The organism is Pseudoalteromonas sp. H105 (genome assembly GCF_001469215.1).
Taxonomy (GTDB): Bacteria; Pseudomonadota; Gammaproteobacteria; order Enterobacterales; family Alteromonadaceae; genus Pseudoalteromonas.
This window is the reverse complement of the sequence record NZ_LOFH01000001.1, coordinates 780,799-838,469: the sequence shown is the minus strand read 5'-3', so window position 1 is coordinate 838,469 and position 57,671 is coordinate 780,799. Positions and strand designations below refer to the sequence as shown.

The 57,671-nt window shown below is 41.0% G+C and carries 43 protein-coding genes and 1 pseudogene (2 of these 44 only partly in view); 36 read left to right on the top strand and 8 right to left on the bottom strand.

The features are described 5' to 3' along the window. The 3 genes in view from pheS to ihfA are tightly spaced (at most 15 nt apart) and all read left to right on the top strand, a layout consistent with a single transcriptional unit that may run on beyond the window. On the top strand, window positions 1-967 hold the 3' portion of the coding sequence (gene pheS, locus ATS75_RS03645; RefSeq protein ID WP_058559046.1) for a phenylalanine--tRNA ligase subunit alpha. Its footprint begins 14 nt before the window's first position; 967 of the gene's 981 nt are visible here — the last part of the coding sequence; the start codon falls outside the window, past its left edge; its stop codon occupies window positions 965-967. Between the two features lie 15 nt (window positions 968-982). Then, window positions 983-3,370, top strand: coding sequence for a phenylalanine--tRNA ligase subunit beta (gene pheT / locus ATS75_RS03640; protein ID WP_058559045.1), 2,388 nt, complete (start codon window positions 983-985; stop codon window positions 3,368-3,370). Between the two features lie 2 nt (window positions 3,371-3,372). Beyond that, the gene (gene ihfA, locus ATS75_RS03635; protein WP_002960690.1) at window positions 3,373-3,672 is read left to right on the top strand and encodes an integration host factor subunit alpha; all 300 of its coding nucleotides are present in this window, start codon (window positions 3,373-3,375) and stop codon (window positions 3,670-3,672) included. 57 nt (window positions 3,673-3,729) lie between these two features. Here the strand turns inward: ihfA and ATS75_RS03630 are convergent, their stop codons facing one another. Beyond that, window positions 3,730-4,530 (bottom strand): DUF2989 domain-containing protein, encoded by an 801-nt coding sequence (locus tag ATS75_RS03630; protein WP_058559044.1) that lies wholly within the window; start codon window positions 4,528-4,530, stop codon window positions 3,730-3,732. A gap of 177 nt (window positions 4,531-4,707) precedes the next feature. Between ATS75_RS03630 and ATS75_RS03625 the strand changes: the two genes are divergently transcribed. The 7 genes from ATS75_RS03625 to ATS75_RS03595 all read left to right on the top strand — a co-directional run bounded on the left by ATS75_RS03625 (window position 4,708) and on the right by ATS75_RS03595 (window position 13,294). Continuing rightward, window positions 4,708-6,150 carry a glyceraldehyde-3-phosphate dehydrogenase gene (locus ATS75_RS03625; protein WP_058559043.1) on the top strand — a complete coding sequence of 481 codons (1,443 nt, stop codon included), beginning with the start codon at window positions 4,708-4,710 and terminating at the stop codon, window positions 6,148-6,150. A gap of 202 nt (window positions 6,151-6,352) precedes the next feature. Continuing rightward, the gene (locus tag ATS75_RS03620; protein ID WP_058559042.1) at window positions 6,353-7,480 is read left to right on the top strand and encodes a M14-type cytosolic carboxypeptidase; all 1,128 of its coding nucleotides are present in this window, start codon (window positions 6,353-6,355) and stop codon (window positions 7,478-7,480) included. Window positions 7,481-7,725: 245 nt separating this feature from the next. Further along, the gene (locus tag ATS75_RS03615) at window positions 7,726-9,240 is read left to right on the top strand and encodes an alanine/glycine:cation symporter family protein (RefSeq protein ID WP_058559041.1); all 1,515 of its coding nucleotides are present in this window, start codon (window positions 7,726-7,728) and stop codon (window positions 9,238-9,240) included. 150 nt (window positions 9,241-9,390) lie between these two features. Then, window positions 9,391-9,717: a hypothetical protein gene (locus tag ATS75_RS03610; RefSeq protein WP_058559040.1), complete on the top strand. Its 327-nt coding sequence runs from the start codon at window positions 9,391-9,393 to the stop codon at window positions 9,715-9,717. Window position 9,718: 1 nt separating this feature from the next. After that, complete coding sequence (locus tag ATS75_RS03605) at window positions 9,719-10,000, top strand: YeaC family protein (RefSeq protein ID WP_058559039.1); 282 nt, start codon at window positions 9,719-9,721, stop codon at window positions 9,998-10,000. Continuing rightward, window positions 9,990-12,671 (top strand): DUF349 domain-containing protein, encoded by a 2,682-nt coding sequence (locus ATS75_RS03600; protein ID WP_058559038.1) that lies wholly within the window; start codon window positions 9,990-9,992, stop codon window positions 12,669-12,671. The genes ATS75_RS03605 and ATS75_RS03600 overlap by 11 nt, the downstream gene beginning before the upstream one ends. Before the next feature lie 68 nt (window positions 12,672-12,739). After that, on the top strand, window positions 12,740-13,294 hold the full coding sequence (locus ATS75_RS03595) for a DUF1439 domain-containing protein (RefSeq protein ID WP_058559037.1): 555 nt from the start codon (window positions 12,740-12,742) through the stop codon (window positions 13,292-13,294). 88 nt (window positions 13,295-13,382) lie between these two features. Here the strand turns inward: ATS75_RS03595 and ATS75_RS03590 are convergent, their stop codons facing one another. Continuing rightward, window positions 13,383-15,011, bottom strand: a complete 1,629-nt coding sequence (locus ATS75_RS03590; protein WP_058559036.1) for an alpha-glucosidase family protein — start codon at window positions 15,009-15,011, stop codon at window positions 13,383-13,385. 697 nt (window positions 15,012-15,708) lie between these two features. Here ATS75_RS03590 and ATS75_RS03585 point away from each other — a divergent pair. From ATS75_RS03585 to ATS75_RS03505, 16 genes and pseudogenes are all read left to right on the top strand, one after another. Beyond that, complete coding sequence (locus ATS75_RS03585) at window positions 15,709-18,495, top strand: TonB-dependent receptor (RefSeq protein WP_058559035.1); 2,787 nt, start codon at window positions 15,709-15,711, stop codon at window positions 18,493-18,495. Between the two features lie 92 nt (window positions 18,496-18,587). After that, window positions 18,588-20,087 (top strand): tryptophan halogenase family protein, encoded by a 1,500-nt coding sequence (locus ATS75_RS03580; protein WP_058559034.1) that lies wholly within the window; start codon window positions 18,588-18,590, stop codon window positions 20,085-20,087. A gap of 1 nt (window position 20,088) precedes the next feature. Continuing rightward, the gene (locus ATS75_RS03575; protein ID WP_058559033.1) at window positions 20,089-21,945 is read left to right on the top strand and encodes a glycoside hydrolase family 13 protein; all 1,857 of its coding nucleotides are present in this window, start codon (window positions 20,089-20,091) and stop codon (window positions 21,943-21,945) included. Window positions 21,946-22,060: 115 nt separating this feature from the next. Further along, on the top strand, window positions 22,061-23,953 hold the full coding sequence (locus ATS75_RS03570) for an alpha-amylase family protein (RefSeq protein WP_082665384.1): 1,893 nt from the start codon (window positions 22,061-22,063) through the stop codon (window positions 23,951-23,953). Further along, on the top strand, window positions 23,943-25,433 hold the full coding sequence (locus ATS75_RS03565; protein WP_058559032.1) for an MFS transporter: 1,491 nt from the start codon (window positions 23,943-23,945) through the stop codon (window positions 25,431-25,433). Before ATS75_RS03570 ends, ATS75_RS03565 begins: the two co-directional genes overlap by 11 nt. 49 nt (window positions 25,434-25,482) lie before the next feature. Beyond that, the gene (locus tag ATS75_RS03560) at window positions 25,483-27,885 is read left to right on the top strand and encodes a glycoside hydrolase family 15 protein (protein WP_058559031.1); all 2,403 of its coding nucleotides are present in this window, start codon (window positions 25,483-25,485) and stop codon (window positions 27,883-27,885) included. 602 nt (window positions 27,886-28,487) lie between these two features. After that, the gene (locus ATS75_RS03555; protein WP_058559030.1) at window positions 28,488-29,351 is read left to right on the top strand and encodes an alpha/beta hydrolase; all 864 of its coding nucleotides are present in this window, start codon (window positions 28,488-28,490) and stop codon (window positions 29,349-29,351) included. A gap of 204 nt (window positions 29,352-29,555) precedes the next feature. Beyond that, on the top strand, window positions 29,556-30,056 hold the full coding sequence (locus tag ATS75_RS03550) for a hypothetical protein (RefSeq protein ID WP_058559029.1): 501 nt from the start codon (window positions 29,556-29,558) through the stop codon (window positions 30,054-30,056). Between the two features lie 176 nt (window positions 30,057-30,232). Continuing rightward, a pseudogene (locus ATS75_RS20310) lies at window positions 30,233-31,348 on the top strand (transposase). A 417-nt stretch (window positions 31,349-31,765) separates the two neighbouring features. Then, a complete protein-coding gene (locus ATS75_RS03540) occupies window positions 31,766-32,383 on the top strand; it encodes a hypothetical protein (protein ID WP_058559028.1) in 618 nt (205 codons plus the stop codon). 331 nt (window positions 32,384-32,714) lie between these two features. Continuing rightward, window positions 32,715-33,134, top strand: a complete 420-nt coding sequence (locus ATS75_RS03535) for a hypothetical protein (protein WP_058559027.1) — start codon at window positions 32,715-32,717, stop codon at window positions 33,132-33,134. Window positions 33,135-33,396: 262 nt separating this feature from the next. Next, the gene (locus tag ATS75_RS03530; protein ID WP_058559026.1) at window positions 33,397-33,936 is read left to right on the top strand and encodes a hypothetical protein; all 540 of its coding nucleotides are present in this window, start codon (window positions 33,397-33,399) and stop codon (window positions 33,934-33,936) included. A 655-nt stretch (window positions 33,937-34,591) separates the two neighbouring features. Continuing rightward, window positions 34,592-35,671, top strand: coding sequence for a serine hydrolase domain-containing protein (locus tag ATS75_RS03525; RefSeq protein ID WP_058559025.1), 1,080 nt, complete (start codon window positions 34,592-34,594; stop codon window positions 35,669-35,671). 391 nt (window positions 35,672-36,062) lie between these two features. Next, on the top strand, window positions 36,063-36,479 hold the full coding sequence (locus ATS75_RS03515; RefSeq protein ID WP_058559023.1) for a hypothetical protein: 417 nt from the start codon (window positions 36,063-36,065) through the stop codon (window positions 36,477-36,479). Window positions 36,480-36,617: 138 nt separating this feature from the next. Next, entirely contained in the window at window positions 36,618-37,082 is a 465-nt protein-coding gene (locus ATS75_RS03510; protein WP_058559022.1) for a helix-turn-helix domain-containing protein, read from the top strand. Window positions 37,083-37,289: 207 nt separating this feature from the next. Continuing rightward, window positions 37,290-38,615, top strand: coding sequence for a serine hydrolase domain-containing protein (locus ATS75_RS03505; RefSeq protein ID WP_058559021.1), 1,326 nt, complete (start codon window positions 37,290-37,292; stop codon window positions 38,613-38,615). A gap of 82 nt (window positions 38,616-38,697) precedes the next feature. On the opposite strand, the gene nhaR is transcribed toward ATS75_RS03505, so the two are convergent. Further along, window positions 38,698-39,597 carry a transcriptional activator NhaR gene (gene nhaR, locus ATS75_RS03500; protein ID WP_058559020.1) on the bottom strand — a complete coding sequence of 300 codons (900 nt, stop codon included), beginning with the start codon at window positions 39,595-39,597 and terminating at the stop codon, window positions 38,698-38,700. Window positions 39,598-39,707: 110 nt separating this feature from the next. Between nhaR and ATS75_RS03495 the strand changes: the two genes are divergently transcribed. Together ATS75_RS03495 and ATS75_RS03490 are read left to right on the top strand one after the other, a co-directional pair. Further along, entirely contained in the window at window positions 39,708-40,010 is a 303-nt protein-coding gene (locus tag ATS75_RS03495) for a hypothetical protein (protein WP_058559019.1), read from the top strand. Window positions 40,011-40,341: 331 nt separating this feature from the next. Further along, the gene (locus tag ATS75_RS03490; protein ID WP_058559018.1) at window positions 40,342-40,749 is read left to right on the top strand and encodes a VanZ family protein; all 408 of its coding nucleotides are present in this window, start codon (window positions 40,342-40,344) and stop codon (window positions 40,747-40,749) included. A 44-nt stretch (window positions 40,750-40,793) separates the two neighbouring features. Here ATS75_RS03490 and ATS75_RS03485 read toward each other — a convergent pair whose 3' ends face one another. After that, window positions 40,794-41,813, bottom strand: coding sequence for a LacI family DNA-binding transcriptional regulator (locus tag ATS75_RS03485; RefSeq protein ID WP_058559017.1), 1,020 nt, complete (start codon window positions 41,811-41,813; stop codon window positions 40,794-40,796). A gap of 332 nt (window positions 41,814-42,145) precedes the next feature. On the opposite strand from ATS75_RS03485, the gene glk reads away from it, so the two are divergent. The 6 genes from glk to ATS75_RS03455 all read left to right on the top strand — a co-directional run bounded on the left by glk (window position 42,146) and on the right by ATS75_RS03455 (window position 50,153). Further along, window positions 42,146-43,144, top strand: a complete 999-nt coding sequence (glk, locus tag ATS75_RS03480; RefSeq protein ID WP_058559016.1) for a glucokinase — start codon at window positions 42,146-42,148, stop codon at window positions 43,142-43,144. 34 nt (window positions 43,145-43,178) lie between these two features. Further along, on the top strand, window positions 43,179-44,192 hold the full coding sequence (locus ATS75_RS03475) for a LacI family DNA-binding transcriptional regulator (protein ID WP_058559015.1): 1,014 nt from the start codon (window positions 43,179-43,181) through the stop codon (window positions 44,190-44,192). 379 nt (window positions 44,193-44,571) lie between these two features. Further along, complete coding sequence (gene edd / locus ATS75_RS03470; RefSeq protein WP_058559085.1) at window positions 44,572-46,425, top strand: phosphogluconate dehydratase; 1,854 nt, start codon at window positions 44,572-44,574, stop codon at window positions 46,423-46,425. Window positions 46,426-46,456: 31 nt separating this feature from the next. Further along, window positions 46,457-47,077, top strand: a complete 621-nt coding sequence (gene eda, locus ATS75_RS03465) for a bifunctional 4-hydroxy-2-oxoglutarate aldolase/2-dehydro-3-deoxy-phosphogluconate aldolase (RefSeq protein ID WP_058559014.1) — start codon at window positions 46,457-46,459, stop codon at window positions 47,075-47,077. A gap of 18 nt (window positions 47,078-47,095) precedes the next feature. Beyond that, window positions 47,096-48,100, top strand: coding sequence for a type I glyceraldehyde-3-phosphate dehydrogenase (gene gap / locus ATS75_RS03460; RefSeq protein ID WP_058559013.1), 1,005 nt, complete (start codon window positions 47,096-47,098; stop codon window positions 48,098-48,100). Window positions 48,101-48,398: 298 nt separating this feature from the next. Beyond that, complete coding sequence (locus ATS75_RS03455; RefSeq protein WP_058559012.1) at window positions 48,399-50,153, top strand: hypothetical protein; 1,755 nt, start codon at window positions 48,399-48,401, stop codon at window positions 50,151-50,153. A gap of 186 nt (window positions 50,154-50,339) precedes the next feature. On the opposite strand, the gene ATS75_RS03450 is transcribed toward ATS75_RS03455, so the two are convergent. From ATS75_RS03450 to ATS75_RS03435, 4 genes are all read right to left on the bottom strand, one after another. Continuing rightward, entirely contained in the window at window positions 50,340-51,611 is a 1,272-nt protein-coding gene (locus ATS75_RS03450; protein WP_058559011.1) for a leucine-rich repeat domain-containing protein, read from the bottom strand. A 79-nt stretch (window positions 51,612-51,690) separates the two neighbouring features. Beyond that, complete coding sequence (locus tag ATS75_RS03445) at window positions 51,691-52,404, bottom strand: YebC/PmpR family DNA-binding transcriptional regulator (protein ID WP_058559010.1); 714 nt, start codon at window positions 52,402-52,404, stop codon at window positions 51,691-51,693. A gap of 175 nt (window positions 52,405-52,579) precedes the next feature. Further along, the gene (locus tag ATS75_RS03440) at window positions 52,580-54,652 is read right to left on the bottom strand and encodes a M13 family metallopeptidase (protein ID WP_058559009.1); all 2,073 of its coding nucleotides are present in this window, start codon (window positions 54,650-54,652) and stop codon (window positions 52,580-52,582) included. Window positions 54,653-54,781: 129 nt separating this feature from the next. Continuing rightward, a complete protein-coding gene (locus ATS75_RS03435; RefSeq protein WP_058559084.1) occupies window positions 54,782-56,527 on the bottom strand; it encodes an ABCB family ABC transporter ATP-binding protein/permease in 1,746 nt (581 codons plus the stop codon). 270 nt (window positions 56,528-56,797) lie between these two features. On the opposite strand from ATS75_RS03435, the gene ATS75_RS03430 reads away from it, so the two are divergent. Beyond that, entirely contained in the window at window positions 56,798-57,286 is a 489-nt protein-coding gene (locus tag ATS75_RS03430) for a hypothetical protein (RefSeq protein ID WP_058559008.1), read from the top strand. A 92-nt stretch (window positions 57,287-57,378) separates the two neighbouring features. After that, on the top strand, window positions 57,379-57,671 hold the 5' portion of the coding sequence (secD, locus tag ATS75_RS03425) for a protein translocase subunit SecD (protein WP_058559007.1). The gene runs 1,543 nt beyond the window's last position; 293 of the gene's 1,836 nt are visible here — the first part of the coding sequence; its start codon is at window positions 57,379-57,381; the stop codon falls past the right edge of the window.

The window sequence follows — 57,671 nt, the reverse complement described above, 5'->3', positions numbered from 1 at the left end:
TATATTAGCGCAAGCACTTGAGGCTGTCAGCAGTGCCAGTGAAATCGCGCAGCTTGAAGATATCAGGGTAAATTACCTTGGTAAAAAAGGCGAAATTACCAGTTTATTAAAAACGTTAGGCAAAATCGCCCCTGAAGAGCGTAAAGAAGCTGGGCAGGTAATTAACCAAGCGAAACAAGACGTGCAAGCGGCAATCAATGAAAAGCGCGATTTACTTGCAAGTAAAGCACTTGAAGAAAAGCTAGCCGCAGAGACTATTGACGTAACGCTACCTGGGCGTGCGATGCCAACAGGTGGGTTACACCCTGTGACACGTACAATTGAACGTATTGAGAGCTTCTTTGGTGAACTTGGTTTTGAAGTTAAATCAGGGCCTGAAGTTGAAGATGATTTTCATAACTTTGACGCGCTCAATATTCCCGAGCATCATCCAGCGCGTGCTGATCACGATACCTTTTACTTTAATCCAAAACTTGTTTTGCGTACTCAAACAAGTGGTGTACAGATACGCACAATGGAAACGGAGCAACCACCGCTGCGTATTATTTCACCGGGACGCGTTTACCGTAATGATTATGACCAAACTCACACACCGATGTTTCATCAGGTTGAAGGTTTGATGGTTGATACTGATGTTAGCTTCACAGAGCTTAAAGGTATTTTGCACGACTTCTTACGTAACTTTTTTGAAGAAGACATGGAAATTCGTTTCCGCCCATCTTACTTCCCATTCACTGAGCCATCTGCTGAAGTTGATGTAATGGGTAAAAATGGTAAATGGTTGGAAGTGCTAGGCTGTGGCATGGTTCACCCTAATGTTCTTAAATCAGTAGGTATTGACCCTGAGAAATACACCGGTTTTGCCTTTGGTATGGGTGTAGAGCGTTTAACCATGCTGCGTTATGGCGTTAACGATTTACGTGCGTTTTTCGAAAACGATTTAAAATTCCTAAACCAGTTCCGTTAAGAGTGAAAATATAAAATGAAATTTAGTGAAAAGTGGTTAAGAGAGTGGGTTAACCCTGCAATTGACACGCAGGCTCTTTCGGAACAGTTATCGATGGCCGGTCTTGAAGTGGATGGTGTTGAGCCAGCTGCTGCACAGTTTAATGGCGTTGTGGTTGGTGAAGTGGTTGAATGCGCTCAACACCCGGATGCAGATAAGTTGCGAGTCACCAAAATCAATGTTGGTGGCGATGAGCTGCTCGATATTGTGTGTGGTGCGCCAAACTGTCGTCAAGGGATCAAAGTTGCGGTTGCAACCGTTGGTGCTGTATTACCCGGTGACTTTAAAATCAAAAAAGCAAAATTACGTGGTCAACCCTCTCACGGTATGCTGTGTGCGTTCGTCGAGCTTGGTATTAGCGAAGAAGGTGATGGCATCATGGAGTTACCGCTTGATGCACCTGTGGGCACTGACATTCGTGATTACTTAGGCTTAGATGACAACATCATTGATGTTGACCTTACCCCCAATCGTGGTGATTGCTTAGGTATTAAAGGCATTGCCCGTGAAGTAGGCGTACTTAATAGCATTGATGTAAAAGCATTAGAGATCGCACCAGTTACGCCAACAATTGACGATAAAGTAACAATCGAACTAGTCAATGAAGAGGCGTGTTCTCGTTATTTAGGTCGTGTTATCAAAGGTATTAATCTTGATGCAGAAACGCCCCTTTGGATGGTAGAAAAACTTCGTCGTAGTGGCATTCGTTCAATTGATCCTGTGGTCGATGTGACTAACTTTGTTCTTCTTGAACTTGGCCACCCAATGCATGCATTTGACTTAAATGCGATTGAGGGCGGCATTAAAGTGCGAAGTGCACAACCAGGTGAAGAGCTTGTATTGCTTGACGGTAACACAGCTAAGTTAAATGAATCTACATTAGTTATTGCCGATCATCAAAAAGCACTAGCAATTGCGGGCATCTTTGGTGGTGAGCAATCAGGTGTCACTGAAAAAACATCTGATATACTATTAGAAAGCGCATTTTTTAACCCTGTCGCAATTGCTGGACAAGCACGTAGCTACGGCCTTCACACAGACGCATCGCACCGCTATGAGCGTGGTGTTGACTTTGCTCTGCAGCATGATGCAATGGAACGTGCAACAGCCTTACTTCTTGAAATCGTAGGTGGCCAAGCCGGTCCAGTTATTGAAGCCGTTGCTAAAGATAAATTACCAAAGGTCACTGAAGTACGCCTTCGTCGTGCTCGTTTAGACCGTGTTATTGGCCATCACATTGAAGATGCCAAAGTAACCGATATTCTTACGCGTTTAGGTTTGGATGTGAAAATTGTAGAGGGTGTGTGGAGCGCTGATGTGCCAAGCTACCGTTTTGATATTCGCATTGAAGAAGATCTAATCGAAGAAGTGGCTCGTGTTTATGGCTACAACAGTATTCCAAATGTTGCGCCAACTGCGTCATTAAAGATGACCACTCACAATGAAGCAATCATTGCTGTTAACACATTCCGCAATACGTTGGTAACCCGTGGTTACCAAGAAGCAATTACTTACAGTTTTGTTGACCCTAAAGCGCAAACGATTTTACACCCTGATAGCGATGCACTTATTTTACCGCACCCAATCTCAAGTGATATGTCTGCTATGCGTGTTAGCTTGATGCCGGGTTTATTAGCGTCATTGGTTTATAACCAAAACCGTCAACAGCCTCGTATTCGTTTATTCGAACACGGCCTCAAGTTCTTACGCGATGAAAAAGCAGAGAATGGCGTTAATCAAGTTGCCGTAATTGGTGGCGTAATTACAGGCCTTTCACATGGTGAACACTGGGTTGAAGAAAAACGAACGGTTGATTTCTACGATCTAAAAGGTGACGTAGAAGCGTTATTGTCGTTAACTAATGATGTAAACCGTTTTGAAATAAAAGCAGAACAATCAGATGGATTACACCCTGGGCAATCAGCTACTATTTACGTTGATGGTAAAAAAGTGGGTTTCTTTGGTGCTGTTCATCCACAAGTACAAAAGTCATTAGATATTAATAATGCGACTTATGTATTTGAAATTGAAATGTCAGCATTAGAAAATAGAAATTTACCGCAAGCACAAGGTGTGTCTAAATTCCCTTCAAACCGTCGCGATATCGCTATTTTAGTGGAAGATCACGTTAAATCTGGCGATATTTTATCAGTGATAGAAAAAGTTGGCGGAAATCAATTGGTTGACCTAAACTTATTCGATGTGTATAAGGGCAAAGGTATTGAGCCAAATTATAAGAGTTTGGCGATTGCTCTAACACTGCAAGCGGTTGATAGAACACTCGAAGAGAAAGACATCAATCTAGTAGTTGATAACGTGGTGGCCGCACTGGCCGAACAGTTTAATGCATCGTTGAGGGACTAGATATGGCGCTTACTAAAGCCGACATAGCTGAACACCTATTTGAAAAATTGGGGATCAATAAAAAGGATGCCAAAGATTTAGTTGAAGCGTTTTTTGAAGAAATCCGCTCAGCGCTTGAAAAAGGCGAGCAGGTTAAGCTCTCTGGATTTGGTAACTTTGATCTTCGTGACAAAAAAGAAAGACCAGGGCGTAACCCGAAAACTGGGGAAGATATCCCTATTTCGGCGCGTCGTGTAGTTACCTTCAGACCGGGTCAAAAATTGAAGACGCGTGTCGAAGTTGGCACAAGTAAAGCAAAATAAAAAAAGGCAGCGCAAGCTGCCTTTTTCTTTTAAAGTACTTCATTATTACAAAGAAGACTAAAATCCTCTAGGTGATACAAACTGACCACTTTGGATTTTATCGTAGGTTTGTTGAGCAAGCGTTTCTAAACTGTCTAAACTGCGACCAGCGGCCGTAATTTGATGTTCAATAGGCAGGATTTCGATATTTGTGATACCAGATAGCTGTGCAACTCGAGCAAATGTATAGGCGTGCTTGTATTTTTCATGTTTATTAAACAAACTCACCAAAGTAACGTAAATCTCTGGGTTAGGTTCTTCACCTGCTTTATTTAGCTCTAGCGTTTTGTATAGTAAATCAATGGTTTTCTCTTCATCAGATTTTATATAATAAGTCGCTAAAAAGAACTGCATTTGCGCGTCATTTGTTACACTAGGGTCATCTTCTAAAGAGAGTAATTTAGTCAGAGCTGACTGGTCATTATTGCGCGACCAATGATAGTAAAGTAGTCCCGGGTGATTCGTGTTTTTAGTGTCTTGATAAAGGCGCGTCATTTCTTTAATACTCACTAAATGGCCTTCTACCCGTGAGGTGGTTTTTTCTTTAAGCTTGATATGTTCAATCTTTGCAGCAAGAGATACACATTGATTATAGTCCTCAAAGCCTTGTAAAAGGGTGTATTTGTTCTCTTCAGTAGGTTTTTTATATTCATGGTAGCGAGCAACGATAACTTCTGCGCGCTCTTTTTTACAATGACTGTCTTTATTTAAATCATTGCATAAACCTGGTGTTTCTTTACAAATTTTAGCCTGTGTTAGTGGCTCTTCGCACCCAGTAAGTACCAAAATACTCAATAATACAGTTGTTCTGAGTAACATCCCTAAACCCTATTTTTATAACGTATGTTTTATTCTAGCTCAAGGAATTGATCTGTAACAGTGGAGAATCGCGCGAGTTTAAATTAGAATACCCCTGCCCACAGTGACGAGTTGCTCTCACATGCTTAATTCGGACTGTGGATATCCGTTCAAAAATTGTTTAATTAGGTAAAAAACATGACCTCATCTCACGAGTTAGAATACACTAATAGCTGGCAAGAACGCCAAGATTATGCTGAAAGCATGCAACCGATCATCGGTAAATTATACCGTAATCGTGGTGTTGAAATTGCTGTTTATGGTCGTCCACTTGTTAACGCAAGCCCTATCGATATTATCAAATCACACAAAACTGTAGCGCAGTTTGAAGGCACAAAATTACGTTTACGCGAAAGCTTTCCATTTTTAGAAGCAATCAGCAAAATGGATTTAAATTCAGCGCGTATTGATATTGGTAAGCTTGCTTATGGTTACCTGTTTAACGATGCTGCGAAAGGTCGTTCAGTTGAAGAATATTTAAATGATGAACTGGCTGAAATCATTAACTCTAAGGCAAAAGAGCCGCGTGATGTTGTTTTATATGGTTTTGGTCGCATAGGTCGTTTACTTGCACGCTTATTAATTGAAAAGTCAGGTCCTTATGCTGATTTACGCTTACGTGCAATTGTTGTGCGTGGTGGTAAAGACGGTGATCTTGAAAAACGTGCAAGCTTGTTACGTCGTGATTCTATTCATGGTCCATTCAACGGCTCAATTACTATTGATAAAGAGCGTAATGCCATAAAAGCAAATGGTAGCTACATTCAAGTAATTTACGCTAATTCACCAAATGAAATAGATTACACTTCATACGGTATCGACAATGCGCTTATTGTTGACAATACGGGTATTTGGAAAGATGAAGCTGGCCTTGGTCTTCACCTTGAATCTAAAGGTGCTGCAAAAGTTCTTTTAACAGCGCCTGCGAAAGGTAATATCAAAAATATCGTATATGGTGTTAATAACCACGATATTCTGCCTGAAGATAAAATTGTATGTGCAGCAAGCTGTACAACAAATGCCATTACTCCAACGCTTAAAGCATTAAATGATAAGTTTGGTATTAATAATGGTCACGTAGAAACAGTTCATTCTTATACAAATGATCAAAACCTAATTGATAACTACCACAAAGCTGAGCGCCGTGGCCGTGCTGCAGCACTCAATATGGTTATCACAGAAACGGGAGCTGCTAAAGCGGTATCTAAAGCTTTACCTGAGCTTGAAGGTAAACTAACAGGTAACGCAATCCGTGTACCAACACCTAACGTTTCATTAGCAATCTTAAATCTAAATCTTGCGACAGATACGTCAGTTGAAGAGCTGAACGCTTTCTTACGTAATGCCGCATTGCATTCTGATTTACGTGATCAAATTGATTACACAGCGTCAACTGAAATTGTTTCGACTGATTTGGTCGGTAGCCGCTATGCAGGAGTTGTAGATTCACAAGCAACAATTGCAGATGGTAACCGTGTTGTACTTTATGTTTGGTATGATAATGAGTTTGGTTACAGCTGTCAGGTTGTTCGCTGTATGCGCGACATGGCTGAAGTTGCATTCCCAAGCTTGCCACGTTAAGCAATAAGTTATAGCTAAATAAAAAAGCCAGCAACAGCTGGCTTTTTTAGTCGTGAATGTTTTTTCAAAATTCAAGGGGTGTGGTAGGCTGTTTCCAGTTTGCTACATATTACTAACAAAGCACTCCATCAAAAGAGTGTTATTTAAATTCTGACTAATAGTGATTGGTTAGTGTTTATTTCCACCTATAGGTTTATTTTACATGAAGATCACCAGTAATTTTGACAGTGGTAATATCAATGTTATTGCAGCCACGGATCCATTAAATATTCAACTAGAGATCAATAAAGATCATCAATCTGATTTTTTTCAATGGTTTCATTTTCGTTTAGAGACAATGCCGTTCCAAAACCACAAATTACACATAAACAACCTTGAAAACTCTGCTTATCCTGATGGTTGGGTCGGTTATCATGCTGTTGCATCGTATGATCGTCAAACTTGGTTCCGCGTACCTTCAAATTACAGCGATGGCACGCTCAGTTTTGAAATAGAACCAGAATGCGGTACTGTGTACTTCGCTTATTTCGCACCATATAGCTACGAGCGTCACTTAGACCTAATTACATGGGCGCAAAGCCAAGAAGCATGTCAATTAGAAACGCTCGGTGAAACACTTGATGGCAGAGATATGAGTGTATTACGTGTCGGTGGTGAGAGTGATGAGAATAAAAAAATCATCTGGATCACAGCTCGTCAGCACCCAGGTGAAACAATGGCCGAGTGGTTTGTAGAAGGTGTTCTTCATAAATTATTAGATGACGAAGACCCGCATGCGGCAGCGCTTTTGTCTAAAGCCGTCTTCTACATTGTGCCAAATATGAACCCAGATGGCAGTGCCCGTGGTCACTTACGCACTAATGCCAAAGGTGTAAACTTAAATCGTGAATGGCAAACACCTAGCATGGAAAATAGCCCTGAAGTGTATTTAGTGCTTAATAAAATGCGTGAAACAGGCCTAGATATGCACCTAGATATTCATGGTGATGAGGCCATTCCATATAACTTTGTTGCTGGCAGTGAAGGCATTCCAAGTTACGATGCTCGCATGAAAGAGTTAGAAGATAGCTTTAAAGCCGCTTTACTTGTTGTGACTCCTGAGTTCCAAGATGAACACGGCTATCCGAAAGACGCGCCGGGGGAAGCAAACTTAACCGTGGGCTCATCCGCGGTAGCAGAAGAGTTTAAAGCGCTTGCTTACACGGTCGAAATGCCATTTAAGGATAATGATGACTTACCTGATCCAGATTATGGCTGGTCAGATCGTCGTTCTTATCAATTTGGTCAAGATACATTAGCGGCCATCGTTAATGTTGTAGATAAGCTTTAATAGTTCCTTTTCTATGGGTACCGCGAGGTGCCCATTATTCTCCCCAAAAAGCCCCAGTTGTTATTTCAAATTGATTTTTGGAAATTAAGTGTTAACAAACTTAAGTGGTTTAAGTTAACATAAGTGCGTTGCCCTTATTAAAGTGCTATTTAATCGATTTAATTAGCAAGGGTTGCCACGCATTATGAGTTACTAAAGCAAAGTATCGTAACTAAAAATAAAAAATATAATTGTAGAGGATATCCATGGAAGCTTTTGTAAGCGCTGTTAATGATGTTGTATGGAGTAGTGCACTCATTTACCTATGTCTAGGCGCAGGTCTATTTTATTCCGTTCTGACTCGTTTTGCTCAAGTTAGACACTTCAAAGAAATGTGTAAATTGTTACTCACTTCTAATCGCTCAACAACAGGTATTTCATCTTTTCAAGCGCTTGCCGTTTCTTTATCGGGGCGTGTAGGGGTTGGTAACATTGCAGGTGTTGCTGCTGCAATTGGTTTTGGTGGTCCAGGCGCTATTTTTTGGATGTGGATTGTTGCCTTTCTAGGTGCGAGCACGGCTTATGCAGAGTCCACCCTAGGTCAAATTTATAAAACAGAGGAAGACGGCCAATATCGTGGTGGCCCAGCGTATTATTTTGATCGCTGCTTAGAGCAAAAATGGCTAGGCATTTTATTTGCTGTTTCTGCAATCATTGCCTGTGGTGTATTTTTACCCGGCGTTCAAGCCAATGCCGTAGGTAACGCGTTTACCCAAGTGTTTGGCAATGGTGAAATGGTCACAACGAGTTTTGGTGATGTTGGTACATTTAAATTAGTGGCACTGGCGATTATTTTAATTGTATTAGCCTTTATCATTTTTGGCGGCATTAAGCGCATTGCAAACTTTACGCAAATAGTCGTGCCATTTATGGCGCTAGGTTACATTGTACTAGCACTCATTGTGGTATTTTTAAATGTAGATAAAGTACCCGGTATCTTCTCATTAATTATTTCGGATGCATTCACAGCGCAAGCTGGTTTTGGTGCCGCGATAGGTTGGGGTGTGAAACGGGGCATTTACTCTAATGAAGCGGGTCAAGGTACAGGCCCTCATGCAGCCGCAGCCGCAGAAGTTGATCACCCTGCACAGCAAGGTTTAGTACAAGCTTTCTCAGTGTATGTTGATACAATTTTTGTCTGTACGGCGACTGCATTAATGATATTAATTACTCAACAATATAACGTTGTCGGTGAACTGCCTGCAGGTCAGTTTATTGTACAAAATGTTGATGCTGCAACTGAAGTAGGCTCAGCTGCATTCACTCAAATGGCATTATTTAGTGTCTTTGGTGGTTTTGGTGAAGCGTTTGTTGGTGTGGCTTTATTCTTCTTCGCATTTACTACTATTCTTGCTTACTACTACATTGCAGAGACCAATGTAGCTTATTTAAACCGTTACTTTAAAGGCAGTATCCCACTATTAATCGTTAAATTAGTGATTATGTTTATGGTGGCATACGGCATGGTAAATAACTCTGGCTACATTTGGAGTATTGGTGATATCGGTGTGGGCCTAATGGCATGGATCAATATAGTCGGTATACTTGCTATTTTCTTTGTCGCAAAGCCCGCACTAAGTTGTTTACGTGACTACGAAGAACAAAAGAAAGCCGGTGGCGAAATTACGTTTGACCCGGTCAAGTTGGGCATTAAAAACGCTACTTTTTGGGAAAAACGTTTAGCTGATAAAGCGAAAGAAAAAGGCAATCAGCCAGAATAATGAATGATTGCGATGGTGATACTGATTTATTTATCACCTTTGTTAATGTCTTAGCAATTGAATGAAATTCAAAAAAGACATCGAGGTATAAAACAAGTACAATGAAAGGCGCCTACAGGCGCCTTTTTTATGTGGAGTATGGAGAGTTATATGGCGATTGTCAGTTGTCCTAGTTGTAATAAATCGATATCAGATAAACATAAACAATGCCCTCATTGTGAAAATAACGTGGCAGAGCTTAATGACGAGCAACGCCAACAGCTATTGCGTGAAAAGCGCATCAATAAACAGCAAATGTTTATGAACCACTCCTTTTTTGCACTATTCATTTTCTTAGGTGGCTTTTTTTGTTTGTATTTTTTACAGCCTGAACCAAAAAGCGCAAAATGGTACGCATGCTCTGCAGCTATAGGCATAGGGTGTATTTGGTATTTAGTTAATCGCGTAATCTTAGTCATTCTAAAAAAGAAAAATTGATATGAACATCGACAACCTTGTAAATAATATTACACCAGAATTATTTGAACGCTTGCAGTATGGTGCCTCAACAGGAAAATGGCCTGATGGCACCGTACTCAGTAGCGAGCAAAAAGAGCAGACAGTACAACTAGTTATGCTTTATCAGGCTAAAGTAGCCCAATCAAATGAACAATTTACCATTGGATCTAATGGCGAAATGGTACAAAAAACCAAAGCGCAGTTACAGAAAGAATTCAACTCAGATAATGAAATAGCAAGGTTCAGTGAACATGATCTTTAAACATCTTTTTACCCCGAAGTGGAAACACCCAAAACAACACGTTCGTTTAGAAGCGATTGAAAAATTAGATGTAGAACGAGATGCAACTATTTTGAATACGCTTGCACTTGATGACAATTCAGCTGAAATCAGAAAAAAAGCGCTTAACAAAGTAAATGACTTAGTTTTGTGGTGGAAAGCCTATAAACACGATCAAAGCTTAAAAGATTTAGCCGAGCAGCATATTTCAAACGCAGTATTAAATAACGAGCAAACGCTTAACAATGATATTAAAAATGAATATATTGAACGTTTTGCACCGGTTAAAACGCTTGAGAAGCTGGCTTTCGCTGAAAAAGAACTGCAAGTTCGAGTTAAGCTACTAAAACGGTTATCGAATCCTAAATTAACGGAAAAGGCCTTTAAAGAAGGCTCTGTTGAATTACAGCAGCAGTTAACTGAACTCGTTATTAGTCAACAATTAGCAAAAGTTTTACTTAAACATGCGCAAGGCGAAGCTAAAAATAGTTTGCAAACGCATTTAGATGACGAACAACGTGCTATTGAAATGCCTGTTCAAGTACAAAATGAAACGCGTGTTATTTTAGCAAAGCTTAATGCATTACGTGAAAAGCAGGATTATGAGCTCGTTAACCAACAAAGTCAGGCGCTGGTCGCACAATGGAAAACGCAAGCACTTACATGGTTAAGCACGGAGCAAATCGCAAACCTAGAAGAAAAATACAATTCAATCACAACGAAATTAAACACCCATACATCACAGCTAAAAGCCCAGTTTGACCAACAACAAGCTGCACTTGCGCAAAAGCAGCGTGAAGTATTGGCCATTGCTAACCTTGAAGCACTCAGTGAAGAGATTGAAAATGCATTGCAGCTAGGCTTAGAAACGCCAGAGCAAATTCAACAAGATTGGTTAGATGCAAAAGTAACGCAAGCGCAAGAGGCAATGAATACAAGTGAACTGTCAGACAGTGCGCAAAAAGCCCAAGTATTTACTAAGTTATCCCAGCTTGCAAAACAGGTTGCTCAGTTACCGCAATTAAGTGCTGCCATTACGCAGTTTAAACAGGCGTTTAATTTGCTTGTTGAAGTAAAAACTGAGGTTGATAAGAGTACATTTGATGAAGTTAGTAGTGAGTTCATTGCAGCCTATAAAGCAGCAAATGCACCATTAAAACAATTGCCTGTAGCGTTACAGGGTCCGTTTAAAGCGCAATTAAAAGCGCAAAAGCAAGCATGGTCAAGCGCTGTAGAGCCATTAACTCAGCAGCTGACAAAAAACCAGCAACAAGCGAGCCGTAAAGGTCGGGACGTAAAGCGCCTAATTGAGCAAGGTCGTTTTAATGTAGCGTTTGGTGTGTTTAAAGGGTTTTTAGAGCTTTATGACTCTTTGACGCCTGTTTTTGCACAGCAACTGGATAAACTTAAAGCTGAATTAGAAGCAGAACTTGAAAATGCACGTGATTGGCAAAAATATGCGTCTGCCCCTAAACGTGATGAGTTGCTAACCGAGATTTCTACGTTATTAGAACAACCTTGTACTGACCCTAAAGCAAGGGTCGCAGAAGTTAAAACGCTTCGTCGTCGTTGGAATGAGTTAGGGCGACTTGATACAGAGCAAGAACAACAGCAAGGTAAAGAGTTTGATGACAAAATTGAGCTATTATTTGCTCCTTGTCGTGAATACTTTGCGCACTTAGAGCAACAACGTGAACAAATCAAACAATCTAGAGAAGTAATTATTTCTCAAATGCAAGCGCTAGCGCAAACAGATACAACCGGTGATACATTTGATTGGAAAGAGTACGAAAGCCAATACAACCGTATAAATAAAACCTGGCGTAATGCAGGTAACGTAGAGCCTAAAATATACCGTGAATTACAAACGCAATATAAGCCTCATCAGCAAACAGTATCGCATACGCTTAATGCATTCCATAAAGCGAATAGCGTAGCTAAGAATGGCTTAGTTGAACTTGCTGAGCAGCTATCGCAATCAGATGACTTAACGAGTGCATGTCAGCAATTAAAAGAGCTGCAACAGCAATGGCAAAAAATTGGTTTTGCGGGCGTAAAAGCAGAAAACGCCTTATGGCAAAAATTTCGACAATTCAATGATTTAACATTTGCCAAGCGCAGCGAAGAGTTTGCTCAGCACAAAGAGCAGCAAGCCGCTGATAATGCTGTTGTTGCTCAGCAGCTGTCAGAGTTAGAAGAAGCGCTTCCTGCGGTTAATCAAAAAGCACAATTACTTGACTTACGCACAAAAGTGGCGGCAATAACACAGATAAAAGCGTTATCAAATCGCATAAATCTTTTGCAAGCGGCGATTGATGCAAAGTTAGCTGAGCTAACACAGCAAGCTGAAAAAGCTGATTTTACAGCGTTATTTACAGCGCTTGAAAATCACGATGCACTCCCTGTACAGTGGAGGTCGAATGCAACAAGTAACCTTACAGTTGCGCAGTTATTAATTCGCATGGAAATTCTTGCGAACGTAGATAGTCCCGCAGGTAGTGAGCGTATGGCTGAGCAAGTGGCTATGCTTTATGATAAACATCGTGGTGAGCAAGCTGATTTACAGTTTTACTTAAAACAGCTGCTTGCGCTCAGTGAGGGTTCAGTTGATGGTGACACACTAGCGCGATTAAAAACGGTTTTTAACGCCTAACAGCATTACGTTATACAAATTAAATAAAGCCGCAGTATTGCGGCTTTATTTTTGAGAGGAAAAAACACATGAAGTATATTTTATTGATTGGTTGTTTATTTTTATCAGCGTGTAAAAGCACGCAAGGGATGTCGGTTTATTCATTTACAGATACAGAGATTGAAACGGTATTACAGCAGCAATTACCCAAACTAAGTGACCAAATAAAACTCGTTGGTTTACCAGTGCAATTTGATGTCAATGATATTAGCGTTAACGTTGGCCCAAACAACCGTGATGTAATCGTTCTTGGCGCAGATTCAAGCGCTGTTATTAACGCATTTTCACTAAAATACCCAGTGCGCTTGAAGTTAAAAATTGAAGGAGCCCCTTATTATGACAGTCTGAAAAAAGCGGTATTCTTGCGAAATGTTAAACTCTTAAATTCGACAATCGATGCGGGCGGGTTCAAAGGTAATTTAGGCGTATTGGATGATGAGGCGATGAAAATCATTAATGGATTCTTAGCGGTCAATCCTGTTTATACCCTTAATATGAATGATCCAAAGTTGGCATTGCTAAGCAAACTGCCCTTAGATATGAAAGTAGCGCAAGGCGCGATCAAACTCGTGCCAAGTATGTAATATTTGCAACTTAACGAACAACGCATATTTACAAAAAAGCCCTGATTTTCAGGGCTTTTTGATTCAGGGGATTTAGCAAAGGGCTAAACTAATTTACATCAGCATAAAAACAACCAAAACCGGGCAGGGTCAATGTGTTGTTTGTATCCAGTGTGCCAGTTTGATGAGGGAGCGCATCATGTGCTGTTAAAACAGTTCCTTCCAATGCGAGGCTTGCGCTGTTAGCTGCTAAGTTAAATACGCAAAGCATCGATTTACCTTCGAAGTGACGATAAAATGCAAGTAAAGGCTCTGCGGTCTCAATAAACTCGATGTCACCCTCAATTAATGCGGGGTGTGTTTTACGCCATTGCATAAACTCGCGAAACGCATTTAAAATTGAATCATCTGCTTCATCTTGTACTTTTACAGATTGGTACTTGTGAGCAGAATCTACTGGTAACCATGGCTTTTCAGGTGAAAAGCCAGCATGTTCGCCACTTTCAGCATCCCATGGCATCGGCGTACGACAGCCGTCACGACCTTTAAAGTTTGGCCAAAAAGTTATGCCATATGGGTCTTGTAAATCTTCAAATGCAACCTGTGCCTCACCCAAACCTAACTCTTCACCTTGGTACATGCACACGCTACCGCGCAATGAAGCGAGCAGAGCGGTGAGCATTTTACATTGAGCTGGGTTAATGGTGTTATCACCACTCCAACGGCTTGCTACACGTTCAACATCATGATTGCTGAACGCCCAACATGGCCAGCCTTCGGTCATACGCTCTTCAAGTGTTTGAACTGTGGTGCGAATATACTCGCAGCTGTAGTCGTTAGTCAGTAGTTCAAAACTATAACCCATGTGCAGCTTATCGCCGCCGGCTGTATATTGAGCCATAGTAGCGAGTGAATCTTCCGATGATATTTCACCGAGGGATACGGTACCCGGGTATTGGTTTAGTAAGGCGCGAATATCTTGCATAAAGCTGATATTCTCAGGTTGCGTATTGTTGTAATGATGATATTGAAAGGCATACGGGTTATCTTCACTGAAACCGCGTCCTTGGCGCTTTTCAGGAGGCTTTGCAGGGTTATCACGAAGCAGCGCATCATGGTAGCAAAAGTTAATCGCATCTAAACGAAAGCCATCCACACCTTTTTTAAGCCAAAACTCCACATTATCCAGCACTGCTTTACGCACATCTGGGTTATGGAAGTTTAAGTCAGGTTGCTCTGTTAAAAAGTTATGTAAATAGTATTGCCCGCGACGTGGCTCCCATTGCCAAGCAGGACCACCAAAAATACTTAACCAATTGTTTGGTTGAGTACCGTCAGGTTTTGAGTCTGCCCATACGTACCAATCCGATTTGTCATTAGTTTTATCTTCACGGCTGTCTAAAAACCATTGATGTTGATCTGACGTGTGGCTTAATACTTGGTCAATAATGATTTTGATATCACGCTGGTGGGCTTGAGCAATTAACTCATCAAAGTCATTTAAATCACCAAAAAGAGGGTCAATATCGCGGTAGTCGCTGATGTCATAACCAAAATCTTTCATGGGGGATTTGAAAAATGGTGAGATCCAAATAGCATCAACACCCAGACTTTTAATATAGTCAATTCGAGAGATGATCCCTTTTAAATCACCAATTCCATCGCCATTGGTATCTTGAAAACTGCGGGGGTAAACTTGATAAATAACCGCACCTTTATACCATTGCTGCTGAGCCATGCATTTCTCCATCGTGACAGTGCTGCACCATCACTAAGCCGTGATGATTGCGTAATCTTATCAGTAGCTATTTATTAGCTACGTTATTTTTTAAAAAGCATACGTGAAGGTCACAAGACTGTAAAAAGTCTGCATACGTATGCATGGTAAATAGATTCAAAGTGAGTAAAGCAGAGCAATAAAATTACGCCATAATTGAATGCGTATTAATGGGTTGTAAAAACTTACCAATTTGTTAAATAAAAACATTAACAGTCGACGATTTCCAAGTTGGTGCGAATTTAAAGGTCTTTGCTAGTTGTTGGTGCATAGAATAATGGTCTTACCAATTAGCATTGGTTAATATGCTCGTGTGATTAATATAAAGGATACACAGAGTTAGTTAAAAATTAATAGCTTAAGTGGATTGCCTAGCTTAATGATCCTTTTAGCTCACAAAAATTAGTTTTTAGTAATATTGAACTAAATTATCTATACTTTATTCTCTTAAAAACAATGTGTTGGCGCTATTTTTGTGAAATTTTTGTTAAAATTGATAGTTTCATACTAACCTGAATACGTATGCATAAAGTTGTTAATAAAATAAGGCGGGCGTTAATATTCATCCTGACAACAAAATCAGCCAATGAGTCGCTCGCATCTATCACACGCAGTGTATTACGTTGGCAATACAAAATATGGGTAACGGGAAAACATCATGTCTATGTTCAAACCAAGTATATTAACAATTGCACTTGCAACCGCAGGTATTAGCAGTTTCGCTTCATACGCACAAGAAGAGCAGCCAACAACAAAAAGTGACGTAGAAGTCATCGAAATTAAAGGTTTCCGTGGCAGTGTTGTTGAGTCAATCAACACAAAGCGTTTTTCATCAGAGGTGGTTGAGTCAATCTCTGCAGAAGATATTGGTAAATTACCTGATTCATCGATAGCAGAATCAATTGCTCGTTTACCAGGTTTAACAGCACAACGTTTAGATGGCCGTGCTAGCCGTGTTAGTGTGCGTGGTTTCAGCGAAAACGAAAGTGCAACAACCTTTAATGGTCGTGAGCAAGTATCAATTGGTGATAACCGTGGTGTTGAATTTGACCTTTACCCATCAGAGATTATGAGCGGTGTAACTGTTTATAAAACACCGAGCGCGAGCATTGAGGCAGAAGGGATTGCAGGTGTTATCGACATGCAAACCGTAAAACCTTTGAGCAAAGGTGAGCGCGTCATCATGTTTAATGGCCAATTAGAGCAAACGGGCTTTGATAAGCTTAACCCAGACGGTGATGACCAAGGTTACCGTGGTACGGTTTCATACATCGACCAGTTTGCAGATGACACAATTGGTGTTGCTTTTGCTTACAATAAAATGAGCTCTCCTAACCAAGAGAAACGCTGGAACTCATGGGGTTACCCGGGTTTTACTGGCGATGATGGACAATCATACTCTATCTTAGGTGGTGCGAAGCCGTATGTGCGTTCTTCAACGCTTAAACGTGATTCAGCCATGCTAGTCGTTGAAGCAGCGCCAACAGATAAACTAAATATGACGTTTGATGCGTTATACATTGATTTTTCTGACGAGCAAATATTACGTGGTATTGAAGTGCCATTTGCATGGGGTCAGGGTTCAATTGACCCAGCCTCAACAACGGTTGATGCAGAAACGGGCTTTATTACAAGTGCATTAACGCAAGGCCAACGAGTTGTTGTTCGTAACGACCACCAAGAAAGAAAGGCTGACCTAACGCAATTTGGTTTTAATGTTAAGTATGACCTAAACGATGATTGGAGCACTGAATTTGATATTAGCCGCTCAGAAGTAGAGCGTCAGTTATGGAGCATCGAAAGTTATTCAGGCACAGGCCGTGGTGATGCAAATGGTGTTGCTGATAACATTGGCTATGCATTTGATGGTGGAAACACGGGCGCACAGTTCTCACACCAACTAGATTACAGCGATTATAATTTAATTCAATTAGGTGGTCCGCTATCGTGGGGCGGCAGTAAAGCACTTAATGACAAATATGGTTTAACAGACACGCCATATCAAAATACAGCACAAGATGGCTTTATTAACGCACCAAAAATTAATGATGAACTGACTACGCTAAAGCTTGCTGCCAGTAAAATGCTTGATAACGCATATGTAAGCACGATTAAATTTGGTATGTCATACCGTGACCGTGAAAAGTCAAAACTGTCTGAAGGTTACTTCTTAACGTTAAAAGATTTTTCATTATCAAACCCTGGCATGATGTCAGTGCCTGAGCAATACCGTTTAGGATCAGCCAGCCTTGATTTTATCGGCATGGGCGACATGATTGCTTATGATACAAGAGGGCTTGTGAATGACGGTTATTATGACTTGTTACAAGAGAGCCTGACAGACCAAAAACACAAAACGCAATCGTGGACAGTGCAAGAAAAAGTAACCGCATTCTTTGCGCAAGCTGATATTAATGCTGAAATTGGCTCAATCCCTGTAACGGGTAACATTGGTGTACGCTATGTTAAGACTGAACAGTCTTCACAAGGCTCAGCAGCAAACACGGTAGACGGTTTAGTTGTGGTATCACCAACAGATGTTAGCCATGATTACAGCCACATTTTACCGAGCCTTAACTTATCGTTCGCGATTGATGAAGAGCAAACGGTGCGCTTTGGTGCAGCAAAAACCATCTCTCGTGCTTTGCTTAACGATATGAACTCGTCGATTAATGCATCTTATTCGCAACAGCCAGATGACAATGGTAACTTTTGGAATATTTCAGGTGGTAACCCTAAGCTTGAGCCAAAAGAAGCCACAGGCTTTGACGTAAGTTATGAAAACTACTTTAATGCCGAAGGTTACTTCTCTGCGGCAGTTTTCTATAAAGACATCACACAGTGGATCTTTGACGGTAATTACGAAGTAGACATGTCAGGTGTTGCAAATCCTGCAACCGGTGAAATACCAGCAAACTCTACGGGTTCAGGTTCTGGTAAAGTTAATGGCGGCGGAGGTGACCTGTGGGGTTACGAGCTTTCACTTGCATTACCATTTAATATGTTCCATTCGTCACTTGATGGCTTTGGTTTAATTGCGAGTCACACAGGGATTGAACAAGATGTTGAAAACCAAAACGGTCAACCATACGAGCTTGTTGGTTTATCTGACCAGATAGACAGCTTAACAGTGTACTTTGAGCGTAACGGATTCCAAGCACGTACTAGCATGCGTAAGCGTAGCGACTTTAAAGGTAACGTAAATGGTTTAGGGCTTGCTGCGACTCAGGTTGATATCAAGGGCGAAACAATTTGGGATGCACAAGTTGGTTATGACTTTGGTGAAGCGGGAATCGAAAGTTTAGAAGGCTTAAATGTGACGTTCCAAGTACAAAACATCACAGAAGAACCGTTCACCACACTGCAAGGTGACAATGCACTTCAAGTACGTGATTACCAAGACTACGGTCGCACGTTCTTATTAGGCTTTAGTTACAAGCTATAACAATATTTAGCGTTGAAAAGCCCTTGTGAATTGTTTTACAAGGGCTTTTTTATATCGACTACACTTAAGCAAAAGCAAGTGGAGCAGGGGCTATGCAGAATAAACAAATTAAACAGGTCGTTATTGCGGGTGGCGGCACGGCTGGGTGGATAACCGCGGCATTACTTAATAAAGTACTGGGCAAGGTTGTTAATATTACGCTTGTTGAATCAGAGCAAATTGGCACTGTGGGTGTAGGTGAAGCCAGCATACCGCCCATTCTTCATTTAAACGCCGCGTTAGGTATTCGAGAAAGCGAGTTTATTAAAGCAACTCAAGCAACCATTAAATTGGGGATCGAATTTGAAAACTGGCGAGCACAAGACCACACATACATGCACGCCTTTGGTGATATTGGTAAAGACTTTCCATTTTGTGAGTTTTATCATTTTTGGTTAAGGGCCAAGCAACAAGGAACTACTGCTGACTTTTGGGATTTTTCGCTTAACTACCAAGCCGCAAAACAGCATAAGTTTACCCACCTTCAACACATACCTAACACACAGCTTACCGGCTTAAATTACGCCTATCACTTTGATGCCACACTGTATGGTGAGTATTTAAAATCGCTCGCAATATCACGGGGCGTTAACCGAATTGAAGGTAAAATAGCCAACGTAGAACAATGTGAAAACACAGGGTTTATTACAGCGCTAGCACTTGAGGATGGCCAAACAATATCAGGTGATTTATTTATTGATTGTACTGGGCTGCGCGCTTTGTTGATTGAACAAACCCTCAATACAGGCTTTGAAGATTGGTCGCATTGGTTACCTTGTGATAGCGCTATTGCAGTGCAGACTCAAAGTGCGAATGATCCCGTGCCTTATACTCGCTCTATTGCGCATGATGCAGGTTGGCAGTGGCAAATACCACTTCAGCACCGAGTTGGTAATGGCTTAGTGTTCTCGAGCCGTCACATTACAGATGAACAGGCTAAACAACAGTTATTAGCTAATCTACCCGGCGAGCCTATCACTGAGCCGAGAGTTATTCGTTTTAAAACAGGACGCCGTCGTAAACAGTGGCATAAAAATGTAGTGTCTGTGGGTTTATCAAGCGGCTTTTTAGAGCCGTTAGAATCAACCAGTATTCATTTAATCCAAACCGCGGCTATTCGCTTAATTAAACTTTTTCCGCATAACGGAATTGATGACAGCTTAGTCGAGACATTTAATCAACAAAGCCAAACTGAAATTGAATGTATCCGTGATTTCATCATTTTGCACTATAAGTTAACGGACCGAACAGACAGTGCGTTTTGGCGTCAATGCAAGCAAATGAGTATTCCTGACTCATTACAAAAGAAAATCGATTTATTTAAAGCCACAGGCAAAATTATACGCCAAGACGATGAACTGTTTGCCGAGATTGCTTGGCAACAGGTGATGATAGGGCAAGGACTTGAAGCAAACGATTACTCTGTTCTTGCTGGCGCATTAACTGATGACCAGCTCAACGATTTATTCAGCAGTTTAAAAACGTTAATTAACGGCACGGTTGAGCAGCTTCCTAGCCACAGTGAATTTTTAGCACGGATGAAAAATAATTAAGATGAAAAAAAGTCTCCGCAATTTTATCGCAAGCGCCTGTATGGCAACCTGTTTAAGCACAACGTTAAGCGTCTATGCGTTATCCATTTCGCCAGAAAACTGGTGGGTTGGCATGCAAAACAGCACATTGCAAATTATGCTGCATGAAAACGATGTAGCAAAACAACACTGGCAACTTATGCCCTACACAGGAGTTACATTAAAAAGCACCACCCAAACAGGCAACCCTAATTACGCTTTTTTGAACCTTGAAATTCACCCAAACGCTCAGTCAGGTAACTTGGTGTTTACTAGTCAATCAGGTGCGCAATTTGAATACCCGTTATTGGCACGCAATCACAAGAGTGCACAGCGAAAGGGTTTTGATAGTGGCGATATAATTTACTTAATTAACCCAGATCGTTTTGTTAATGGCGACACGAGTAACGACACTGTTAAAGGTATGAAAGAAGCTGCCAACCCCACAGACCGTGGCGGGCGCCACGGGGGGGACATTCAAGGTATTATTAACGCGCTACCCTACTTAGATGAGTTGGGTGTGACGCAATTATGGCTGACTCCCCCCCTTGAAAACGATATGCCCAGTTACTCTTACCATGGTTACGCTATCACTGATTTTTATAACATAGATCCGCGTATGGGTTCGAATGAACTTTACCGTGAATTATCATCAATTGCGAAGCAACATGGCATCGGTTTAGTGATGGACTTAGTGCTTAACCACTTTGGTTCAGAGCATGTGTGGATGAGGGATAAACCCACCGCTGATTGGATAAACTTTAATGGCGAATTTGCCGATGGTAAGCATGCGACAAGTCACGCACGTCAAACGATTCAAGACCCACACGCCAGTAAGTTTGATAAGCGGCAGTTTAATGATGGCTGGTTTGTGTCAACCATGCCAGATCTCAATCAACGACAGCCTTTGCTTGCTACATACCTTATTCAAAATGCGATTTGGTGGATTGAATACGCCGATTTAAGCGGTATCCGCGTTGATACATACTCCTATTCAGACAAAGGATTCTTAGCCGATTGGACCAAAGCGATCATGGCAGAATACCCTGCCTTTAATATTGTAGGCGAGGAGTGGACATCCAACCCAGCTATTGCGTCTTATTGGCAAGCAGGCAAAGTGAATAACGATGGGTATACATCGAGTCTACCGAGTGTGATGGACTTTGCATTGCAAGAGTCACTTATTCAAGCGCTTAATGAACAAGAAAGCTGGAATACGGGCTGGGTTAAGGTTTACCAGTCACTGGCGAATGACTTTTTATACCCAAACCCTGATAATTTACTCGTATTTGCGGATAACCATGATATGAGTCGGGTATACACGGAGCTTGGGCAAGATCTTGCAAAAACAAAAATGGCGATGACCTTGTTGCTAACGACTCGGGGGATTGCGCAAATGTACTACGGTACAGAAATACTGCTCGATAACACCGGCAGTAACGACCATGGTGATATACGCATAGATTTCCCAGGAGGATTTGAAGGACAAAAAACGAACGCGTTCACAGGCCATGGTTTAAATAGCGATCAAATTGATATGCAGCAAACCATAACTACATTGCTTAACTTTAGAAAAAACAGCCCCGCGTTAAGTCAAGGTAAACTCACGCATTTTAGCCCCAAAGACGGCGTATATAGTTATGCCAGAATAAGCGACCAGCAAACAGTCCTCGTATTTTTAAACAAAAATACGCAAGCGAAAACTTGGTCACTGGATTACATGAATGAAGTACTAGCAGGCAATAAACACGCGCAACCGCTTTTTACTAAACAAGTCATCCCGTTAAATAAACCCATTTCATTACCTGCAATGAGCGCCGTGGTATTGGTTATTGAATAATGTGAATACGTATGCAAGTGCTGTCAGTCAGCGGCTGTTCACATTAGTATCATAGGTAAAATAAAACGACGGCTAAATAAACATGTGTTTAGCCGTCTGACTAAATAAGACGATTATGACAACAAACACACCCACAATTCGCACAATTAAACATAGCGCGTGGCTACTTGCCAGTAGTTTGCTGTTAACAGGTTGCTCTGAACAGCCCGACACAAAGACAGGTGAACCAACGCCAAAGCCATATGTTAATGAACATACCAAGCCCGTTGTATACCAAGTATTTACACGTTTATTTGGTAATACACAGACTGCGAATGTGCCATGGGGTACAAAAGAGCAAAATGGGGTAGGCACATTCAGCGACTTTAACGATGCCGCCCTAAAGGGCATTAAAGAACTTGGTACGACTCACATTTGGTATACCGGCGTGTTGCATCATGCGTTAGTGGGTGATTACAGTCAGTATGGTATTAGCCAAGATGACCCTGATGTAGTGAAAGGTCGAGCAGGTTCGCCGTATGCCATTAAAGATTATTACGACGTCAACCCTGATTTAGCAATCAACCCTGAGCGCCGTTTAGAAGAGTTCTCAGCCCTGATAGCGCGCACCCATCAACATGGTATGAAAGTGGTCATTGATATTGTGCCCAACCATGTGGCGCGAGACTACCACTCAACAGCAAAGCCTGCGGGGGTAAAAGATTTTGGTGAACACGATGACACGCGTGTTGAGTATGCACGTGATAATAACTTTTACTATGTAACTGGGCAGTCGTTTCAAGTGCCTACCAGTGAAGGTTATCAAGTATTAGGCGGTAACGCACACCCACTTGCTGATAACTTATTTGATGAAACCCCAGCAAAATGGACCGGCAATGGCGCACGCGCTGCCAAGCCAGACATTAACGACTGGTACGAAACAGTAAAAGTGAACTACGGCGTAAAACCGGATGGCAGCTACGACTTTCCAACACTGCCTGCTGATTATGCAAACAAAGATTTACGCGCTCACTTCGAGTTTTGGCAAGACAAAGAATTGCCAAACAGTTGGTATAAGTTCCGCGATATTACCTTGTATTGGCTTGATAAAGGGGTCGATGGCTTTCGCTATGATATGGCCGAAATGGTGCCAGTAGAGTTTTGGAGCTTTTTAAACTCATCTATCAAAATGCACAACCCTGACGCATTTTTATTGGCTGAAGTATACAACCCAACATTGTATCGCCCGTATATTCAACAAGGAAAAATGGATTACCTTTACGATAAAGTCGGCTTTTACGACACCTTAAAAGGCGTTATGCAAGGTAAGCAGCCTGCAAGCAGCATTTTTGCACCGCAACAAGCCGTGGCTGATATTGAAAAACACATGCTGCACTTTTTAGAAAATCATGACGAACAACGTATTGCCAGCCCAGACTTTGCAGGCAGTGCAGCCAAAGGTAAACCAGCGCTGGTGGTATCGCACTTAATTAGCCGCGCCCCGACACTATTGTATTTTGGCCAAGATGTGGGTGAGGACGGATCTGAAGATGCCGGCTTTGGCAAACCAACACGCACCAGTATTTTTGATTACATTGGCGTGCCCGCGCACCAAGCATGGATGAATAATGGCAAATTTGATGGCGGCGGCTTAACAGATGAGCAGCAAAAACTGCGTGATTACTACACATCAGTAATGGCGTTAAGCAAACACCCTGCTGTTGTTGCTGGTGATATGCAACCGTTAAGCGTCGAGGGCAGCGAGCAAGTTGCAGCATTTAGCCGTAGCATTGGTCAGCAGCAAATTTGGGTTGTGAGTAACTTTGCAGGTACTCAAACAGCCATCACGATTGAGGTACCCACAAGTACGCTGATCGACGATAAGCAAGGCGCGTTTATGCTACTTGATTTACTTGAAGCAAACCAAACTGCAATGATGACGATCACCCCTGAAAAAGCACACATCAGCCTAACGTTAAATGCGCTTAGCAGTGCCGTTCTTACCACTGGAGCACATAATGAAAGATAACAAACCAGACTTAAGCTTTTGGCAAATATGGAATATGTGCTTTGGCTTTTTAGGCATTCAATTTGGCTTTGCACTGCAAAATGGTAATGTCAGCCGGATATTTCAAACCCTTGGCGCCAACGTTGATGACATTCCGATCTTGTGGGTCGCAGCACCGCTTACAGGGTTGATTGTACAACCAATTATTGGTTACTGGAGTGACAAAACGTGGGGCAAATTAGGCCGCCGTCGCCCGTTCTTTTTATATGGCGCCATACTGACCACGCTGTCTCTGTTTATCATGCCAAACTCACCAACGCTTTGGATTGCTGCTGGTATGTTATGGATTATGGATGCTTCTATCAATGTCACGATGGAACCATTTCGTGCTTTAGTGGGCGATAATCTACCGAAAAAACAGCGCGCAACTGGCTATGCCATGCAAAGCTTTTTTATTGGGGTCGGTGCCGTAGTGGCATCAGCACTGCCGTGGATGATGACCAATTGGTTTGATATAGCCAATACTGCACCGGCAGGGCACATACCTGACTCTGTAAAGTATTCATTTTATTTTGGTGGTGTAATTTTACTTATTGCTGTTGGCTGGACCATCCTCACAACGAAAGAGTATTCACCTGAGCAATTAGCAAAGTTTAATGAGCAAGACAACAGTAATGACCCAGCCACAGTGACCCATAATACCGTTAACTTTAATAAAGGCGGGATTATTTTTACCGTTCTTGGTTTAGCGGTACTGGGCCTAGTGACGGGGCTTAATTTAGAAAAAGAGCTTTATCTTCTCGCTGGTGGGTTAGTGAGCTTTGGTATTATTCAGTTTATTGCAGGCCTGCTTAAAGCCAAGCACGCCACTTCAGGCGGTTTTTACCAAGTAGTCAATGACGTATTCACCATGCCAGAGGCTATGAAGCAACTCGCATGGGTGCAATTTTTTAGTTGGTTTGCACTGTTTGCAATGTGGATTTATACCACATCAGCGGTAACAAGCTTTCATTATGGCACGACAGATACAAGCTCGGCGGCTTTCAACAACGGGGCTGATTGGGTCGGTATTTTATTTGCTGCTTACAATGGTTTTGCCGCATTAGCCGCTTTGTGTATCCCGGTCATCGTAAAACGCGTTGGTTTAAAAATGGCGCACGCCATGAACCTAATACTGGGCGCATTAGGGCTCGCGAGCTTTATTTTAATTAACGATCCCACCTTATTAATTTGGCCAATGATAGGCATTGGGTTTGCGTGGGCGTCTATTTTATCGTTGCCTTACGCCATGCTGAGTACGTCAGTGCCGAGCCACAAAATGGGCGTCTATATGGGCATATTTAACTTTTTTATTGTAATCCCACAATTACTGGCAGCCAGTGTACTGGGTCTAATTTTACGGCATTTCTTTGCAAATCAACCTATTTACGCATTGGTACTCGGCGCAGTGTCGTTTGTATTAGCGGCCGTTGCTGTTATGCGAGTTAAACATACGCAGTAGACCAGTTAGCGAACAATTTTTAGAAATAAAGAAAATTTAAGGGTTAAAAATGAAAAAATACAACATCATTACCACAACTTTACTCATGCTCGGGTTAACAGCCTGCAGTTCAGAGCAAGCAAGTACGTCAGCGGTAACTCAGCAACCTGCTGCCCCAGGTGCACCAGGTGCAGAACCATTTTGGGCATACTCTGGCAAAACAGGGATTGGTACCTCATTTGAGCAATATCAAAACGGTGCTTACAGCGACACTGCGGCAACTGGCACAGTTTCAAAGGTATGGTTCTCAATAGCAAAAGGCATGATCACAGAAACCATGTTTGGGCTGATTCACCAAGCCCAAATTAAAGACATGCAATTTGTTGTGGTGGGTAAAGACTTTACCGTAACAGAAACCGACGACCTTGATGTAACCATTGACTATTTATACAAAGATGCACAAGGTCGCCCACTGTCACTGGCTTATAAAGTAACCAGCACAGATAAACAAGGTCGTTTTAGCTTAGAAAAACACATATTCACCGACCCAGATGGGCAAACATTGTTTGTACGCAGCATTTTTAATACTGACCTTGAAGGCGTAAAGGCATATGTAAGTGTTAACCCATATATTGATAACAATGGCCTTGATGACTTTGCCAAAACCACTGAGCAAGGTGTAGTTGCATGGCAGGGCGATAATTATTTATCACTGCAAGGTGCAAAACCGTTTAAACAAACCAGTGTTGGTTTTACGGGCAAGAGCGATGGTCTGAATGAACTTAAAACCACACAGCAACTAAGTAATGTATATACCAACACCGGTGAGCAATCGGGTAACGTAAGCTTTCTCGCCGAACTAGGTGAGATTGGCAAAAACAGCCAATTTGATTTAACCCTAAGTTTTGGTAACAACGAACAAGCAAGTGTCAAAGAGGGTAAAGCGAGTTTAGCTCGCGGATATCAGCAAGTGCTTGATAACTACAATGGTAAAGGCGAGGCATTAGGCTGGCAAGATTACTTACAAAGCCTTGCACCGCTTAATACCATGACTGCACAAACAGCCGATAACGGAAAGTTACTTTACACCAGTGCCTTAGTTTTAAAAGCGCAAGAAGATAAAACCCATGCAGGCGCGCTTATTGCTTCGTTATCAAACCCATGGGGTGAAACGGTTTCAGCTAAAACAGGGTCAACCGGTTACAAAGCAGTATGGGTACGTGACTTCTACCAAGTGGCCATGGCCTTTATGGCAATGGGCGACACCGCTACGGCTAAAACTGCATTCGAATACCTTGAAAAAGTACAAGTAAACGCTAAAACACCGGGTAACAATGGTGACACAGGCTGGTTTTTACAAAAAACCCATGTCGACGGCGAACTTGAATGGGTAGGCGTACAGCTAGACCAAACAGCCATGCCTATTATGCTTGCGTGGAAACTGCACCAAGCCAATGTGCTAACTGATGTAGAGCTGACGGATTGGTACGGCCGTATGTTAAAACCTGCTGCTGACTTTTTAGTTGATGGTGGCCGCGCTAAAATTTTGTGGAACGACATGCAAATTACGCCGCCTGCCACGCAGCAAGAGCGCTGGGAAGAGCAAGAAGGTTATTCACCTTCAACCACCGCAGCGGTTGTTGCAGGCCTTATCACTGCGGCTGATATTGCAACACTTGCAGGTGATAACGAAAACGCTAAGCGTTACCTTGAAACCGCCAAAAGTTACAACAGCGATATTGAAAACATTATGTTCACCACCGCAGGTAACTTAGAATCAAGCAATTCGGACGGTGAGTATTTTATTCGTATAGGTCAAGATAAAGACGCTAATTCAAACACTAAAATTAACGCCAATAATGGCCGCGAAGGCTTTAATAAAAAGCAAATTTTAGACGGCGGTTTCTTAGAGCTAGTACGCTACGGTGTGCGTGATGCACTGGCGCCAAGCATTGTAAAAACATTGCCAGAATATGATGACGAAACGTTAGCCGATAACTTACAAGTTAAGTACAGCTACCAGTTTAGCGACGGCAGTGGCTCATTCCCTGGCTACCGCCGTTATGGTAACGACGGTTATGGTGAAGACGAAGTAACCGGCACAAACTACGCCGAAGGCGGGCAAAATACCCCAGGGCAACGTGGTCGTGTTTGGCCGTTCTTTACTGGCGAGCGTGGTCATTACGAAATCGCTGCTGCCAATGCCACGCAATCGTTAAACGCAGACAAGCAACAAGCCATTAAAAACACGTATGTGAAAGGCTTAGAGCAATTTGCTAACGAAGGCATGATGTTACCTGAGCAAGTATGGGACGGTGTAGGTAATAATAAAGCAGGCTATACACTTGGCGAGGGCACTAATTCAGCCACGCCTCTTGCATGGACACACGCAGAATACGTTAAGTTAGTACGCTCATTAAGCGACAAGCACGTATGGGATCACTACCCAGTGGTTGAAAAAGCACTAAAGTAAGTTTGCTTAATCATTAATACTGAGTACTCAAAAGCCACGGTTAACAGCCGTGGTTTTTACGTTAAGGCTTTATCAATTGGGCTTATTGTATTGCCAAACAGGTGCTGCCCTTCGGGTTCTGTCTAGAGGCGATTTATTCTGTGTTACCATCATGGATGGTGGTAAGGGGCGTGAGCAGAACGCGGTAGCTTTGCTCGGTTTTGACTTAGCCCACTAGGTTACAAGCCTCGCGCCACGATTAAACCGCTCCTAGTTTGAACAAGTTTTAATCCGCAAAGGTCAACAGACCCTCACATATAGTCAGAAATGTAATTTAAAAATGGCAATTGTGTTTTCATAAATACCCGCAAGTAAAGTCTGTGTATATGTACAGTTGTAGCTTAGGTGCCCCTATAGTCATGAAATCGACCCAATGGGTCGTTTTTGTCGGTTACTCAGTAAAATGTCAATTAGTTATATATTTGATATAGAATAATAAAAGATATTTTGTTATTGATATGGGTAAGATAATATAGACCCAATGTTGGGTAGAAAGACGACCCTTAGGGTCGATATTAAATTGTTAGCTTATGTGGTTAACCTTCACACATTTAAGGAAAATGATGCTTTTTAAGTTTATTAAGTTGGCTTTTGTTGCTGTTATTTTTTTCTCTGTGCCGCTAAGTGCCAAGGAAGGTACCGAATTTAAAATTCGAAATACGCATACCCTGCAAATAAAATCTGAAGTAAGCGGATTGGAATATGAACTGTATATTCGCCTGCCTAATGATTACTCAGAAAATAACAAAAAATACCCGTTGGTATTATTAAATGACACAGGTTATTCAGTTGCAGTGGCGAGCGGCATTGTGCATCTCATGGCAGGCCGGGATATCGAGGATGTCATTATTGTTGGGATTTCATATTCCAAAGGGCATAACCCTTTGCTTAGCCGTACACGAGACTATACTCCAACATTTGCCCCAAATGAAAAAAGGGGGCATTCGCTCGAAGTTCAAAAGTATTCAGGTAAAGCCAGTCAGTACATTAGTTTCATTTCAGACGAGGTTTTACCTCTGATCAGTCAAACATATCGAATTAGACAGGATAAAAAAGTATTTGTTGGTCATTCATATGGCGGTTTGCTTGGCGCCAAGATATTGATCACAAATCCCGAGTTATTTGATTACTACATATTAGGTAGTCCATCGTTCTGGTACGACAATAAGGCGATGTTTCGGCTAGAAAGTGACTATGCAAAAAGTAAGAAGAGTATGAAAGCGAATGTTTTCATGTATATAGGTAGTCAAGAGGGGAGTATGGTCAAAGAAATGCTGGCATTTGAGAATCAATTGAAATCAAGAGATTATCAAGGGTTAGTTGTGCGATCCAAAGTATTGCCGGGATTGACTCATCACAGTGCTTTTGCTGTGTTATTAACCGATGGGCTTCAACAAGCGGTTCCAAAGCAAGGCAAAGGCAGCTAACAAGTTTAGTTAGCGGATGCCTGCCGGCACCGCAGCTAAAAGCGTTGAGGCTGTAGAATTACTCTTTTTAAAGAAAACCAGCCTGTTTTATGGGTTCCAAATGCATTACCTAATGCTTTAAAAACGCTTAGAGTTAATTACAGGAGCTCGTTTTTTAATTGAATTTGGCTGTTGGAGTTATTCTACAGTCTCGTTAGGTTACCAATGAAGTGTACTCTTGTTCTGCTTACATTATTTTTGTTTGGTTGTGCTTCTAAACAGCCACCTATAACGTTTGACCTAAAGATTGAGAGTGTTTTTGATTCCTACGAATACTCTACACATACCTACATCAAAGAACTATGTATTGAGGGTACTAGTTATTCAAATAAAATTAAGCTAACTAACAGTCAAATAGAAAATATTATCAATGAAGCTCATAAAATAGAGTTTTTTAGTTTATCTGATTACATTGAGCATGAAGGAGAAGCATCCGTCATAGAAAATGGTATTGAAAAAATTCAAGTTTGTGCACCATGCCCAGATAAAAAATTGTTCTTGAAAATCGCAGATAGAAGCCACACAATTACTTGGTCTTGTAATTGTTCAAGTCGTGAAGAACCTACTCCTAAAGTTTTAGATGCACTCATTGCTTTAATAGAAAGCCCAATTCATAGAAGCACTGCTTATAAGAGTGCTCCTGAAAGTATGTGTCGGCTACGGTAACCTAACAACATGCCCTGTGGTGGACAGCAAGCACAGTAAAAGGGGTCACCCATTAGAAAAAATAAAATAAAGAAGACACCCATCTTTAAAATAAAGGAGACACCCATCTTAAAGTTTGTATTTCGCCAAATTTTTTACTAACGTTTAATTAGTATGAAAATTAAACAGAGTGAAATATGGCTATCGCAAGAAAGCGTCAAGTAAGTTTGGTTGATACAAAGTATTATCACTGTATTTCACGTTGTGTTCGGCGTGCATTTTTATGTGGCGAAGACCACTTTACAGGGCAATCATATGAGCACCGCAGGGGGGGGGTTGAAGATAAACTGTTAGAATTAGCTAAGGTATTTTGTATTGACGTGTGTGCTTATGCCGTAATGAGTAACCAGCGAAATGTTAGGAACATTTAACAACAGCGCAGCTGGCCCGAAGGGCGAACGGCAGGACGCCTGAAGTATACCCATTTAGTACTCTATGTTGATGATAAAAAGGCAAACAGATTGAATGATAAAGCGATTATTATTCGCTGGCATAAGCTGTTTAAAGGCACCTTGTTAACGCAGAAATACGTAAAAGGTGAAAAGCTAAGTAAATCAGAACTCGTCTTTTTTAATCAAACGGTCAAACAGTACCGCGAACGCTTATCAAGTATTAGCTGGTTTATGCGGTTGCTAAATGAAGGTATAGCGCGCAAAGCAAATAAAGAAGATAACTGCACAGGCAGGTTTTACTCGCTGCCATCCATGGCGCTCACCCTTCGGGTAGCCTAACGGCATTCAAATTTATTCCATACAACTTTGTGGGAAGGGCGCTTTAAATCACAAGCACTCCTAGATGAAGCCGCACTTGCAGCATGTATGGTGTATGTAGACTTAAACCCCATTAGAGCGAAAATGGCTAATAGCCCAGAAGAATCGGACCATACCAGTGCTCAAAAGCGTTTAACAAGCGCAATAGAAGGTAAACAACCTAAACAGTTACTTCGCTTTGCAGGTATGCCGCGTCAAATAATGCCAAAAGGGCTGCCGTTTGAGCTTAAATCGTACCTTGGGCTTGTAGAGTTAACGGGACGAATAATGCGGGATGATAAACGCGGACATATTGATAATTCGTGCCTTCCTCTCTTAGAAAGGCTAAACATATCCCCTGAAAACTGGTTAAAACTAACCACTCAATTTACACGTGTGTTTCATGGAGCTGTTGGCAGGGCATCATCACACGAAAGTTACTGTGAAAACCTCAACCGAAAACGGCGAACAAGCATGAGTAACTGTGAAAAGTTATTCGGATAGAGCGAAATCCCCCAAAATAGTACTTCCACTGCATAGCGCAGGTATTTTCATGGCTGTCATTTAAGTTTTACAACGAAATCCACTCATTTTGAAACATAAGTTAGTTTTGCAAAGTGACATGTGCGTACATTCAGAATTTAAACTTTAATTTTGTAGCATCATATAAATAGATAATTTAAAGTGGGTGTCACAATAGTTTGCGATGCACTAAGAAGGGTAAGCCCTTTTAACCTAAATTAAAGCGACTCAATCCCCCGTAATCCCTTCTAAAACAGCTATTAAAAGAACACCAAACTCTTTTTATATTTTGCGTAAAAAACAGTAATCAATTGAACCAAAGTAGGAACTCAGCTATGGTTAATTCATCAATAAAAATAATTTTAAAACGAGTTAATCTACAGGCTCGTTAAGAGTACTATGAAATTTACAGCATCGCTGCTACTAATATTGCCCTTCCTTTCATTTGCAGATGGGCATCACAAAGAATTTAAAGATGTTGACCTCATTGGGACTATTTTGAGTGAATATGAAAGCACATCAAAATTCATGGACAAATTTTCTATTCATACCTACTTGCTAAGAAATGATGACAGCGGACTAACAAAACATGTTGCTATCAAATACAATGATTTTAGAAGAGAATCCACTCAATTCATATACAAGGTTGTAGGCCCTTGCTGCCAGTATTATTCGTTGGAGCTTGAAAATGGTACACAATATTTTGTGGTAAGTTATTCGCCTGGAAGAGGCAGATCCCTAGCTATTTTTTCAGTATCAGGTTCAGCCGATGAAGACTTCGCTGAGACACCAATATTAAGTCAACTTAAAGGCCATGAACCATATACCAATAATGATTTTAAGATTAGTGAGTGTGGATTGCATAGTGAAATACGAGATTTAGATGCAGATGGTAATTGGATTATGGTTCCCGACTCTACTTATATTTCATCATCGGGTTTAAGTAATAAAAAATCGACAGAGAGTATCTGCATAAAATCAATGACAGAGCTAAATACGCTTAACAACACGCCCTGAGGTGGACAGCAAGCACTAAAGCCCACTTTATACCGCAAATTTTAACAGCGGTGATCCCTTACTTTTCTAGAAGTTATTGGGGTCACCCATTAGAAATTTCCGGTCAAGCAGACAGCTGTGTTTTCTTGCTCTTTTAAGCCGAAATATAGCGACTCAAGCACCTGCAATTCCGTCTAAAACAGCCATTAAAACAACCGCACATTCTCTTTTTCTATTTTACGTAAACTAGCGATAACTGATTGAACCAAAATAGGAACTCGGCTATGGTTGATTTATCAATAAAAATAAATTTAAAGCGAGTTAATCTACAGGCTCGTTATGGCTAAAGAGTATGGGCAGGTTCTTTTCATATATTTTTTGGGGGACATTATCAGTTGGTTGGGTAGTTTTAGCTTTCGTCATAGCTATTGGTACATTGGCTTCGGGCGAGAGAATGCTATTTGGATTAACTGGTTTTCTCAGTTTTTTTCTACCAGGGGCAAGCTTCTTAATGTGCATTTGGATAGAGTCTAGTCTGAGGAAGCAAGATATTTCCCCTGAGGATATGAGTAGACTAAAGAGCTTGCACCCTTTAACTTCTGGGAGTTTGGGGTCTTATGCTGCTGAGGTTGTTTTTATAGCTTTAAACTACAAAACAGATGTAACACATAAAAAAAGATTTATCTTTAAGTCGTTGCCGTTCAATATTTATATATCTATACCAATGTTTGTGTTGATGGCGCTATTAGCTTTCTATAAAGTCGGTTTTTAGCCATAAAAAGCGCATTATGAGCGGATTAAAAAAGCTTGGCTTGGTTCGTACCTTACCAATTATAGCCATGCATTTTGTTCAGCCTATGCGGGCGTTGAGGCTGTAGAATTACTCTTTTTAAAGAAAGCCAGCCTGTTTTATGGGTTCCAAATGCATTACCTAATGCTTTAAAAGCGCTTAGAGTTAATTACAGGGGCTCGTTTTTTAATTGAATTTGGCTGTTGGAGTTGTTCTACAGTCTCGTTAGTGCTCAAGAGGTACGATGAATCATTTTTTTTCATTAACTTTTGTTGGAATTTATAGCGCGGCTATTATCCAATTAAGTTTTTTGGTATTTAGTGATGTTCTTGATGATGGCGTATTAACTTATGTAGCGGTAGGAATAGGTTTGCTCGCTGCCCCAGTGCTTCGGCTTTATCAAAAGTGGAGGCATGATAAATCGGCGAATTTTATTATTGAGTACGATTCGGGTTCAACACCTTTTCACCATGAGCTCTTAAACTTACCTGCGATTGTGGTGTTTACAACATTTGGCAGCATGGGGTTTATTGCTATTACGAATCATAAGTTTTCATCTGATGAGGTGATCCACAAAGAGTTCAGAGTAACCGGAGTTGGTCAACAGCGTGTTCGTTATGATATTTTTGAATATGTTCGAATATCAGATGGAATATCGGAAACAAGTTATAGTTTAGGTACGGATACAAGAAACCCCTATAAAGTTGGCGACCAGTTAAAGGTCAAATTAAGAGCCGGATTATGGGGTTATGATATAGTCGATGAAATTAACAAAAAGCACTAACAACACGCCCTGTGGTGGACAGCAAGCACTAAAGCCTACTTTATATCGCAAATTTTAACAGCGGTGATCCTTTACTTTTCAATGCCGTTAAGTAAGTTGATTCATCGTAGGGCGTATGTGTTTTCCAGCACCTTAATAGGATGCGTATCTACTTAAATGCTAATGTTCTGATGGTATTATGAGGTTTTCATTTTGCTTCTTCTGTCGATAATAGGCTTTGCCCAAAATGAATACCGCACAGAGAGTCCTGTCCATTTCACAGACGTTTGCCTTAAAAACTTAGTGCATGAGTACCGCCAGTGTATCCATTCCTTACTTGCCACTGCGTACGAATAACGGTCACGATTTTTTTGTTTCCTCGATGCGACTAATCGCTGATAAGTTGATTTAAAAATAAGGTTTGATTAGATCGCTGACCTCATCGCCATGTACATAACTATGTGATATCGGCCTGTTTGATTTTTCGGATCTTTAAAGCGGCTACCTTCACTATTAATAGTTGGTTACAGGGGGATGTGTTTAAAAATACGGTTGTTTGTTGAACCAAAACAGGGACTAGGCTATGGTTGACCGATAACTATAAATTATAAACGCGCTTAAATTATTCTGAAAGCTCGGTGTTAAGCCTGTTAAGTATCCTCAAGGAATGTATAAAGTGCGTATATTGAGTTATCAATTTTTGTTGTTGTTTTTTTTGGGGATGGGGAGTTTTAACTCCTTTGCTGACAATAAGCCAACGCGAGATAATTTGTCTATTGTTGATAAGCTCAATGAGGTCTTATCAAAACAAGAAATGGATGAGCCTGGGATAAGTGTTCTTTTAAAAAAAGACGACAAAATTATTTTTAAACAGAGTGCAGGGCTTGCGAATAAAAATGAAAATGTTGTTATAAGTGCAAGTACAGGGTTTAGGGTTGGCTCTATTAGTAAGCCATTCACGGCATTGGCCGTTATGCAGTTAGTCGAGAGCAAAGTGCTTTCACTTGATGACGAGGTAACGCGTTATATTCCAGATTTACCCGCGAATTGGCAAGGCATTACGCTAAGACACTTGCTAACACATAGGGTATCCATTTCAGATGACTTTTTCAGCGAGTCAAACTTGCAGTTAGCGAATTTATCTACGAATCAAGACCTTATAAGGTTTTTATCTTCGAAAAGCATTGATGTTGCAGCACGCGCTTTCGATGCGGCAGTATATTGTAATAGTTGCTTTGTTTTGCTCGCAGAAGTGATAGCCAACGCGAGCGGTGTTAGTTTTGCCAGCTACTTAAACCAACATATCTTTGGTCCTGCAAATATGGCAAATAGCTATATTGTTGAGAGTGGGGTTGTACTTAAACCGACGGATGCACTTAATTATGCAAAAACGCCGTCTTTTTCCGGCATAAAGCAATATACAACGGGTGCAATGGCACAAGTAAGTAGTATTGAAGACCTTAATAATTTTATGATTGCGTTGAAAAGTGGAAAAATTATTAGTCAAAAATCACTAAGTATGATGACTCAGGTACACAGTAATGCAGGTGATGATGGAACATTTGGGTTAGGGTGGATGATAGGGTGGGGTGAACCGCCTTTCTTTTCGCATGGGGGGTCACAAGATGGTTATCAAGCAGAATTGTTTTTTCAGCCCAAGCACAATCTTGAAATAGCTATTTTAACCAATGGTGGAGATAAAACGTATCAGCTTCAAGCGCAGCTTATGAGGGTAATTATTACTCATTATGATTAGTGCTGAATGAGTGTGTTTAGTAGGGGGAGGGTGTTATACCTTCGTGCCATTTGAGTAAATACTATAATAATACGATGTCTACTTATCGTTTATATATTTAATATTATGAGTGTGTTTGTAGGCTGTAAAATGCATTGAATGCTGATTGTACTCAATCAAACTTAACCGCTAATTTAAATAAGCTTTCGGGCATGCTTTTTTATGCGGTAGATTTATCATTCAAAAATAATTTACTTAGCACAGCGTATAGTCACGTTAGACAGGGTTATAGATTCTTTAATCTAACTGAATCGCTATTTATAATGCACCATCAAAATGTTCGTTATTTATTTTGGACTAAAATTGCGTTATTACTATTTTATATGCTTCCCCCATTTTTAGAGGTACTTAAATGGCAATTAAATTTACTGACGTGTTAGAACTGTTTGAATTTGTTAACTTTGGTTCACCATTTTGCCATGAAGGCTATATTTGTAAAACAACGGGCAAGACGTATTTTTATTCCGACTTTGGTGATAATGAACCATTACCTGATGATATCGATAATACCGAACAGTATTTAGCTATACCTTATAAAAACGATTTAGGCCTTGGCCGTGATTTAGTTTTTGAGTTTATCCAGTCTTATTTGCCATCCCAGTACGATAAAGTAAGGTCTATATTTAGAGGCAAGGGGGCATATCAAAAATTTAAAGGGCTGCTAGAACAGGCTAATTTATTAGATACGTGGCATGAGTTTGAGGTAACGCGTACTCAGCACGCATTAAGAGCGTGGACTTTAATGCAACAGGTTGAAATAATTGATTAGATTGGCCATCCTACTTTTGAAACATGCGGGTTATTGACGCTTTAAAGCTGGCTGTCGGGTTAATGTCGGGTGCAATTCGTCACCGACAGTGCTTAACGTGATGCATATTGGTGATTCTTAAGTACAGAGAGAAATTTAATGATCCTTAAAGAACTTCGTATTAGTCGTCACCTTTCACAAGAGCAATTAGCGCAGATGTCGGGGTTAAATGTACGAACAATTCAGCGTATTGAAAGTGGAAAAAATGCGAGCTTAGAGTCTCTTAAATGCCTTGCTGCTGCACTTGAGGTTGATATTGCAACTTTGAATCAGGAGAAGTTTATTATGAATAAAGAGTCTGATAGCTGGAAAGCGTTACCTTTTATTTTGAAATGTTGGTTTGTGCTGAACTTTCTACAAGCACGACCCTCTAGAGAGTCTGCGGTGCGTATTGAAAAGATAGGCCATATTAGTGGGTTTATTTTTTGTTGTTTAGGCACTGTAAGTGAACCCGCACTGGTGGGCGGGTTAATTATGTTGTCGAGTGCTTATTTGTATCATTGGTTGAGATATCAAGGTGACAAATATGGTATTTGGTATGATGTTGTTACTGACGATGGCTAGCTATGTATTTTTAGGCAATGTATTTCGAGTAAAGTAGTTCTTCTTTGTGAATGATTAAAATACAGTGATGCCAAGGAGCATCTGGGCTTATTATCAAGATCAATGTTTGTGGTTTAAATGTATTTTAGTAATCACAAGGCAGAGAACTTGCCTTTATACTGTTAATTATCAATGTCGGCTAAGGTAAACAAAATTTAGGGTTCAACAATGCAGTTAAGAATAGGTAGAGTAGTTTACAGTACACTATGGCTATTATGCGCACTGTGCTTAAGTTGTGCCTGGGCAGCTAAAGCTGTTTCCCCATCAGCAGAATTATCAGATCCGCGTGCTTTGCAATGGATGATAGGTAGTCCACCACCCGTTGAAAAATTAATTATGCAGCCGCAATCTAACTATTTTAGTTTTCCAAAGTTACGATGGACTGTCTGTCACCTGCGTGAACTTTTACCCACTAAGCAGGTTAGTCGTGGTTTGGGCGCGCCGATTGTTTTTGATTATGAGCTTGATAGTAAAATAGGCAACGTTAGCTTTAAAACAAGTGATAAAAAGCGAGAGGTAACATTTGAAGAGTCACTTTTATTAAATTACACCGACGGTATTTTAGTGCTGCATAAAGGTAAAATCGTCTACGAGAAATACGCGGGTTGTCTCGATGAGTCGAGTAAGCATGCAGCAATGTCTATGACTAAGTCACTGGTAGGGTTATCGGCTGAAATATTAATAGCTGAAGGGTTATTGGAGGAGACCGCGAAGGTGTCTGAAATAATTCCTGAACTTAAAGGCAGTGCGTTTGGCTCAGCTTCGGTCCGCCAAGTAATGGATATGACAACGGCATTGGCTTACAGCGAAGATTACTCTGATCTTAATGCCGATATTTGGGTTTATTCAGCAGCTGCAAGTCCTTTACCTAAGCCTGAAGGATACAAAGGCCCTAATGGCTATTATGAATATTTGCAAACGGTGAGGCAGCAAGGTGAGCACGGGTATGCGTTTGGTTACAAGACGATTAATACGGATGTATTAGGCTGGATTATATCGCGGGTTGCAAAACAAAACCTTACCACACTCTTGTCACAAAAAATTTGGCGTAAGCTAGGTGCAGAGCAAGATGCCTATATGACTATTGATGGCTTGGGTACCCCATTTGCGGGGGGTGGGTTAAGTGCTGGTTTGCGCGATCTTGGTCGGATAGGGCAATTAATGCTTAATAAGGGGATGCTTAATGGTGTAAGAGTGTTTCCTGAGTCTGTCGTTAACAATATTAAAAAAGGAGGAGACAAGGCTGTATTTGACAAGGCGGGTTTTGATTCATTGAAAGGGGGAAGTTACCGAAGTATGTGGTGGGTTTTACACAATAAGCACCATGCTTATGCAGCAAGAGGTGTTCACGGACAAACCATTTATATTGATCCAATCGCTGATATGGTTATTGTGCGCTTTGCTTCATTTCCTGAAGCGAAAAATTCGTATAGTGACCCAACATCATTGCCAGCCTATCAGGCATTGGCAGAGTACCTCTTAGAGACGCACTAATTAATCTTTAGCGTATTATTTTTTAATGCAAAAATAACACGCTAATTGGTACGGTCAAGCCATTATTAAGGCCTTGTTGGTTTTAAAACGCACTCAGTTGTGCATGTTTAATAAACTCAGAATAGATGGTGTCTTTTATTAATCTGTCTGGGCTAAATGCATAATAATGTTGGAACGCGTTTTCGATTGCGCCTATGTAATGAACATCGAAATGACGCTCAATTTCATCTTTAACGAGTATTGGCGCGGGAAATATGCCAAACCCTTGTTCACCGAGTGCTTTCATTAATGCGCTGTCGTCAACGTGGCCGACGACGGTGGTTTCTAACCCTAATTCTTGTAGCCAAAAGTAAATGGCTCGGCTGACGGGGCTCCCTTTTGCCGGTAATACAACAGGTTGGTTATGCAGTGATTGGGGAAAACCGGCTGATAACTTTTTATGCCAGTGTGTATTGCCAAAGAAGGCTAATTGGCTTTTTCCTATTTCATGGCAAAACGCTTTGAGTGGTAATGCGTTGTCTAGCGGTTGATCGGCTAAGACAAGGTCAAGTTTATGTGTCGCCATTTGTGCAAGTAAATCATTTTGTTGACCATCTATACATTGCAAATTCGTGATCCGTTCATTATCAATCAGTGGTGCTAACCATTTAGACACTAATGATTTGGGTAATACATCAGAGATACCCACTTTTAATGTTTTTGATAAATGGGTGAGCTCCCCTTGTGTTGTTTCAAGCCATTCTTGGGCTATGGCAAACATGTCGTTGGCATACTGCTGCGTAATTTGGCCAAATTCAGTCAAACTAAGCCCGCGTCCTTTTCTTATAAAGAGTGCTTTACCTAGCCTATGTTCTAGATCACTAATTTGTGAACTGATCGTTTGTGGTGTTAGGTGCAGTATTTTACTGGCCGCAGAGATACTGCCGCAGCGGCTAACTTGCCAAAAATAATATAAATGGTTGTAGTTAATGGTAGTAATCATTCGAAAATACCTGTCAATTGGTCAGAAATAATCAGCTTTTATCTTATTTGATACATTAGTAGATTAGAGTCAGCCCTGCAATAAAGGTGCGACTAATAGGAAGTAATACTATGAAGCTTAAACTGACAATCAAAAATAAACTGATTCAATCGGGTATGAAAGTCTCACTTTCAAAATTGGTTAAAAGTAATTTAGGCAAATACGCTTTGCATATTCGGAAAGTTGATATTCGTGTTGATGATATTTCAACACGTCAACATGGCATTTTAAAGGAATGCAGCATTAATATGATGCTACCGGGTTTGCCAAGTGTGATGGTAAAACGTAAAGGAAAAAATATTTTACACGCTATTCAGCGCGCACTCGCTAGTTTACAAGATGTGTTAATACACAAATATAAAGTACAAGGTTAATCGTTTTCAAAGAGTCATTACGCTGGAGGTGAGCACATAAAAACTTTTGCAACACACTTTAAACACAATACGTTCGATAAACTTTAATTGGCTGTATGTTGATCTAATCGCACTTGCATTGATAGTCAGCCAATTATCAAGCCCATTAAAATAGCCCTTTCACAGTGGGCTATTTTTATTTTCCTTCGATTAAACTTGGCCATGTTATTTTTAATTTTGGTGATATAACGTTTGCTAATGTACATCTATGAAGAGTTAACCTACTACTTTTAATGGTATTACATGCTTCTTGTGTTAACTTAGAGCCATAAATAAACACTGTTGATAAATTATGTATAAGTTAATATTAGCTTTAGCTGCGGTCTTTTTTGCCTTTATATTGTGGGTAATATATTTGGCAAATACTGGCGGTCACAGCGTATTTTTTGATTTAGTCAGAGCCATTCCTTATGGTGATAAAGTGGGGCATTTTTGCTTGTTTGGTGCGCTTACCTTTATTGCGACGGTAGGTTTAAAATTTAAAACGTTTCGCTTTCTTAAACTGAATATTTATTATGGGGCAGCGTTTGTTTTACTGTTTGTTATTGTGGAAGAGCTAAGCCAAGGGGTTATTCCCTCGCGTACATTAGATGCGATGGATTTACTGGCTGATTTTATTGGTATTGGCTGTGCCGTGCTACTTGCATATACTATTAATCACTTCAGAATAAAGCAACTGTGTGCCGTAGAAAATGTGTAGTGGTTGTGGGGCTTTAGAGAACCCCTTTAATTGATAGGCTAGGGTTAAATGCTTGAGCCGCGAATGATTAACTTAGGAGGAAGTAGGGTGTTTTCAACTTCTTCAGAGCGTATCAGTTTTAATAGGTTAAAGACCAACATCTGACCCGCAAGGGTGGTATCTTGCTGTACGGTGGTCAATGGGGGATTGGTAAAGCTTGCCACCGCAATATTATCAAACCCCACCACATGAACATCTTCAGGTACTTTAATTCCCGCTTCTTTTAATGCTCTGATTGCGCCAATTGCAATTAAATCGCTGGCTGCGAATAGTGAGTTAAAAACAATGTTATTGGCGATTAATGAGCGAGTTGCATGATAGCCTGACTCTTCTGTTGAAATAGCGTTAGCCATTTTTCGTTCACTTAAAGTAACATCATGGCGAGTAAATTCGTCTTTAAACCCTTGGTAACGCGCAAAAAATTCAGGGCTATGCTCTGATGCATCACCAATAAATGCACAGTCTTTACGGTTAACTTTTAATAAATGCTCCGCGGCAAGCTTACCGCCGCCGTAGTTATCGCAGCTGACGGTGAGGTCAGGTCTATTATCAACACTGGCTCCCCAGCAAACAAATTTGGTGTTTTGTTCGAGCAGGCTTCTAAACTTGGCTTGATAATCTACGTAATCACCATAACCAAGTAAAATAATCCCATCTGCACGGTGGCTGTCTTCGTAATCGGCTTGCCAGTCGGCACTGGTAGATTGAAATGAAATTAGTAAATCATAGCCTTCACTGGCACATGCACGGGTGATGCTACCAAGCATAGCAAGGAAAAACGGGTTTATTTGAGATTCATCGGCGGTTGGATCTTCAAAGAGTAATAGCGCTAACGTACTGCTTTGTTGCGCGCGTAAATTACTGGCATTTTTATCTACTTTATAATTAAGTTGTTTTGCGACTTCTTGTACACGGCGTCGTGTTTCTTCGTTTACAAGCGGACTGTTTCGTAGCGCACGCGAGACAGTAGATTGTGAAACACCCGCATAGTGGGCAATATCAAATGATGTAGCTTTACCTTTCATATACACAACCTAGTTAAAGAGAAATGAAGCGTGGCGCTAAAAACTCGTGTTATTTTCGTTTATTTGTTATTTTTTTCAAGCTATTTATCAAGATTTGAATATTTATATTGATCCCAAGCTGACACCGGTGTCATAATGTCACTGTTTTATCATTTTGTTGTCAAAACGTTTTAACTGCTCAATTTATTGGGCAGTCTTTTTTATTCACAGGATAATGACTTTGAGGTGATAGCTTAAAGTTTATCCTACCGCGATGGCAAAGCCGTTGAAACTATAATAATAAGCTTGGTTTTAGCTACTAGGCAAACCGCTTAGACAAAAGAGAAAACATTATGAGTTGCAACCCTAATACACAATTTGATCCGATCTTAGTCGCTGATATTGGCGGAACAAACGCGCGCTTTGCTCTAATTACCGATTTTATGCCTGAACAAAACCAATTTGTTATTGAGCATAATATCACATTTCCTAGTGCTGATTTTGCTTCATTAGAAGCCGCTTTAACACATTATCTTTCCCAGATTAAACCCATCCAGCCAACACGTGCATGCCTTGCTGTTGCTGGTCCTATAAAGTCAGGGCAAGTACATTTAACCAATTTAGGCTGGCACTTCAGTGTTGAACAGCTTAAAACGGCGTTTACTTTATCTAAGCTTGAAGTAATCAATGATTTTGCAGCATTTGCTTATGCAGCACCTTACTTAGACCCTCAACAAAACGTCACCGTTAAAAGTGGCCAAGCGGACAGCAACGCCAATATTGCGGTAATGGGGCCAGGTACCGGCTTTGGGGCAGCAAGTTTAGTACGTACCAATCAAGGGAGTGCGGTACTCAGTTGTGAAGCTGGTCATATTTCATTGGCATCGGTGAATGAATTAGATACTCAACTCATTACAGAATTACGTAAGCAGTTACCGCATGTGTCAGTTGAAACGGTTTTTTCAGGTCCTGGTATCAGTCATTTATACCAAGCGATGGCCGCAGTAAAAGGTGTTGAACCTAAAACCTTGACCGCAGCACAAATTAGTGAACTTGCCAATAGCGGTGAATGTGCTGTTTGCGATGCGACACTTAATCAATTTTGTGACTGGATGGGCAGTGTGGCGGGGGATTTAGCACTGACATTTGGTGGTTTAGGCGGCGTGTTTATTGGTGGCGGGATTTTACCGCGTATGCAATCACGTCTCTTAGCAAGTCGATTTGTAGAGCGTTTTACCGCTAAAGGCATTATGTCTCAGTTTGTGAGTCAAATACCCGTTACGTTAGTTATACAAGACAATATACCGCTTATTGGTGCTGCAGCCTGTTTGCATGCGAATGAGTCGGTATAAACATCGCGATTAGGGATGTCATTGGGAAGTTTGGATGAAAAAAGTTACCATAAATAGTGTTGCAAGTTATGCTGGTGTGTCTAAAAAGACGGTATCACGTGTGCTGAATAATGAGCCGAATGTGAGTGATGCAACCCGTGAAAAAGTGCTTAAGGTATTTAAAGAACTTGATTATACCCCCAACCCAATTGCACGAGGTTTAGCGCAAAACCGAAGCTTTATTATCGGTTGTATTTATGATAACCCAAGTAAAAGCTACATTACGCGCGTTCAAACCGGTGCATTGGCAGCCTGCCAAGAGAACAATTATAACCTTTTGATTCATCCGTGTGATATGCGTGGTGATGCATTAATCAGTAATATTGAACAGTTGCTTCAGACATCCCGCTTAGATGGATTGGTGTTAACTCCGCCGTTTTCAGACTTTAAAGAGCTTGTCGATTTTCTCAAAACCAAGAAAATTCCCTATGCACGCGTTGCATCTGCCGTACTCGACGATGAGTCAATCTCTGTGCGAAGCAATGATGAGCAAGGCGCATTTGAAATTACGGAGCATTTAATCGGTTTGGGTCACAGGTCAATCGCATTCATTAAAGGCCACCCTGATCACAGTGCAACAGAGCAGCGTTTTAAAGGTTATTTAAGGGCGCTTGAAACACATGGTGTGCAATTTAATGAGCGTTTAGTCGAAGAAGGTAACTTTAGTTATCACTCGGGTGTTGATAGTGCGCGAAGTATACTCGATTTAACACCTAGGCCGACGGCTGTTTTTGCATCGAATGATTACATGGCTGCGGCTGTGCTAAAGCTTGCCACCCAAAGGCAGTTAAAAGTGCCTGATGATATATCGATTGCAGGGTTTGATAACGCGCCTATTGCTCGGCATATTTGGCCCGGATTAACGACGATTGCACAGCCGGTTGAAGATATGACAAAGCAAGCAGTGACTAAGCTAATAGAAAGTATTGCCCAACCAGAAGAAAAACCATACCAAGTGACCCTTGAAGCGCGTTTAATTACCCGCGAATCAACGGCACAAATAAAATAAGTTTCACAGTTGCCTGAGTTTGAGTGACGCTTACTCAGGCATTTTTTATTCGTTCGTACCCCCTCGTAACGCCTTCTAATTGTGACACCTGTTATCAAAATTTCGATCTTTTCGACAAAGAAACTGCGTTTTCGGTTGTTTTTTTGTTCATTATTTGGTCATTTAAATAAATTAGACTAAATTTAAATGATAAGGTTGACACCGGTGTCACAGTCGTGCGTTAATACAGTGACACCGGTGTCAGGTTGGTTGTGAGAGACGGCCTGATAACGTATACCTTTGAACGGGTAAATCAAAGATGCTCAGTGCAATTACATTCGTGGAGTGTGTGGTTGCCACTGAGCCTTTATCCTCTAACCATAGAGATGAGTCGAATTTTATGTTGCATCCTCGTATTCAAGAAGTTACCGAACGCGTCATTGAACGCAGTAAACAAACTCGCCAAGCTTATTTAGCACGTATTAATCACGCAAAAAAACAAACAAGAACGCGTGCAGGTTTGGGTTGTGGCAATATTGCTCACGTGATGGCTGCATGCAGCAGTGATGACAAAGCGCGCTTAAAAGCTGACGAGCAGCCAAATTTAGCGATTATTAATTCATATAACGACATGCTGTCTGCGCATGTGCCTTACAAAGACTTTCCTGATTTAATTAAAGAGCTCGCTACTAAATATGACGCAACTGCGCAAGTTGCTGGCGGTGTGCCAGCGATGTGCGATGGTGTAACACAGGGCCGTGATGGCATGGAGTTATCGCTGTTTTCGCGTGATGTTATTGCCATGTCTACGGCAGTTTCTCTTTCGCATGACGTATTTGACGGTGTTTTCTGCTTAGGTGTGTGTGACAAGATTGTCCCAGGATTGTTGATTGGTGCCTTGTCATTTGGCCACCTTCCTGTTGCATTTTTACCAGCGGGTCCAATGCAATCTGGTATCCCAAATAAAGAAAAAGCACGTATTCGCCAAAAGTTTGCTCAAGGCTTAGTGAGCCGTGATGAATTGCTTGAAGCTGAAAGTGCGTCTTATCATAGTGCCGGTACATGTACGTTCTACGGAACTGCTAACTCAAATCAAATGTTGATGGAGATAATGGGCTTACATTTACCGGGTAGCTCGTTTATTAATCCGTATACAGAATTACGCGATGGCCTTACTGGTAATGCAGTCGAGACCATGCTTAAGCAGTTAATAGAATCTAAAGATGCGAACTGTCTAGCTGATGTGGTGACTGAGAAAACCATTATTAATGGCCTCGTTGGTCTCTTATCGACAGGTGGTTCAACCAACCATGCTATTCACCTAGTGGCAATAGCTAAAGCGGCTGGCGTTCAATTAACGTGGAAAGATATGTCAGATTTATCTGAAGTTGTTCCACTGTTAACACGTATCTACCCGAACGGTTCTGCTGATGTCAATCATTTCCAAGCCGCCGGTGGCATGGGCTTTTTGATGAAGCAACTTGTTGGTGCAGGGTTCTTGCATAATGATGTGAAAACCATTGTTGGTGAAGGCCTTGAAGCTTATACCTGTGAGCCTCGTTTAGACACCGATAATAACGTAATCATGACAAATAGCTCAGGCCCGAGCAAAGTGAAATGGGTACCTTGTCCTGAAAATTCATTAGACGAAGATGTACTGCGTCCGATTGACAAGCCGTTTAGCAAACAAGGTGGTTTACAACTTCTTACCGGTAACTTAGGTAAAGCGGTTATTAAAGTATCAGCAGTTGCAACAGAGCACCAAGTTGTTACGGCACCTGCAAAAGTATTTAGCTCGCAAAGTGCACTGCAAGAGGCGTATTCACGCGGCGAATTAAATCAAGATTTTATTGCTGTATTGAAAGAGCAAGGCCCTAAAGCGAAAGGGATGCCAGAGCTCCATAAGTTAACGCCTGTGATGGCAACGCTTCAAGATCAAGGTTATAAAGTGGCCATCGTCACTGATGGTCGTATGTCTGGTGCGTCAGGTAAGGTGCCTGCGGCTATTCATTTAGCGCCTGAAGCGGTTGAGGGCGGGATCATCGCTAAAATTCATGAAGGTGATTTAATTACCCTTGATGCGCCAGCAGGTATTTTAAAGTTACATGTTGAAGATGAAGTATTAGAAAAACGTGAACTGCAACTTAGTCCTGCAAGCCCAACGTTTGGCACAGGCCGCGAGTTGTTTGAAGGATTCAGAAACATTGTAAGCAGCGCTGACTTAGGTGCTAGTGCGTTTGGAATAGAAGAATAATTAGCCATACACAGGGTAATGAGGACATTCAATGAGCATAGAAAAAATATTAGCATCGGCACCGGTTGTGCCAGTGGTTGTAATTGAAAAGCTAGAAGATGCAGCCCCGCTTGCAAGAGCACTTTATAACGGTGGCTTAAAAGCACTTGAAATTACACTTCGTACACCTATTGCGGCAGAAGCTGTAAAGCTAATGAAAGCAGAAGTACCAGAAGCCTATGTAGGTACAGGCACAGTGGTTGACAAAGCAAGCTTTGATGCATCCGTTGCAGCAGGCGCTGACTTTATGGTGAGCCCAGGCGTCAACGATGAGCTTTTAGCGCTTGCTAAAGAAACGGATATTCCATTTCTGCCAGGTGCCGCAACACCAAGCGAAGTGATGAAGTTAGCAAACCATGGATTTAAGTTCTTAAAGTTCTTTCCAGCTGAAGCTGCGGGTGGTACGGCCATGCTTAAATCAATTGGTGGTCCATTACCGCAGGTTACATTTTGCCCAACTGGCGGTATTAGTTTAGCCACAGCGCCTAATTATTTAGCGTTAAGCAATGTGATTTGTGTAGGTGGAACCTGGATGCTCGACAAAAAATTGATTGAAAATAAAGACTGGCAAGCCATTGAAACGCTTGCTCGCCAAGCAAGTGAAGTTAAATAATTAAAGGGGAGTTTGGAAATGATTAATGTAGCAATTAATGGCTATGGCCGAATCGGTCGCAATGTATTACGCGCGCTTTATGAGTCTGTACAAAATAACGAGATCAAAATTGTTGCGATTAACGATTTAGCACCCGCTAACGTTAATGCACATTTAACTCAATTTGATTCAGTGCATGGTCAATTTTCTCAAAAAGTAACACTTGCTGATAATACAATGTTGATTGGCGATGATGTTATTACGCTTACACAAGAGCGCGACCCTGCTAATTTACCTTGGAAAGAGCTGGACGTAGATATTGTTTTAGAATGTACTGGCTTTTTCACCAAACGTGATGATGCCGCTAAGCACATCACTGCTGGTGCGAAAAAAGTAATCGTTTCTGCGCCAGGCACTGATTTGGATGCAACGGTTGTTCATGGTGTAAACAGTGAAGTACTTAATGCTGACAGTAATATCATTTCAAATGCCTCGTGTACTACAAACTGCTTAGCGCCAATTGCAAAAGCAATTAATGACACAGTTGGTATTGAGCAAGGCAGCATGACCACGATTCATGCTTACACTAATGACCAAAACTTATCAGACGTGTATCACCCTGATCTATACCGTGCGCGCAGTGCAACACAGTCAATGATCCCAACTAAAACTGGCGCAGCAAAAGCTGTGGGTCTGGTTTTACCTGAGCTAGCAGGCAAGCTTGATGGTATGTCAGTGCGTGTACCGACAATTAACGTGTCTTTAGTTGATTTTACGTTTATTACAAAACGTGAAACAACGGCTGCTGAAATCAATGAAGTGATGAAAGCCGCTGCGCAAGGGTCTATGAAAGGTATTTTAGAGTATAACGAGCTTCCGCTTGTTTCTATCGACTTTAACCATAACCCAGCGTCATCAATTTTTGATTCAACGCAAACTAAAGCTGAAGGCAAATTAGTTAAGGTAATGGCTTGGTATGATAACGAGTGGGGTTTCTCAAATCGTATGTTAGACCAGGTAAAAATTCTGGGTCAGTATTTATAACATTACCAGTAAAAGTTTAGCTTTATCCACCAAAGCCGCGATTTTCGCGGCTTTTTTGCGTTTTATAAACATGGCCTTGCTCCCTCAACACTGCGCGTATTCATCATGAGTATTTTTGTATTCAAGCGTTGATTATTAATCAATCATTTTAATTGATATTGTGTTTGCGTTTTGGGTTCAGTTGGTGCATCTTAATATTGCGAGTGAAAATACGAATCGATTTAGATAAAGCCTTAAAATAGCTGGGTTAAGTGTCTCTATCACCTACATTAATAAATCAAATGAAAAGGATTTTATTGTGCAAATAAAGTTATTATTGGCGAGCTTATTTGCTTTCGCTACCAGTGGCTGTGGGGGCTCTTCGAGTGAGGGGAATATACCTATTGCCCCCACAAGTGCTGAACAAACATACACACTTAAGGTGATGCCGAGTGACTCTGTTGCCGGCCTTGAATTGTCATGGATGAATAATACGGCAACACTAGAGGCAGGTAATGAACTTGATTTTACCGCTAAAGGAACATCATTTGCGCAGCCTGTGGTATCGGGTATTCCTGATACGATGAATTGTGATTCAACATTAAGTAACACCACGTCTTTAGATTATACGTTATCAATTGAATGTGCTGCAGATGTCGTGACCTTTGAATTAACAACACCTTACCTATATCCCATTACTATTCGTTATGCGCAGAGTGAACTCATCGTAGATAACAGCGCAGTGTCAGTTGATGCGAGCATGGCAGATGACGTTGAAATAATGCAACTTGGAGGGCCTCAAACATGCCACGTTACAAAGCGGTCAAATGTAACATATGAGATTGCTTGCCGCCCTTATATTACGACCTATGAAAATGACAAGGTGTATTTACATTTTGCTGGGCAAGATAAACAGCTTTTGTTTGATAACCCAAATAAAGAACGGCTTTTAGCGTCTGAAAATATGTGGTTTGAAGAAAAAGTATGGTTTATTACTCAAAGTGACACAGAGGCCTATAGACTGCACTCTGTTTCATTTGATGATGGCAAAGTTGGCGATAGAGTGGTTTATGATATTACGCCTTCAAGTATTGCGCGCTCGGGTGATAATTTATTCGCTTTATCATCTTCACCTATTGGTTTATATCGTTGGAAAAGTGGGGCGTGGCAAATGGTGTCTAACCTGCTTGAAGAAACCACCCTACAAAGTGGGTTTGTGGCTAATAATAGCGATCTTTATCTTGCGGCAGAAGATAACGATGATCTAGCCTCTAAATCTTATATACAAATTATAAATGGCCAGGTGCGTGGCAAAAAAGCGATTAGTAATCAGATCAGTCAATTCAGCCATGCCCCTTTATTTGATTATGACGATGTGACATTTAGTATCGGCTTTGGTCGTGATGATCAATTGCTCATAAATGTTATGGACTCACTTCCAAGTGCGCGTGATGAGGCGATATTCTCACTGGTGAATGTGAAAAATGCGACGATTTGGCAAAATAAAAACAACCAATTTTTATTTACAAATAGTGACAGTGGCGTTGAGCAGTTTGAGTTTTCTCGTAATGACGTTCAAAGCACGATTGCCTTTGATATAAATCCACTCACTCAACTTTTACCTGATTGGGTAGGGGGAGATCTAGATACACTGCTCGCAGGAGATTTTGTTGATACCGAGTCTGCTGAACATGGAGTGCTTAAATATTTAAGGCATGGCGACGTTGAATTGTTTGAAGCTCAGTTACAAACACGCTTAAATACGACTTACCCTATACGTGTTTATAATGAAACCTGGCAAGAAGTGCCACGCTTTGCAAACAGTAACACAACAAAAATCACCCCCATTGTAAGTGAACAAGGATTTTTATTGGTTTACGCCGGTGATACAGCGTCACCAGAAGGCCAAGGGCAATTGTGGGCCTTATCCGCTGAGCACGCTGTGTTAATAAAAGAGCAGGTGCTATGGGAGCATTATATCAGTAAAAATTACCATTTTGATTCGATATCACAGAGCTACCTCGTGGTTTTTAGTAAAGAGGAAAACGAAGCGCTGACGTTTGCTATTGATTAGCTTAAGGCACATATCGTAAATTTCACGATAAATTTGAACAGCATTAAACACGGTTTATATACTGTAAACCGTGTCGCTACCTGCGTTATGAAATTTTCATTTAGAACAACTAAATAGCAAATTTCTCCTAGCTATCAACACGCTTTTCCATCCTCAAAATAGATCACTTAATTAAGCGAATTGGTATTAAAGGGATTCAATAAGGGTCTGGAGCGATGGTCTTGAAGAGACTTGCTTTGCCATACACTGTTGAGCTAATGTATTTAAATGCTCAGTCGCTTCATTTTCGTTGCATACACTGAGTAAATCATCAATTAAACAACCAATCGCGCGAACTTCTATGTATTGCATTTGTTGGCGCTGGTAGTCGGATAATGATGCTAGGTTTGTTGCTGCACCAAAATCACCAAATAAAACATTTGGCTCTTTATCTACCATAATATTATGAGCATAAATGTCACCATGACTTACATTATTAGCATGTAAATGCGCGACGGTGCTGGTCATTTGTTTAACGATAGATTTTATTGCAGTAATGCTGAATTGTGTGTGCTGTGCAAACGTATCGCGTGTGCAAGTGTCCAACGTTGGGGGTAAGCCTAAGTTTTGATATTCTGAGCTAATAAGCTCCATTACAAGCCCTAATTGTGCAGGATTATCACTATACGCGAGCACTTTTATAAGGTTACTATGTTGCCCTGTTTGCAAGCAACAATTAACTTCATCAAGTGGGTAACCATCACTGGTAATGGCGCCTTTAAATAATTTTACAGCTACGTTTTTCTGCTGCCATTTTGCAAGGTGAATGATGCCAGAAGCACCTTCGCCAATTTGGCTAATCAGCTCAAATTCATCAATGTTGGCTTTATTTAATGGCGCATTGTGCAAACATTGTGATTTATTAAAATCGTTTCCTGCAAATGCCAGCCAAGTAAGCTTAGGCAATTCAAAAAGCCAGTCATCAACTTGAGTTAGGTTATTGGCAGACAAACGAACTAATTCAAGTGCTTTGCAGTTTTTCATACTTTGAGGCAGAGTCGTTAATTTATTGCCCGCTAGCGCCAATTTTCGCAACTGTGTTAGTTCACCAAATGACTCTGGTAATTGGGTTATTTCATTATCAGTTAAAATTAGCCATTGGGTTGAAACCGGTAAACTATTCTCAGCAAATTCGCTAATTTGGTTGCCTTTAAACGCTATCATAATTAGGGCAGGGCATTGTGCTAATACTGGCGGAATATGCTTAAATTGATTAAACGACAAAAAGACGCGTTTGAGTTTTGTTAATTGTGCAAACTCATCGGGTAAATCAGCCAAGTTATTATTGGATAAATCGAGCACTTCAAGGGTGTCTGCAAGCGTGAAGATCTCTTCAGGGAATGAGGCTAACTGCTCTACTAACTGCAAGCGTGTAGCCCCAATTAATTGACCACTGCGAAGCTGTTCAAGGGTATTCAAAATGAAATTCCATTTTTTATGTTTTAAAAATCAAAAAGGCCAAACTAAGTTGGCCTATTTTTAGTCTTAATAAATGTAATTAAAACTGTGCGTTATGGTATACGTTTTGTACATCATCACAATCTTCAAGCATGGCTAAAAAGCGCTCCATGACTTCAACATCTTCACCTTCAATAGGGGCTTCAACTTGTGGTACAAAGGCAATTAAGTCTTCGTCAAATTCAGAGATGCCCATTTCTTCAAGTGCAGTGCGCGTATTATTGTACTCTGTGTGAGGCGCAAACACAGTGACTTTACCTGCTTCTACTTCGACGTCAGTTACATCTACGTCAGCCATCATAAGCGCTTCAAGCACAGCTTCGTCATCATCGCCATCAAATACGAAAATCGCAAGGTGATCGAATAAATGAGATACAGAATTTTGTGCGCCAATTTTAGCATTCGCTTTGGTAAAACAAACACGTACATCAGCAAATGTGCGTTTGTTGTTGTCAGTTAAGCAATCAACAATGATCATACAGTTGCCTGGGCCATAACCTTCATAGCGTGTTGCAGCGTAATCTTCACCACCGCCACCTTTGGCTTTATCGATAGCACGTTCGATAACGTGGGCAGGTACTTGATCCTTTTTTGCACGATCGATTAAGCGACGAAGTGCAAGGTTACCATCTGGATCAACTCCTCCATTTTTAGCACAAATATATATTTCTTTACCGTACTTTGAGTAAACTTTCGTTTTAGCACCCGCAGTTTTAGCCATTGAATCTTTTTTATTTTGGTAAGCTCTTCCCATCTGCGTTTCGCCTTAAATATGTTTTTAAAAGTATAAATTTAATAGTGCCGTATTCTATACCCAAGTCGCGTGGAAATACAGAATTCAGTAGGAATTAAAGTTGCGTTGAATAGGGTGTACAAAAAATATAACCCGCAAATGCGGGCTATATTTTCAATCAAAATGTATCTGATTATTACCAAATACGTACACGTTCTTCTTCAGGTAAATAAAGTGCATCACCAGGTTTTACATCAAATGCTTTGTACCATGCGTCATGGTTACGTGGTGCTTGCGCTCTAAAGCGACCTGGGGCATGTGTACCGCCACGAAGCTGGTTAAGCATGCTTTGCTCAGTACGTTTTTCTTTCCATACCTGTGCCCATGCTAGGAAGAAACGTTGATCGCCCGTTACGCCATCAATAACAGGCGCTTCTTTACCGTTTAAGCTTAACTTGTATGCGTGATAGGCCATTGCAAGTCCACCAACATCACCAATATTTTCACCTAAACTATTACGGCCATTGACGAAGTTTCCAGGAATAGGCTCGTATTTACTATATTGCGCTGCAAGTTGGTCAGCTTTTGCATCAAACGCTGCACGGTCGGCATCGGTCCACCAGTTGCGCTGTACACCGTTCGCATCTGATTTTGAACCTTGGTCATCAAAACCATGGCCCATTTCGTGACCAATTACAGCACCTATGCCACCGTAGTTAACGGCAGGATCTGCATTTGGATCAAAAAATGGGGGTTGTAAAATTGCGGCTGGGAATACAATTTCGTTAAATGAACTGTTGTAATAAGCATTAACACGCTGTGGCGTCATACCCCAACGATTACGATCAGTGACCTCAAGTTCTTTTGCTACGCTGTCGGCTCTAAAAAACTCACGGGTATTTTTAATGTTACCCATTAAGTCAGTTTTACTGATTGATAAGCCATCAAATGATTGCCATACATCAGGGTAGCCAATTTTTGGTACAAATGCGGCTAGTTTAGCGTGTGCATTTACTTTGGTTTCTTCGCCCATCCAGTCAAGGTTATCAATGCGCTCGCCAAGTGCTGTGCGCAGGTTTTCTACCAACTCAGACATTTGCTGTTTAGATGACTCTGGGAAGTAACGTGCTACGTATACTTTACCGATGGCAAAGCCTAACGAGTTAGTGCTCGACATTTGGCTAATAGCGCGCTTCCAACGTGGACGTGGTTCTTGTTGGCCATTAAGTTCTTTACCGTAAAAAGCAAAGTTAGTATTGAATACTTCTTCTGATAACAATGACGCATTACCACTGACAGCATGGTACGTTAAATAGTCTTTCCATACTGCTAAGTCTTCTTGATTGATTAACTCAATCATGGCTTTAATAGGCTCAGGCTGCGACACATTAAGTTGAGGTACTTTGTAACCTGTTTGGGCAAAATACAGGTCCCAGTTAAAACCTGGATACGCAGCATTTAATTCTTCGCGTTTAATTTGATTTAATGTAAGGTCGCGATTACGACGTTTTTCACGTGGCCAATGACCTTGTGCTATTTTTGTTTCAAGCGCGAGGATTGATTTTGCTCGTTCAGCGCTGTTATCAACACCAGCTAATGTTAGCATTTCGCTAATATGTGCGACATACGCAGCGCGTGTTTTTTCAAAGCGCTCTGAATCTTCAAGATAATAAGAACGATCTGGTAAACCTAAGCCGCCCGCGCCTAAAGACATTTCATATTTATTTGGGTCAAGACGGTTAAACCACATGCCACCGCCAATCGGTGAATTAACACCAGACAACCATGATTGACCAAACAGCTTAGTTAAATCGTCAGTTGATGAAACTGCACTAATATCACTAAGTATAGATTTAATGGGGGCTAAGCCTAATTTATTAAGCGTTTCGGTATCCATGTAGGCGTTGTAAAAATCAGCAATCAGTTGCTCTTCTGCGTTCAAATCATCACGTGCAGCTATTTCTTCAATAATGGCTTTAACACGCTCTTCACTGCGCTCAGCAAGGCCTGAAAATGCACCATAACGAGTTTTATCTGCCGGCATTTCATAGTTGTCATACCAAGTACCGCTGGCATACATGAAGAAGTCATCGCCAGGTTTAACGGCTTCATTACGCGCTGATAAATCAACACCGAATGTACCTAACTCTGCTTTTTGCGTGCTTGCAACTGTTTCAGTTGCTGTATCTTTTGTTTCTGTTGGCTCAGGCTGTGAACAACCAGTTAAAAATGTTGCAGCGAGTGTTGCTGCGATAAGCGTTTTTTTCATTGGGTTACCTTGGATATTATTTTTATCGTAATTTAATTATTCTATCTTTGATTGTTATTGAGAACGTTTAGGTAAACAAACATTTTGAGGTGAATAACCTAATCGCTCGATAGAATTAGGTTAACACAACTATGTGGACTCTGTTTGTTGTAATTGCCACATACGTGAATATTCGCCTCCCAAATTTAATAATGTTTGATGAGTGCCTTGTTCAACTAATTGGCCTTCTTTAAGCACAATTATATTGTCAGCATCTGTAATGGTCGACAACCTGTGGGCAATCACTAAGCTGGTGTGGTTACTTGCCACTTCTCGCATTGCGTTCAGTATTGCTTGCTCTGAATGAGAGTCGAGTGCTGAAGTAGCTTCGTCAAAAATTAAAATTGGCGATTGTTTCAATATTGCCCGTGCAATTGCTATACGTTGTTTTTCACCACCTGAGACTTTTAATCCTCGCTCACCTACAAGTGTTTGGTCACCTTTATCAAGGCTTTTAATAAAATCACCCAGGTGGGCAAGTCTAATAGCGGTATCAATTTCATCATCGGTGGCCGTTGGACGCCCGTACGCTATATTTTCACGAATACTCGTATTAAATAAAACAGTGTCTTGCGGGACGATGGCAATAGCTTGGCGTAAGCTTTCTAAGGAAATGCTATTTATTGGCTGGTCATCAATTTTGATACTGCCGCTTTGTATATCATAAAAACGATAAAGTAAGCGTGCTAGGGTGCTTTTACCCGCACCGCTTGAGCCAACAACCGCGACTTTACTATTCGCTGCAATGTTAAAGCTTAAGTTATTAATGATGCCGCGATTTGCTTCATAGCCAAAATGAACATTTTCAAATGAAATATTACCCTTTGCTAAATCTAATGGCTTAGCGTCAGCTGAGTCTTTAATTTTTGCTTTGCGTGTGAGTAATCCGAGCATATTTTCAAGGTCGGTTAAAGCACGGCGAATTTCGCGATACACAAAGCCCAAAAAGTTAAGCGGTAAAAATAGCTGAATCATGTATGCATTTATCATAACGAGCTCACCAATAGTAAGCTTTCCAGTTACAACATCTGCGGCGCCAAGCCACATAAGCGCTGTAATGGCGGCTGCTATGATCAACGCTTGCCCTGAGTTTAAAGCAAGCAATGATAATCGGTTTTTCAGCCTCGCTTGCTCCCAGCTCGCTAAAAACGTATCGTAGCTTTTAGCTTCATACTCTTCATTGTTAAAATATTTAACGGTTTCATAATTTAATAAGCTATCAATCGCGCGACTATTACTGTTGTTATCAGCTTGATTCGCTTCACGAATAAAGCGATTGCGCCACTGTGTAACAATGACGGTGAATGCAATATAACTTATAACGGCAATTAGGGTGACAAGTGCAAACCAAGGTGAAAAAATGGTGGCGAATATGACTGCAACAATCACGATTTCAAATAACGTTGGCACAATATTAAACATTAAAAACCGCATTAAAAAGCTCAGTCCTCGAGTACCACGTTCAATATCACGACTTATGCCACCGGTTTGTCTATCTAAATGAAAACTTAACTCTAAAGCGTGCAAGTGTTTAAATACTTTTAAACCGATATGTCGCATTGCATGCTCTGTTACACGACCAAATAGCGCATCACGAACCTCGCCAAAAAAGACCCCGGCAAACCTTAATCCACCGTATAATAAGAGTAATGCGATAGGGACTAGGAGTAGGGTTTGTAAATTTCCATCAACCGCATCAATGATCTCTTTGAGTGCCCAAGGCATGAGCAAAGTGGCGCCTTTGGCTGCTATAAGGGCTAAAAGAGCAAAAAAAACGCGACCTTTAAACGCCATCAAATATGGCCAAAGAGTTTTAATACTTTGACTTAAATTCATCGCGTCTTGGTGCTTAACTGTTTCTTGCCTGCTTGCTCCGCGCATAGTGTTCCTGCTTTATGGGGGTTAGGGGATTAGAGTATATACATTAATGATTTATAAAGAACTTTATTCGTTTATTGTCAAAGCTATTATTACCCATAGAGCAGTTTAATGAAATGGCGCATTAAACTTAGTTTAATTATGTAAATTGCTAAAATGAAAGTGAGCTATTGAAATTTAAAAATCACACCCAATATCAGTCTGTATTCTAATTGATTGAAAGTAAAAATGATCCATTTACGCTTTATTATTATCGCATTGTTAATCGTATTTTCACTTTTAAGTGTACATGCGAGTAATCATGTGGGCGTAAGTAAAGAAGTGGAATCAGCAGTTTCTTTTACCAGCGTTAAATTAGATCACTGGCAACGAATAAGCAGCACACAGGTTGAATTTTTATCCCCTTTAGCGCCTGTTCTAGTCGAATCTACAAAGCATATTGCAAGCCATCCTAAAGAGTCCGGCTTTGAGCCGGTACAATTTCGTTTAGCCTTAAGCAATTCATCTTTATTTTTACATCAGGTTCAAGTTGAGCCTAATTACACACCGATATTTGAGTTTTTTAAAGCAAGTTTGGCCCGCGAACTCTATTTAAAGCCTTTAGAGCCACCTATTACCCGCCCGTGGTATACGGCTTATGAAGGTAAAAAAACGCGTTTAAGCGGCTGGAAAGACGCAAACTTACTCTACCGATCAGTTAATACCTACCACAGTTAATTTCCACATTAATTTATAGTATGACGAAAATTTAAAATTAATGTGCCTTAGGGCATGAAGCCAGTGTACTTCGCCGGCTAAAGGAAATAATTATGTTAAAAAAACCAGTAAAAAAATCGCTTTTTCAGCGTTTTAAACTCAGTTATATGGCCATGTGTGTGGCTTTAATTTTACTCGCTGTGAGCGCTGCACCAAATTTATACCCAGCTACGTCTTGGTTACATGTGCAAGTAAATAATAATCAAACGATAGCGCACTCAATCACAACAAAGAACCTCATTGATTATCTGAACCAACATGAGTTTAGCGTTGCTCAAGCATTGGAGTTCACAATAAATGATGGTTTTGAACTTGAAGTATTGCTAGATAACCCCGCTAAGAGTGC

What these genes read in the sequence shown, in the direction of transcription:
- ATS75_RS03575 (WP_058559033.1), top strand. Translation starts at nt 20,089, where the DNA reads ATGAAAAAAAGTCTCCGCAATTTTATCGCAAGCGCCTGTATGGCAACC.
- ATS75_RS03440 (WP_058559009.1), bottom strand. Translation starts at nt 54,652, where the DNA reads ATGAAAAAAACGCTTATCGCAGCAACACTCGCTGCAACATTTTTAACT.
- ATS75_RS03495 (WP_058559019.1), top strand. Translation starts at nt 39,708, where the DNA reads ATGAAGCTTAAACTGACAATCAAAAATAAACTGATTCAATCGGGTATG.
- ATS75_RS03445 (WP_058559010.1), bottom strand. Translation starts at nt 52,404, where the DNA reads ATGGGAAGAGCTTACCAAAATAAAAAAGATTCAATGGCTAAAACTGCG.
- ATS75_RS03595 (WP_058559037.1), top strand. Translation starts at nt 12,740, where the DNA reads ATGAAGTATATTTTATTGATTGGTTGTTTATTTTTATCAGCGTGTAAA.
- ATS75_RS03560 (WP_058559031.1), top strand. Translation starts at nt 25,483, where the DNA reads ATGAAAAAATACAACATCATTACCACAACTTTACTCATGCTCGGGTTA.
- gap (WP_058559013.1), top strand. Translation starts at nt 47,096, where the DNA reads ATGATTAATGTAGCAATTAATGGCTATGGCCGAATCGGTCGCAATGTA.
- ATS75_RS03485 (WP_058559017.1), bottom strand. Translation starts at nt 41,813, where the DNA reads ATGAAAGGTAAAGCTACATCATTTGATATTGCCCACTATGCGGGTGTT.
- ATS75_RS03615 (WP_058559041.1), top strand. Translation starts at nt 7,726, where the DNA reads ATGGAAGCTTTTGTAAGCGCTGTTAATGATGTTGTATGGAGTAGTGCA.
- ATS75_RS03570 (WP_082665384.1), top strand. Translation starts at nt 22,061, where the DNA reads ATGACAACAAACACACCCACAATTCGCACAATTAAACATAGCGCGTGG.
- ATS75_RS03535 (WP_058559027.1), top strand. Translation starts at nt 32,715, where the DNA reads ATGGGCAGGTTCTTTTCATATATTTTTTGGGGGACATTATCAGTTGGT.
- nhaR (WP_058559020.1), bottom strand. Translation starts at nt 39,597, where the DNA reads ATGATTACTACCATTAACTACAACCATTTATATTATTTTTGGCAAGTT.
- ATS75_RS03505 (WP_058559021.1), top strand. Translation starts at nt 37,290, where the DNA reads ATGCAGTTAAGAATAGGTAGAGTAGTTTACAGTACACTATGGCTATTA.
- glk (WP_058559016.1), top strand. Translation starts at nt 42,146, where the DNA reads ATGAGTTGCAACCCTAATACACAATTTGATCCGATCTTAGTCGCTGAT.
- ATS75_RS03580 (WP_058559034.1), top strand. Translation starts at nt 18,588, where the DNA reads ATGCAGAATAAACAAATTAAACAGGTCGTTATTGCGGGTGGCGGCACG.
- ATS75_RS03515 (WP_058559023.1), top strand. Translation starts at nt 36,063, where the DNA reads ATGGCAATTAAATTTACTGACGTGTTAGAACTGTTTGAATTTGTTAAC.
- edd (WP_058559085.1), top strand. Translation starts at nt 44,572, where the DNA reads ATGTTGCATCCTCGTATTCAAGAAGTTACCGAACGCGTCATTGAACGC.
- ATS75_RS03490 (WP_058559018.1), top strand. Translation starts at nt 40,342, where the DNA reads ATGTATAAGTTAATATTAGCTTTAGCTGCGGTCTTTTTTGCCTTTATA.
- ATS75_RS03530 (WP_058559026.1), top strand. Translation starts at nt 33,397, where the DNA reads ATGAATCATTTTTTTTCATTAACTTTTGTTGGAATTTATAGCGCGGCT.
- ATS75_RS03625 (WP_058559043.1), top strand. Translation starts at nt 4,708, where the DNA reads ATGACCTCATCTCACGAGTTAGAATACACTAATAGCTGGCAAGAACGC.
- ATS75_RS03630 (WP_058559044.1), bottom strand. Translation starts at nt 4,530, where the DNA reads ATGTTACTCAGAACAACTGTATTATTGAGTATTTTGGTACTTACTGGG.
- ATS75_RS03430 (WP_058559008.1), top strand. Translation starts at nt 56,798, where the DNA reads ATGATCCATTTACGCTTTATTATTATCGCATTGTTAATCGTATTTTCA.
- ATS75_RS03585 (WP_058559035.1), top strand. Translation starts at nt 15,709, where the DNA reads ATGTCTATGTTCAAACCAAGTATATTAACAATTGCACTTGCAACCGCA.
- ATS75_RS03620 (WP_058559042.1), top strand. Translation starts at nt 6,353, where the DNA reads ATGAAGATCACCAGTAATTTTGACAGTGGTAATATCAATGTTATTGCA.
- ATS75_RS03610 (WP_058559040.1), top strand. Translation starts at nt 9,391, where the DNA reads ATGGCGATTGTCAGTTGTCCTAGTTGTAATAAATCGATATCAGATAAA.
- ATS75_RS03590 (WP_058559036.1), bottom strand. Translation starts at nt 15,011, where the DNA reads ATGGCTCAGCAGCAATGGTATAAAGGTGCGGTTATTTATCAAGTTTAC.
- ATS75_RS03555 (WP_058559030.1), top strand. Translation starts at nt 28,488, where the DNA reads ATGCTTTTTAAGTTTATTAAGTTGGCTTTTGTTGCTGTTATTTTTTTC.
- ATS75_RS03565 (WP_058559032.1), top strand. Translation starts at nt 23,943, where the DNA reads ATGAAAGATAACAAACCAGACTTAAGCTTTTGGCAAATATGGAATATG.
- ATS75_RS03550 (WP_058559029.1), top strand. Translation starts at nt 29,556, where the DNA reads ATGAAGTGTACTCTTGTTCTGCTTACATTATTTTTGTTTGGTTGTGCT.
- ATS75_RS03510 (WP_058559022.1), top strand. Translation starts at nt 36,618, where the DNA reads ATGATCCTTAAAGAACTTCGTATTAGTCGTCACCTTTCACAAGAGCAA.
- ihfA (WP_002960690.1), top strand. Translation starts at nt 3,373, where the DNA reads ATGGCGCTTACTAAAGCCGACATAGCTGAACACCTATTTGAAAAATTG.
- ATS75_RS03605 (WP_058559039.1), top strand. Translation starts at nt 9,719, where the DNA reads ATGAACATCGACAACCTTGTAAATAATATTACACCAGAATTATTTGAA.
- ATS75_RS03600 (WP_058559038.1), top strand. Translation starts at nt 9,990, where the DNA reads ATGATCTTTAAACATCTTTTTACCCCGAAGTGGAAACACCCAAAACAA.
- ATS75_RS03475 (WP_058559015.1), top strand. Translation starts at nt 43,179, where the DNA reads ATGAAAAAAGTTACCATAAATAGTGTTGCAAGTTATGCTGGTGTGTCT.
- ATS75_RS03540 (WP_058559028.1), top strand. Translation starts at nt 31,766, where the DNA reads ATGAAATTTACAGCATCGCTGCTACTAATATTGCCCTTCCTTTCATTT.
- eda (WP_058559014.1), top strand. Translation starts at nt 46,457, where the DNA reads ATGAGCATAGAAAAAATATTAGCATCGGCACCGGTTGTGCCAGTGGTT.
- ATS75_RS03435 (WP_058559084.1), bottom strand. Translation starts at nt 56,527, where the DNA reads ATGAATTTAAGTCAAAGTATTAAAACTCTTTGGCCATATTTGATGGCG.
- pheT (WP_058559045.1), top strand. Translation starts at nt 983, where the DNA reads ATGAAATTTAGTGAAAAGTGGTTAAGAGAGTGGGTTAACCCTGCAATT.